Source organism: Pseudoalteromonas sp. APC 3893 (assembly GCF_030408095.1).
Classification (GTDB): Bacteria; Pseudomonadota; Gammaproteobacteria; order Enterobacterales; family Alteromonadaceae; genus Pseudoalteromonas.
In genome coordinates, this window is record NZ_JASDCD010000021.1 from 1 (window position 1) to 57,671 (window position 57,671).

A 57,671-nucleotide genomic window follows, 5' to 3' on the forward strand; every position below is an offset into this window, starting at 1 on the left:
CACAAGGTTTAGTGTCATTGAGAGATATTTGGAGCAATATTCATTACGGGAGATGAACCGCCCATTGCGGACCCGCATGATGGGTGGTGTGGGGGCTGGAGGTTAGAGACCTCCGGCTACCCGATTATGTGTAAATTACTTATCAGTATCCGTTAAATCTTTGCCATTACACTCAATTAAGTCAGTAAAGTTTGTTTTACTAAAAAGTCTTTTAAGACATAAGAGTGAGAATAAAATAGCTAAAGAGAAAAACAAAACACCTATCGGTTCGAAAACTTCAAAATCCACACAAACTCCGGTTGGTTGGCAACCATTTCTAGGGAGACTTTCATAAGTTAGGAAAGTAAAAAACAAAGCTAAAATCATATAAATGACATTACGAAGCACACAACCCTCCTTTACACATAACGCCCGCATTTGCGGCTGGTTTGGAGCGCAGCGGAAGACCAGTCCGACAACATGCGTTTGTTATATTTCATTGAGAAAATCCGGAGCATTAGCTGGCTCAATGTCAAAGATATATTTGATAATTCCTGCTTTTAGGTTCTCCTCAATCCCGCTTCTGAAATCTAAGACACTTGAAATTGCAGCATCATGTTGCAGATGGCGCCTCCAATGAACCTCGTCTTCTCGACCGTGAAAAGAAAGCAACCTAGTTAAAGCCATATGCGCAAACATTCCCGATTCTTCATCAATTGTATTATGCATCACCACGTGAGAATCAGAGTGCGATTCTCTTGTAGTAAGATCCCAAGAATGGAATAGTTGTTGAGCAATCGGCGACAGATCTCTTAACTGCTCACTTTCCCCGTTAGTGAAATACACATCATCTATGACCATGTGCCAATTTTCTTGTAACCCTTCATCTGTTTCGATAGTTTCAATAAGCTTTTCTTTCTTGAAGCTAATATGGACACCCGAATTAACTTGCGGAGTGTATGAGAAGTCGCCAAGAAATTTACTCATTAGGCTATTTTGCATAGCAACATTGAAATTGAGATTGAAATTTTTATTGGCTTTTGAAAAAACTCCTAAGTCTACCAAGCTCCAAATCCCATACTTTCGCCAAGCAATTAGAACGGGAAGTCCTAATAATTGACCATAAGCCCTTAACTTAGATACGTAATCAGGCCTGAGAGACAATACATTTTTCTCACAAGACTTAACTTCAATTAAAACAGTAGTATTTCCCGCGCCACGCACGTTAAAGTTTGCCAGTAAATCCGGAACCTGAAAAGTATCTTTGGAAGTGGTTGGATACTGCTGCTGATCTAGTTTATGGACTAAATCACATTGGCCAAGCCAGCCGCAGATAATCGAAAACTCGTCTTCTAATGGAAGACCTATATTAAGTCTATGTACTCTATCAGCGATACTGGTAGCGTCAGCCGACCAACCTAGCTGCTCGAGAGATTCATGAATAAGTCTCTCTAAATCTGACGGTTTATCTTTCAAACTGGCTCCCTATGCGCATGAAATATAACGCCGTTTTAAGCGGCAAATTGCAGTTGGCTAAAATAAGTGAGGCACGAACAAAAAGCCAACTGTAATTTGTCCGACTTGAAAACCCTTGTTATGTGCCTACTGGCTACAACATACCAGATTTCTTTTACTAACAGTAATTACGAACCGTTTATTAAGTTCATTGTTTGTTAAATAACCACAAGCCCCTGTTATGAATTTACCGTTTATATTAAGTGAATAATTATAACTACCATCATGTTGTGAAAGTGAGTAGTGAATGGTATTTGCTTGCTCAAGTTCAATAGACCCAAAATTTAAATTACTTTTGGGCAAGCTAACATTTACCTTTGTTATAACGTACTCAGATTTATTTATTACAGTAACACTAGGAGTAATATAGAAATACAGATAATAAGAAGCTATTACAAGAAGCAAAATAGTAACAGTTATTTTAACAAGCAAGTTCATCAATTATCTCATGGGCACATAACGCCACCTTAAGCGGCAAAAAATTGTTTGCTAAAATGTTGAACGAAGTGAAAACAGCAAACTGTTTTTTGTCCGTTTGAAGGTCTTGTTATATGCCGTATTATGCTAAGATATCAACCTTCCCATTTAACTGTTTACCGTCAAGATCTTTAAATTTACTTAAAACACCTGATAAAAAGTCAGTATTCTCACCAATGCTTTTTTTAAAATCTATAGATTTTTCAACTTGCCCAATTAAGTCTACTTTGATTTTACCTATTTTTTCGGGATCATTATTATATTGTTCAAGTACATTTAATGGTATAAATGGCACTACATCAAGTAAAGCACTCTCCCCTGATTTAATTAATGTATTAATTTCATCAATTGATATGTTTCTCATATCAATCTTTGTAGGTTGTGAATTATTTTGGTTTATGTTTTTTTCTACAGCAATAGATTCAGTCGGCATTTTATTGCCGCTAGCTGCTGTCGTAATGGAATAGTTTTGCCCTACATTTAAAATATTCATATTAATTCCTCATGTATTAATAGATATTTGATATTAATGCAAAAGGTGCACCATGTTAGATATTATACTAATGACTATTTTAGGCATATAACAATTTTGTCTATGACATTTGTCGTTTTATAAACCGACAAATGTCCATATATTACAATGCATTTATCTTAGCCCTCAAATAAACACCTGTAAACAATTAGTAAACGTTGTCTAACTTTTTACAAGTGCAAAAATACCCCAAAATGGTAGAGATCAGTAATATTGGACAAAATACAAACAACTGTCTATATATACAGTAATTTACTTTTGGAGATTCATCCTATGAAGTCACCTTTTTTAACTATGATTTCGGAACAAATGTATTTAAAGCGCTATGCTAAAAGTACCATTAAAGCTTACTTATACTGGATAGCTGCATTTATTCGCTTTAATTCTATGCGACACCCAACAACAATGGGAGATAATGAAGTAGAGCTTTTTTTAAATCATCTAGTTAACCAACAAAATGTTGCACCTAATACGCAAACGCAAGCTTTAAATGCGTTAAGCTTTTTATTTAAGGAGGTCATTAAAAAGCCACTATCGCTATCCTTAGATTTTATCAAGAGCAAACGAGCAACTAAACTCCCCGTCGTTTTAACACAGCAAGAAATAAACCTTTTTTTTAAAGTGTGCTCTGCAAAACATTATTTACCTTGTGGGCTTCTCTATGGCAGTGGAATGCGGCTAATGGAAGTACTGCGTTTGCGTGTGCAGGATATTGATTTTGACTATAACTGCATCCGTATTTGGGATGGAAAAGGAGGAAAAAACCGTGTTGTAACGCTTGCAACTGAGCTCATACCGCAAATACGGACACAAATTCAATTAGTAGAGAGTTATTTACAGTTAGACCTAAATAACCCGCTATTTTGTGGCGTGTTTATGCCACATTTATTACGTAAAAAATATCCAAATCATAACAAACAACTGGGCTGGCAGTATTTATTTTCATCCTATAAACTCAGCATTGATCCCCAAAGTAAGCAATTGAGAAGACATCATATAGATGAAAAACAATTACAGCGCGCGGTTAAAAAAGCAGCTTGTGATGCACAAATTAATAAACACGTTACTCCGCATACCTTACGCCATTCTTTTGCAACACATTTACTACAAAGTGGTGCTGATATTAGAACGGTTCAAGCGCAACTAGGCCATAGTGATGTGCGAACAACTCAGATATATACGCATGTTTTACAACAAGGTGCAAATGGCGTGATTAGTCCATTCTCTAGATTATAAAACAGGTAAAAAGGACAGCCGTATATTTTTGTCAAATAAATTTAACGTGTTAAAGCACATTATATGAATGTGCTAGCAATAGTTTACGAAAAACTACCTTTTTTCGTCTTCTATTTTAAGTAATAGCTTTTTAATGTCGTTTTTAGCGCCTAAGATATGTTTTTTCAAAAAGTCACAGGCTTTTTTGGTCTCTTTTGCGCGACAGTGATTTAATAATATACGGTGCTCTTCGGGCGCAGTGGTTAAACCACCAGCCAGTAAAATGTGCATGCGTACATAGCGTTCTGAGTTTTTACTATACATATCAACTAGCTCACGAGTTTGTGGGCGTTGGGCGCGGCTGTATAGTTTGCCATGAAAACGGCTATTTAAGTCGCCTGTTGCTAGGTGAGTATCACCTGCATCCATGGCGCTTTCAAGTTCAGTTAAGATAAGCTCAGCATCTATTAAGTCTTGATCTGTTAACCCCTCAATTGAGTGACTTAACAGCTCGGCTTCAAGTAATGCCCTTAAATCAAAGATTTCATCAATTTGTGATGCTGAAAGCTCTGTGGCCGTGGCTCCTTTGTGCGCTTCAAAATTAACAAGACCTTCAGCTTCAAGCTGAAGTAGTGCCTCACGCACAGGTATGCGACTTACATTAAGCTCAGCAGCGAGTGCGGCTTGACGCAGCGGATCACCAGCTTTGATCTCACCGGTTAATATTTTTTCACGAATTGCTTCTGCGACTAGTTGGGTGCGGGTTTTGTGTTCGATAGCCATGGTGATCCTTTTATACCAATCGTGTTAAGTTACTGACCATTTATAACGACAGGTATTATATTGCATTTAAAATACATTATACTTAAGTTCACTCATATGCCAAGTTAGAATCTGCTTAAGCCTCCTATGGGTAAGGGTAAGCGGGAAAGTGCAATTTTACAATCCCGCCTATAAAAATTATGCTTGGTAGCAAATTGGCCGCATAAATCGCAACATTGCATTTGCACCCACAGAAGTGCTGCGCACATCCGTTGAGCTTGGGAATGGCCCACCGTGATTCATTGAACCACATACTTCTACACCTGTTGGCATCTGGTTTTTAATCAAGCGGCCTACTTTGTATTGCAGTGCTTCAATAACACTATCAGCTTTATTTAAATCAGCCTCAGTACCATGAATACTGGCAGTAAGCTGCCCTTGGAGTTTATTTATCAATGTCATGAGCTGCTGTTCACTGTCGTAGCGCACAACCAATGCCGCAGGGCCAAACACTTCTTCATGCAAAGCTGGGGTTGTTAAATAATCATCGGCATTACACGCGAACACATGCGCATTAGCATGAAACGCATGCTCAAGCTTACCTTTGCCCAACACGCTTACTTGAGCAAATTGGCTGCGTTCTTCGACTTGTTGTTTAAACGTTTTAACAATCCCGGGGGTTAGCAAGGTGTCTGATGGTGCATCATTGATACACGCAGAAATGTGTGCTTCAAGTTCATCACACCCCGTTGGCACTAACCAAAGCCCAGGGCTGGTACAAAATTGTCCGTTGCCCATCAGCATTGACTGGCAAAGTGACTGTGCGATTTCTTTGCTATGTTCAATCGCTTTATTGGGTAAAATAACTTGGGGATTAATACTACCAAGCTCGCCATAAAATGGGATCGGCTCTTCACGCTTGGCAATCGTTGCTTGTAGTTTACTTGCCACATTAAATGAGCCGGTAAAACCAACCGCTTTAATTGCCGGCGCAGCAACTAATTGATGCGACATGTCGTACGCTTTACTTTGCACCATAGCAAACACGCCTAGCGGCATCGCACATTCTTTAATAGCTGCAAGCGCTGCACGTGCCATTAATTCACCCGTGCCAGGGTGCGCTGTGTGATTTTTTACAATCACTGGGCAACCTGCAGCAAGCGCTGCGGCAGTATCGCCACCTAGTGTAGAAAAAGCATAAGGGAAGTTAGATGCGCCAAATACAGCCACCGGACCTAGTGGTAAATAGTTAAGCTCAGTGTGTGGCTTTGGCAAAGGCGCTCTTGTGGCATCAGCTTCATCCACTACTTTTAAACCTAAAGGTGAGTCTGGATTTTCACGTAATGCACTAGCAAACGCTTTAAGTTGATTTACGGTGCGCATGCGCTCACCCTGTAAGCGCGCAAGCGGTAGGTTAGTTTCTTGCTGTGTTTGCTTAAGTAGCTCATCGCCAAGTGCTAATATTTGCTCTGCAATGCACGTTAAAAAATCTGCACGTTGCACAAAGCTGGTTTTACGGTACTCATAAAACGCCGATTGTGCGGCCTCTATTGCACCGTTTAATTCAACCGTACTTAGATTAAAAAAGCGCGTTGGTAGTGGTTCATTGCGTACAGGGGAAAATGCTTGAAATTCACCATTCGCTGAATGACCGAGCCATTGCCCTGCTACTAAACTTTGTCCTGATAATGTCATGCTTTGCTCCTCATTAAATTACTTGAAACCCAAATGCATATGGGTCATCGTCATCCACAGTGATCGCGCTTGTGCCCGTCACTCTAGACCAGCCTTGTATGCTTGGTAATATGGCTGGTATACCTGCTATTTCTGTTACGTGTTCAATACAACCAATAAACTGGCTGCCAATATAGCTCTCGTGAATAAAACTCTGCCCTTGAGCCAATTGCCCTTTGGTAAATAACTGTGCCATTCGGGCACTAGTACCTGTTCCACATGGCGAACGGTCAATGGCTTTGTCGCCATAAAAAACAGCATTGGCTGCATCTGAATTGGTATTTTTAGGTGTGCCTGTCCATAAAACATGACTAGCACCTTGAACGGTTGGATCAAGCGGGTGAACGCATTTAATTTTCGCGTTTATCGCATCTCGTACCTGCGGGCTATACTTTAAAATTTGCCCTGCGGTTAAGTGTTCGATGCCTTTATAATTACCCTGCGGTTCAACAATAATGTAGAAGTTACCTCCATAGGCAATGTCTACTTTAAGCTCGCCCAGCTCAGGTATATCAATAACTATCGATTCGTGCGCTAAATAGGCTGGAACATTATAAATTTTTACCCACTGCACTTTGCCATCAGTCATTTCGTAGTTAATCTGTACACGTCCGGCTGGCGTGTCTAGCAGCAAAGTACCCGGCACTTTTGCATGTAATAAGCCATGCTCCAAAGCAAAAGTAACAATGCCCATTGTGCCGTGCCCACACATAGGTAAGCACCCTGATGTTTCCACGAATAAAATAGCTGCATCGCCATCTTCTGTGGTGGGTGGATATAAAAAACCGCCCGACATCATATCGTGACCACGAGGCTCAAACATGAGCGCTTGGCGTATCCAATCGTGATTTTGCAAAAAGTCTTGGCGCTTCTCACTCATGCTCAACCCGCTCAATTGCGGATGACCACTGGTTATGAGCCTAACTGGGTTACCACAGGTATGGCCATCAATACAAAAAAAGGTCCCTTTGAGCATAACTTAGTCCCATTTAAATTTTGTTAAACCAAAACGGCTTGCCGTCGCTTCATTATAAAGCGAGGTGACAGCTATTGTGTCCTCTGCCGAAGCCCGTTCAATAATGCCGTGAACGCCTTCATTATTAAGTTCATCATTCACTGTTGATGCAAAATTAATGGCGTTATTTGCATTGAACAGAGTCGTTATCACTGGGGAGACTCCATGCCAATTTACTGTCATTTTTATTACCTGATTGATGTTTAGACTTGATATAATAGGTATATTGTATACAATAATCAATATCCCAATGTGACATTTTACTAATTCATAGGTTGCATGGATTTAACACAAAAAAAGAAAGTTCAGCTAAGGCACTGTAAGTTAATAACTAATAATCAAATTAAATGCTGTTACAGCTTCGGTTATTAACCATACACAAAACAACAAAGCCCGTTTATTACAGGCTAATAACGCAAATAGTATTAAGTGGAGTAACACATTTTGGCAGAGCAAAATAAACAACAAATAGCTGTGGTTGGTGCTGGAATTATTGGCATTTGTTGTGCACTTAACCTACAACGAGCTGGCTTTGACGTCACTTTATATGACGAAAATGGATTAGCCCAAGGCTGTTCAAAAGGTAATGCGGGGCATTTTGCTACCGAACAAATTTTTCCACTAGCACATCCGTCATTATTGAAAAAGTTACCGGGTATGCTATTCAATCCATTGGGTCCGTTAAGGATAGATTGGCGTTATATTATTCAAGCGTTGCCATGGTTTTGGTTATTCACTAAGAACATGAGACATAAACCATTCAGAGCCAATACGTTAGCGCTCAAAGCACTTAATAAAAGAGCGATTACTGCATACGAAAACTTACTGAACGAGTTTAACTTAGCAAGCTTACTCACTAAAAAAGGCAGCTTACTAACATTTGAAGCAACGCCACTTAGCCAAATTAATGCGATGTATAGTAGCTTTTTAGATCAAGGTATCGCTGTTGAATTACTCAACGCTGAAGAGGTAAAAATATTAGAGCCCAATTTATCTGACACAATAAAACATGCTTTATTATTTAAAGATGTAGCCCACAGCGTAGATCCACATCTTTTTTGTTTAAATTTAGCGGATAAATTTAGTACTTTAGGTGGCAAATTTTGTCAGCAAAAAATAACATCTATTAAGCAAACCCAGAGCACGTATGCCCTTAGTAATGATGAACAAACATTCACTGCAGATAAGGTTGTTATTGCGGCGGGAGCATGGAGTAAATCTCTCGTTGAGCCTTTTGGTTATAAAGTTCCACTTGATACTGAACGTGGCTATCATTGTATGTTGGCGAGCAACTATGGCTTATCAAGGCCCGTGGCATCTGCAGAGCGTAGCTTTATCATGACTCCGATGAGCCAAGGCTTACGTGTTGCCGGCACTGTTGAGTTCGCAGGGACAGAACGTAAGATGAATAATAAGCGTGCACTTGCATTGTTACCTAATGCTAAAGCGATGCTTAAGAACTCAGCTATATCATTACAGCCAAGCAGCGTTTGGATGGGTTGTCGACCATCGCTACCAGATTCATTGCCAGTCATAGGTGAAGCGCCCTACCACCCCAATTTATTTTTTGCCTTTGGCCATCAGCACCTAGGATTAACACAAGGCGCTATTACCTCAGAACTGATCACTGCTGTATGTTTAAGGCGCCGTGCAGAGATTGATCTTAAACCTTATTGTATTAGTCGATTTTCAACTCAAGCTGCTTGCAGTTCACAGTTACCACTAGCACAATAGCCCCACTAACGAGGAGAGCACTATGACAACCAAAGGTATTGGTATTCAAACCAAAGAACAAGCACTTGCCAGTTTAACTAATATGACTGACGATTTAACCCCAATTCAACCACAAGAGCACCTAGAACGAATTAAAAAAGCTCAACAATACATGCAAGCCAATGGTATTGATGCCATATATTTAAATGCAGGCACAAACCTTACCTATTTCACGGGAATGCGTTGGTATGCAAGTGAGCGTCTGGTGGGAGCCATTTTACCAGCAAAGGGAAATATTCAGTATATCGCTCCTTACTTTGAGATTGGTTCATTAAACGGCTTTAAAGTAATTGATGGGCCGATTCGTGGTTGGCAAGAGCATGAAAGTCCATATACATTATTTGTTAATATATTATCTGAAATGGGTATTGCTGCGAATGGCACAGTTGGCATTGACGAAAGCGCACAGTTCTTTATTTTTGATGGTATTAATAAAGCCCAAAATGGCTTAACGTTAGTGAATGCACAGCCTGTTACTGCACATTGTCGTATGCATAAATCTACCAATGAACTTGCATTAATGCAACGTGCTATGGATATGACGCTGGCGGTACATAAAGCAACTGCCAGTATGCTACATGAAGGCATTAGTACCACTGAAGTAGAAGCGTTTATAAAGCAAGCCCACCAAAAAGTAGGCGCACCAGGCAATTACTTTTGCATTGTATTATTTGGTGTTGCAACTTCTTTCCCCCATGGTGTAAAAGACGCGCAAATATTGAAAAAAGGCGATATGGTATTAATTGACACTGGCTGTAAAGTGCATGATTACTTATCAGATATCACCCGCACCTACGTATATGGTGAAGCAAGCGATCATCAGCGCCAATTTTGGAATTATGAAAAAGCGGCACAAATCGCTGCATTTAATGAAGCCAAAATTGGTCAAACATGTGAAGCTGTCGATGCCGGCGCTCGTAATTATTTAGCAGCGCAAGGCCTTGGTCCTGAATACCAAACACCTGGCTGCCCACACCGTACCGGCCACGGCATTGGTTTAGACATTCACGAATGGCCTTATTTAGTGGGTGGCGATAAAACTCCTCTAGCCACTGGAATGTGTTTTAGTAACGAACCAATGCTCGTTGTACCCGATGAATTTGGCGTACGATTAGAAGATCATTTTTATATGACTGATCATGGCCCTAAGTGGTTTACCGAACCCGCACACAGTATTGAAAATCCATTCGGCTTAGTGGATTAAATCTAGTTCGCTGAAACTAATTAATGGATCCCATCTAAAGTTGCACGGGCTGCCCGTACTGTGCAACTTTTATTCTAACCGTACTCGCCCCTTGAATTAGCCTCTTTTAGCCATCATATATGCCTTACATTTGTAAAAATAGGCTCACTTATGAAAAAGCTAAAGATTGATATTGTTTCAGACGTAATGTGTCCATGGTGCATTATTGGATATAAAAATCTGGAAACTGCACTTGCCCAACTAAGTGACGAATTCTCAGCTGATATCAGCTGGAAACCATTTGAATTAAACCCCGATATGCCTGTTGAAGGCCAAGATTTAAACGAGCATTTGCAACAAAAATATGGCCTGAGCGAAGAGCAAGGTGACGAGAACCGTCAACGTATTTTAGAAATGGGCGAAAAAGCAGGTTTTACCTTTAATTTTGACGGTAAACGCATCATGATCAACAGTTTTGATCTACACCGTTTATTAACTTGGGCTCAAACTGAAGGTAAACAAACCGAGCTTAAACTCGCTTTATTTAAAGCACACTTTACCGATTTAATATTTCTAAACGACCAAGACAATCTACTTGATGTCGTACAAGGCGTGGGGCTTGATAGGGCTCGTGCAAAAGAAATCTTAGATTCAGGCGAGTATTTCCAAGAGGTACGCAACGAGCAAAATGCCTTACATCAAATGGGCATAACCTCAGTGCCAACCTTTATTATTAATGATCAATATGCCCTAACGGGTGGTCAACCAAGCGACGCATTTGTACAAGCATTTAAGCAAATTGCAGAGCAAGAAGCGCAACAACAGCAGCAATAAAATTAAAAGCCACGTCCGCAATCCCAAGCGTGGCTGCTTTTTAAAACCGTTATATTACTCACACTAAAAAACCACCTGAGCTAGGTGGTTTTTAGATTGAAATCAAATCTGTACGTTTGTCATGCTAACTTTACTCTCGCTAGCTTTACTATCGCTAACTTTACTCCTACGTTCTATAAAGTACCTTTACAACATGCCAGCCAAATTTAGTTTTAACTAAATGTGGCTCGAGTATTTCACCATTAAATGCGATTTTATCAAACTGAGGTACCATTTGGCCGCGTTTAAACTCTCCTAAATCTCCCCCTTTTTTACCTGATGGGCAAGTAGAATGCTTTTTAGCGAGCACTTGAAATTTAGCGCCTTTTTTTAACTGTTTGATGATGTCTTCAGCAAGCTCTTTGTGCTTAACTAAAATATGTAACGCATGTGCGGTGCTGGCCATAATGGATCTCGACTAAATTAAACTAAGTCAATTTTATCATTTATTTATAAATAATGCTGTTCATATCTACTTTCAGGAATACGGCAGTAATCATACTTACCAAATAGGCGATAACGGTTTATCGCAATCCGGTCATACATCCAATCGCGTAGGCGTTTGGGTATTAAACGTATGATTTTAATTGCTCGCCAAGGCCAACCAAGTTGGCTAATAACCTCAAGCACAGCATCACTTTGTGAAAAATATTTATCTTGTTCAATGTAAAGCATGCTCTTCACATTATCTGTGGGGTAATTAAAGTAGTTAAGTATTGCTTGGCCTTTATCTGATTGCACAGAGCACAATTTAAAGTGCACATTTTTATCATGTTTAATAATAAAGTTACTCCATGCATTACATAACTTACATTGCCCATCAAACACGATGAGATGTTTATTTTTAATTAGTTGCGAAACATTAACCCCTGACATAACCACTCACTTTTTAAACTCAACGTACTCTATTGGCACCAATGCCCTTGTTTTTGGGCAATCAATAATAAGTGTGCTGCACTCCACGAAAAGTTAGGCGCCCCTTGTTGCTCACCTGTAAGCGGATTATAATTTTCACGAATTGGCGCAGATGACAATAAGCCATCTGCATTAGTTAGTAGCTTCTCACTTAACTGCTGCGCTTTTTCACAATACCCATAATAACTCATACCAACTAGGCCGAAATAAGCTTGATCTAACCATACTCGTCCCCGCCAATATATATCATCACCAAATGCGGGGTTAGTAAGCGCAGCGCTGCCCAATGGGACTTTTGTGTTGAATTGGCGCTCATCTAGCATAGCGTCAACAACTTGCTTTGCTTGATCTACACTGGCCACTTTATTAAATAAAGGTGACCACCCTTCAGGTCCTTTGCCACGCTTAACTAACGGTTTACCCGCACAGCCATTATCAAGGACCTCATCAGCTATATTTATATCGTAGTAGTAACCACTTTCTTCATCAAACATGCACGTGTTGATATAATCTCTGAGCTTAGTAGCTTGCTTTAAAAAGTAACTTGCTTGGCGAGGGTAGTTAAGCTGCTTAGCAATTTTACTCAAATAGCGGTTATCTGCTGCCATGTAAGAAGCTTGATCGACTGACTCTTGTAACAATGAATACCCAACCAGAGTGCCAGTATTATCACGATTTTCAGCAAAGCCAACCTGCCAATCGCTTGCCTTACCACCGCGTTGAATATATTGTTCAAGCTGATCTGTATTAATAAACCCAAATACAGCCGCATCATCTCTGCCAGACTCCCAAGATGCAGCCGTTTGTGCAGGTACTTGGAGTTTACTGGCTTGCTGATTTTTCAATATTGCCTGATATTTCTCTAAACCACTTTTAGTTTGCCAGCCTGTTGCTGTTTTAACTTTAAAAAGTAAATCACCTTGGGCCGTATTATGTGCTTTATCAACGGTCGCTCCATATTCAGGCACCCCGTTTTTATTGTGATCACGATTAGTTAACCACCAATGACGATAAGCCACTAATTTGGGGTAAATCATTTCTAACCACTGACTGTCGTTGGTATGCTCAAACACCTGCCATACAGCCCAAGCAGCAAGGCTAGGCTTTGTATTACGCTCATTCCAATTCGTGCCGTCTCCGCCTCTTTCAGGACTCTTATTATAAGCAACTAAGTCAGGAATAAACCCTGCGTCCCAGGGCCTTAGCGGGTCATCTGCTGTGATTTGGTGTTCAAACACTGCGTTTAAATTTTGTTTTGCAAGTCCTGGGTTAAATGTTGCTAGCGCATAGGCGTGTTTATAACTATCCCACGGCCAAGTTTGATTACCTGAAAACCACCGACCTGTAACAGCAGGGCTGACCGTGTCAAACCCAACCGCACCAGCTTTACTCCGCCAGTTTCCAATAAGTGTTTCGACGCTTTTAACCGCTAATTTTTTGTATTTTGGAGCTTTATCCGTGATTGTTTGCGTTGCATGAGCAATATAGTTTTGCCATCGCTTTTTACTCTGATTTAAATAGTGTTCAGGGTCTTTTAAAATAGCTCTAATCACAGCTTGCTCACGGTTCACTTCCGCCTCATTTAACATATAAGAATATGTAGTATAAAAGGTTCTATTGGTTGTGATATAAGCTTGGCTAGCATAACCAGTTGTATGCAAACGTGACTCTACAGGCAAAGTTTTATGTAACTGGAGCTGTGAACTACCCGATGTTAGCAGGCTACCAAACGCGCGTACTTTTCCAAAGCGTAACGTTAAACTTGTGTCTGTTGCTTGCCATTGAGGGTTTAATTGAGGGTAAACAACCAAAGGTGAACGTGCATCCTGTGCTTTAGCATCAATGGCACGTAAATGGGGAACCAGCTTGCCTTCAAAATAGAGCGTTAAAGGCTGTGTTGTTGTGATCTTGGTCTTCACAAGTGAGCTGCGGTTAGACACAAAACGAAGCGTTAGCGTAATACTCACACCTTCGCCACTGAGCTCTTGCACTAATGCCCCAGGTAAACTATATGCATTCATCGTTAATTTTACCTTATTAGCACGATGAATATTATCGCCTTTATAAACACTAAGTTTTTCAAAATAGGGGGCTATAAAATTTAAGTATTCTTCTGTAATAATGGCAGGCCCTGTAAAGCTACCTATATTTTCTGCAGATGGCAGCATATGCCCATGCCAAGCACCTAAATCAAACAAGGGGCTAAAACGTTGATGGCCACCTTGCTCGAAGTCCTGCATGTAATAGGGACTTGCGACTCTATCAACTAGGTTTTTAAAACTAAGATCGTCGTTTGTTATCGCTTGTACACTCGTCATATATACAATGATGAATAAAATAAATATACACTTAAGTATCACTAGCAACTCCCTTATTGTTTCTTGCCAAAAGATAAAAACAAAGACCGGTAGTCAGTGCAATCATGACAAAGAGAAGCCACATCAGCCCAGGCTGTTGTAATGTTTTAACTAAATAACCATAACTCCATCCTGATAAAAAGCCAGCAAATAAAAAGCCTAATGCCATAGAAACAAAATAATAACCCATAAACATTGCCGCGTTCCCTTTTGGAGCAATACTTGCCACGTACTCTTGGCTTTTAGGTGAGGTCAGCATTTCACCAAAGGCAATGAGCAGGATCACCGTGACCATCACTAAACCACCTAATGTGGTTTCTAAGAAACCGACACTAATTAATAACAGTAGTAAAAATGCGCTTGCAGTAATTACTAAGCCACTAATTAATACTGATATAACCTTAAATTTTTGACATCGAACACTTACAATTATTTGCAACAGAACAATCGCTGCGAAGTCTAAATTTATAAGGTACTCTGGATTTATTTGCCGATAAGCAAGCCATTGCTGCGCTAGAAACTGGCTTTGCTCGATTGAAAAGTTTGTCATACTCGCTTGCTTTATAAATAAATCGATCTGTTCAAGCGGCACGTTCACTTTTAGATGGACCAATTCTAAACGAATTTGTTCCAAATCAACGGTTGATAAAGGTACTGTATAAGACAACGTTGCTAGGCTATGCAATTTATTACTCAATGCATGACTGTCTACATAAGCAAAAAAATCCACGAATGACTGACCAAAATAACTCAAAAAAACAACGAGATCTTGCGTGTCCGTGTAATCACGAATAAATAGTGGCAAAGTGTAAAACAGTTGATTGTAAACCGTCCAGAACCCAGTAAGCACTGCTAGATACAGTGCAAAACTACGGTTGCTGACTTGCACTGGCTGCAAGTACCACGGTTTTTTTGCGTAAGAGCATATGCTTTTATCCCATAACCAGTTAATCCCAAGCCAACATCCGATTAATGAAAATGCCTCAGGATAACTTAACCAGCTCACGCCACCAGCCATTAAAATAATGATGCTCGCAAACAATAACAGCGCAAATCGACTATTACCCAGTACATGTTGAGCTTGCTTTAGGACATGCCCAAGCCCAGTGTCATGCTGTGACTCCTTTTGTGTATCACGATAAAAAACAAGCGGTATAAAGTTAATTAAAATCCACCCTGCTGACATAATAAATACAGCATCCCAACTAATAGCCCGAAGATAACCCGCAACAAGAGGACCAATAAAACCCCCCAAATTCACCATGGTATAAAAAATACCAAAGCCTAATCCTCTGTTAGCGTCATTCGTATTTTGGCTGATTGTTCCAACCACTACAGGTTTAAAACATGATGCGCCAAAGGCCACCAACATTAAAATCATAAAAAATGAATTAAAATCGGTAACTTGACCTAAAAAGTAATAGCTTGGTGCCATTAGTATAAAGGAACAAATAAACATTCTTTTATAACCGTATCTATCAGCCAAAGCCCCGGTGAACACAGGTAACAAGTATAAAAAAAAAGGAATGATCCCTTGCACCGCGCCACGCTGCGCATCACTAAACCCGACTCCCCCCTGCTCTACTGGCGTAGTCATGTAAACCGATGACACAGCAAAAAAGCCGTACCAAGCTAAACGTTCAAATATTTCCATGACGTTGGCTATATAAAACGCTAAGCCAAAACCAAGCCTGCCCGGCTTATTATAAGTATCTGTATGTGACTGACATGATGATTTTAATGGTTGATTATTATTCATAGTTTACTTTTTAAATTAAACGCTTTATCTTATATTGCATACAATATACAAACAAAACAACCATAATGATAAAAAACATCTTTCTTGTTCTACTCGTAATTTTCTTAGTGGCATGTCAACCGCAACCAAAAGAGGCTGCAACTGACAGTAATGATCCGTTAATTGCAGAAACCTTAAAAGCTGACATCACAGTGCAAGGTTATACCAGCACGCTCAACCATATGGATATTGAGTTTTTAGGAAAAACCATTCCTTACACATATAGCGATGGCAAAATAGGTAATAGCCGTGGCTATAATTGGTGGATAAGCAAACACTTTGCGCTAAAAAGTGATCTTCCATCAGAAAAAGTAAAATTGTACTTAGAATTACTAGAAATGGCTTACCCACACTATGTGGCGCTATTTGGCATGGAGCCACCGAATATTGAGCGCCAACGAATCGCTGTTGTATATGGCAGTAGCCGCGCAAGAGTAAAAGAAGCCATGCTTGATGATGGTTTTTTACGTGGGGTGCATAAAACCGCCGGTGGCGAAACCATGTTTTATAACCGAGCAGGTTACAATTTTCCTAGCCACCGAGAGCATCATCAGCGGTATATCGTGATCCACGAAACTATGCATGCATTTCATATGGCATTAAACGGCCATTCAACCTGGGCACCCAATTGGATCACCGAAGGCTTGGCTGATTCTGTTGCTCATCATGTTTACGACCCAACGCGAAAACAATTAACCGTGATGGTATTTGATCGCGCGCCAATGAATTATATCGAAACAGGATTAAAACAATATTACAGCGCAAACAAACCCACTATTGAACAAATTAACGATGATCCTGCACTTAAACGCGGTCTTAATTTTTTTATTGTTCACTACCTTTTAAGTTCACCTGAACGCGCGCAGTTTTTTGCTTATTTTGTACAGCAACTTAGACTAGCCAACCCTCATAGTGAAGCCACCCTCTCAACCGCAAATTCGTTACTTAAACAAACCTTTAAAGATTGGCAAGCAATAGAAAAAGGCTTTGCCGAATTTGTACAAAATATTCAACCAAGCTTTCATATAGTATCTGGCCCATGGGAACAAGATGGTGCGGCGTATTGGCTACGTAATACTGACTCAAATAGCTTATCTCGCTTAGATATTAATCCAACAAAAACACCAACGCATCCAGTGATGGACTTCCCTGCACCAACACCGAGTGAACTAATAAATACCTTAGATGAAAACCAAGTCGGGGTATTAATAAACTTTATACCTTCACAGATACACCGAAGTGAAGTAGGTATTGCTTTACAAGCAAAGCGCAGCAATCACAACCAACAATACCGAGCACGCTTTATTGGTAAAGAAAAAATAAACGATGATCAATTACTTAAGTTTCTAATAGTCGATGGCGAACACCTGCACATTAGTGCACAAAACATCGATGATTTTACCTCATTACAGGTTGGTTTAACCCCTGAGATTAGAGCGGCCTTAATTGAAAACAGCTCTCTCGGTATCAAGCTATCTTTAGAAGCCACGCAACTAAAAATAACTTTAACTGCGCAAAAAAATAGCCTAATCGAGCAACAAGTAACGCTGTCAACAGCTAACAGGTTAATGGCAGCATTGAGCCCACGAAAAATAAGCTTACTAAGCAAAAATAATAACCACTTAATCACCCCTTATTTATATAACTCTAAATTACCTGACAATAAGTCATCAACAAACGCAGGCATAACTAACCCATGGTTATTTAAAAACTATAATTTACTAAGCCGCCTATTCAAAACATGCCAGCAACATGTATTGCAGCTTGCAGGTTGTGAGTCTGAACTGAGCAACCTGATGCAAAAAATACCGAAACAGAGTCAACATAAAATGATCACTACTGAGCTTAACTTGATTTTTAACGATTACATAAAGCGTTTAGGCAATGCAGGTTTCCAAGCTCTCTCTGGTATTGATGCAAATATTTATCTCAACAACGAAGCACCGTTTTTAAGAATCGATAACCCCACTAGCTTCGCGCTAAAGATTGCAGCTGATGTGCAATTTTATGATAAAAAAGAAAATGTCATCGCTACTCAGCAAATTAATAAAGTCATTCAACCTGGCATTCATAACCTTGATTTAAAACACGTACCAGACGCAAAAAAACTTGTGATTGCACAAAAACTGCAATGGCAGTCTTTAAACTATAAATCGACCTTAAGTGAATCTACAACACCTTTTAATGGGGTAGACATGCAATATGAATATAGTAAAAGCAACAAAGAAATCGCAGTGCTTGATATAACGCTTACAGGTCCGTATTCAGGAAAAACACAAGGTAAACTCACACTTTCGGCAACTTCTGATTCACAACCTTTAGCGATTAAAACACTGCAACAAACAGTAAAGATAGCGCCATATGAGAGCAAAACCTATCACTTTGAATTACCTATAAGCACAGAGCTGACACGCTTAGCCATGACTGCACAATTAGATGTGGATGGTGAAGCAATAAGAATAGTCAAATACGTCGATTTAACACAGTAATAATAAACGCTTCAAGTTGTTTACAAGCAACTTGAAGCGTACATAAACTTCGATGATGTACCAAATTAAATGTATAACTTTGTAACTTTCGTACAAAATACCACCAACCTTGTAACAATCTGAATGATAAATAGCTTACTGTGTTGTACCTACCTTTTTTAAGCTATTTAAAAACATAGAAAAAATAGGATTTTAAGTGTAAATTTAGGTATATTGATTTTGACCATTATTACGGATATGATAATGGCTATCATTTACAATTACCATTTCGGATCCTCAGTATGAATTCATTATTTAAATCAGCAACAACGTTAGGTGTAAGCCTTCTTTTAGTGTCAACTTTTGTGGCACAACCTGTATTTGCTAATGGCCCAATTGGCGAGCACGTAAACCATCTCCAAGCGAATATTAAAGATTATTCTGAAGAAGTTGAATGGATGATCGGTAAAGTCGACACTATGGTTAGCGATTACGAAAGCAAAGGCGCAAAAGCCGTTAACAGTGATGATTTAATTGAATACTGGGAATCAGTTAAGTTCCACAGCGCAATTGAAACAAACTACGTACCTGTTTATGCATCTATCTGGCAAGGTATTTATGGTGTAAAAATGGCCATTGATAACAATAAACCAGCTAGCGAAGCCCGTAAACAGCAAGCTGCGATGGATTCTGCATTGTGGCAAGGCCTTGGTGCTGTTAAACTTGCGGCACAATTTCAGCAAAAAGGGTTGTTAGACAACATTACTACAACCGCGACTGAAGGCATGACACAAAGTGCCACCATTGATGAAATTAAACATAAACTTGATCGCGTTGTAGCTAAATATGCTGAACGTTTAAGCGATGAAGCTACGAGCATTGTTCACGATACATACCTACACTTGTTTGAAGGTGTTGAAGGAACATTAATCGCCAAAGACGCGAAACTCGTTGAAGTGCTAGAAAAAGATTTTAACGTGACATTGCCAAAAGCAATTTCAGATAACAAAAGTGTAAACCAAGTACGCGACGTTATCATTGACATGCAAACAAAATTAGACCGCGCTAAAGTATTGCTTGAAGAAGCGGAAAAAGCACGTAAGGATGTATTTTAAGTGAAGCGTAGGACCTTTATACAAGGCCTAGCTGCGTTAGGGGCGATTGGTTCTTTACCATTGCCTCTTTCTCACGCACTAGCTGCCAGCATAGCAAACCCTGTATCCGTTGATGATTTACCAAAGCTAAAAGGTCAATTGACCTTGTATTTAGGCCGTGGTGAGGGCGGTTTATATGAAAATGTGCTACAGGCAATTGAAAATAAGAATCCTGACTTCAAATTAAACATTCGCCGCGGCCCTACAGCCGCTTTAGCTAATACTATTGTAGCTGAAGCTAAAGCTGGGGTTCGTAGAGCTGATTTATTTTGGGCTGTTGATTCGGGTGCGATTGGCTTGGTGTCCGATGCAGGTTTAGCGCAACCACTACCCAGTGATTTGTCAGCGCAATTGCAACCACAATTTCGTTATAAAGATTGGGCACCTGTAACGGGGCGCATCCGTACGCTGCCTTATAACACAGCACGTTTAACTAAAGAGCAAATTCCAACCAGTATTATGGAAATTACAGATAGCGACCTAAGTATTGGCTGGGCACCAGCCTATGCATCGTTTCAGTCTTTTGTTACCGCAATGCGTATACTCGAAGGCGATGATAAAACAGCTAAATGGCTGAAAAAAGTCAAAAAACGCTCAAAAACCTACGCCGGTGAATTAGGTGTAGTAATGGCTGTTGAACGCGGTGAAGTAGACATTGGTTTCGCTAATCATTACTACACATTACGCTTAAAATCAGGCAAGCCTGATGCGAAGCTTGATCTTGCTTTTACAGAGCAAGATGCCGGTTGCTTAGTCAATGCTTCAGGCATTTTGGCTTTAAACGAAGACCCACTGGCAACTAACTTTATGCGTTACCTTTTAAGTAGTGAAGTACAAGGTTACTTAGCCCGTGAAGCGTATGAAATCCCGCTCGTTAATGGCGTTGACCAACCAAAAGGGCTTCCTTCTTTAGCCAGTGTTTCTCCTCCTAAAATTGACCTTACTCAGTTAGCTGATTTACGGCCAACCATAGATTTGATGCGTAATAGCGGCGTATTGTAATGCGACTACCGGCTTCTTACCCAATGGCGCTGCTTGCAGCGCTCATTACACTGGCTCCTATTTTTATTTTAATTACGCTGGCAACTGACGCCAGCTCTTTTTTTGATAGCCATAACTTAAAAATTTTAGGTAACACCCTTTCTTTGATGGTGTTGACCGTGATTGGCTCTATTTTAATTGGCGTGCCATTAGCGTTTATTAGCGCCTACGTACATCTACCTTTTAAAAAGTTTTGGCTGGTCTTTTTTGCCGCCCCTTTAGCTATTCCAAGCTATATCGGCGCATTCACACTGTACGCTGCTTTTGGCTCTGGCGGCGAAATACATAACCTTTTGGGGATTGAACTTCCCGCAATGGATGGCTTAAGTGGCGCAGCCATTGTTATGACACTTTATACTTTCCCATTTGTCATGATGACCACTCGCTCTTCTTTGCTTAGCCTTGATGCCAGTATGGTCAATGCTGCACGTACGTTGGGTATGTCGATGACGCAAAGTGTGTTTAAAGTTATTTTACCCCGTGTTATCAATGGTATTGCAGCTGGCTCTTTACTTGTCGCGCTTTATACCTTGTCTGACTTTGGTACTCCCGCCATGATGCGCCTTGATACATTTACACGGGTTATTTACGTTGAATATAATGCCTTTGCACTGAGCCGCGCAGCCATGTTGTCACTGCAACTATTGGTAATCGTTGGGTTTTTACTGTTAATAGAATCACAAATTAAAACAGCCAGCGAGCGCCATGGAAGAGCATTAACCTTATTCCCTAATAAATGGCAACTTGGCGCTATGTTTGCCACTTTTGCCCCCGTGTTACTGTTGGCAATTGGCTTACCTTTAGCAATATTTTCTCTGTGGCTCGCCCGTGATGGGTATAGTTCATTTGATTTTAGTATTGCGTGGAACTCAGCGTATGCATCAGCCATCGCTGCTGTAGTGGCTGTGATTGTTGCCATTCCCGTTGCTCATGCGGCGCTTAGTGGTAAAGCGGGCCGCGTGATGGAGCGTGTGACTTATTTTGGCTTTGGTATTCCCGGAATAGTAATGGGTACCGCGTTGGTGTATGGCGGCCTGCAACTACCGTTTTTATATCAAACACTGGGGCTTTTAATTATTGCCTATATGCTGCGTTTTCTGCCATTGGCAGTAGGCTCTGTGCGTACTAGCACTGAACACCTCGACCCAAGTTTGGTTAAATCTGCCCGAGTACTTGGTGCAAGTCCACGCGAAGCGTTTACACGTATCACGTTACCGCTGACTATGCGTGGTATTATTGCCGGTGCTGCATTGGTATTTTTAGAATCAATGCGCGAATTAGAGGCCACCCTGCTGCTTGGACCAACAGGGTTTGAAACCCTATCAACTTATTTGTGGCGTGTTTACGAAGCTGGCTATTTTGGTCGAGCTGCGATACCCGGTCTATTATTAGTGGTGATTTCTGCATGCGGGTTAGCTATTATGATGTCTGGCGAAAAACGTAACCAACTCGAACACTGAGGATTTAAATTTAAATGCTATCTGTAAGCCAGTTGTCTATAGATTATGGCACTAACCGCGTAGTGAGCGAGCTCGACTTATCGCTCGAAAACAGTGAAATTCTCATGCTCGTTGGTCCTACGGGCTGTGGTAAAAGTACTATATTGCAAGCACTTGCAGGACTTATACCTATCAGTGAGGGAGAAATCAAACTCGCTAAATGGAAAGCGACACCTAAACTAACAGTTCCGCCAGAAAAGCGAAGTGTCGGTATGGTGTTTCAAGATTTTGCCCTATTCCCACATCTAACCGTGGTGCAAAATATCTGTTTTAGATTGAAAGACACCGCCATTGCCGATCACTGGATAAAATTACTCGGCCTTGACGACTTTCGTGATAAAAAGCCTGCAACGCTCTCTGGAGGGCAAAAACAACGGGTCGCTCTTGCTCGTACACTCGCCCACCAACCTGATTTTGTATTACTTGATGAACCACTTTCTAACCTAGATGCGGCATTAAAAGACATGCTGCGCTGGGATATCCGTAATGCACTCAAAGAAGCTGGCGTTCCTGCTATTTGGGTCACCCATGACCAAGAAGAAGCGCTATCTATTGGTGACCGTGTCGGTATTTTACAAGCAGGTAAAATCCAACAACTCGATACCCCAGAGCACTGTTTTAGTATGCCAAGCAACCGTTTTGTTGCACGCTTTTTAGGTGAGGCAAGCTTTATTCGTGGTCAATTTAATCAAGGTATAGCCCGCACAGATATCGGAAATGTTCCCGCACACGGCATTGATTGTGAGCTTGGTGATGTCGACGTACTGCTACGCCCAGACGACGTTGTTTTAGTCCAAGGTGAAACTGGTAATAATGGGGTTGTAGTATGGGTACGCTTTGAAGGCGGCAGTCGTTTATGCGCTGTACAGCTTGGTTGTAAAACATTGGTTACCAGCCGAGTAAGTCATGAAGTGGTCGTAAATCCTGGCGATAAAGTACATGTGTCATTAAGTACATCTCACCCACTGGCGGTTTATAGACGCTAAAATACATTAAACACAAAGCCCATTTTCATGGGCTTTGTGTAGGAATTTCACCTCTTAAAATAAAGTGTTATTAACGGCAACCTTGGCTATTAAAATCAACCACCAAACTTGCGCCATTGCTATTTCCAGCCACTTTTAGATAACCCCAATATTCATTCTGAGCTGAGATATAAATACATTCAGCATTGCCACTATTATTAGACTGCGCTACTTCATTACTGCCATTAGGCCAGCCACTTGCAGCGTAGCTTAAGCTGATATCGCCTGAACCATTTGCTGTTGTAATTGAAATACCATTTTGGCTTTGCACATCGGCAATACTAAACCACATTGGGTCGCTGTTACCTAAGCAAATCACTTCACCATCATTTAAACGCCCATTACTACGGCTTCCTTGAGTCGAACATACATCGGGGACATTTGATGTTGCTTGCGTAAACGATGCCGTAAGCGCTACATTATCAAACGCATTATATCCGCGTAGCATTATTTGATATGTTCCTTGCTCGGCTGGTTCAATAACACATTGCTCATTGTTACCACCAACATATGGACGACAATCATAAATCGCTTCGCTTGGTGTGGCCTCATAACTAACATATAAATCGGCATCACCTGTACCACCAGCGATACTGAATGTAAGTTCGCTTGCGCCTTGCGGAACAACAAAAGTGAAATACTGAAGCTCGTCCTGTAAACCATTTACAGTAACTGATTGACCATTTTGCAGTACCCTATCACCACCGCTGTTATCTTGTTCGATACTTGCAGTCGTCGTCACAGATGTACTGGCACCTTCGTCATCAACAACAGTTAAGCTTACATTGTATTCGCCTGCACTCGTGTATGTATGAAATGGATTTGCTGTATTTGATGCACTGCCATCACCAAAATCCCATTGGTAGCTTACAATTGAGCCATCGCTATCTATACTACCATTGCTCGTAAAACTCATTTCACTATTTTGTACACCTGAGTATGGGCCATTTATTTGCGCTATAGGCAAACTGTTTGTTGGCGTGCCTGCCACTAAATCATCGCACCATTGCACAAATTCATTTTCATAACTATTTGCCCACTGTACCGTTTTAGCTTTATAAGCACTCCAGTCGCCCACTCGGGTATGTGCTAGCATGGCATTTACTTCATCATTATGACGCTCAAACATAAAGCGTACGGCTAAATAGCCCCAGCGGTAAATACGGTCTTGATCAAAGCCGTCGTAAGTGGTGGCAAACACTTGCGCTAAGGTATAACGCGAGCCATCACTAATAGTATTTTTAGCAGCATCATTGTTATCTAGATTTGCAACATACTCTGCAACACCTTCAGACCACCAAACAATATCCTCAGTAGGGGAATTGAAATTACCATATAAATCAAACCGTCCATCAAGATAATGAACATACTCGTGCTCTAAGTTCCATACATAATGCTCTGCATTGGCATAACTTGCTTCATAGGCAATAAAGTTTGCTTGATTACCTACTACTGATGGGTCACCTTCTAAATACATTCCGCCATTATCGGTATTGATCCCAAAGATTGCGCCTGCATATTTACCGTAATCATCGCTGCTATCAAAAATATTAACTTGCAAGAAGTTGTTATTATCATCTGCAACGGGGGTGTTATTCGTTGCTAACTTAGTATGAAATAATCCTTCTTCAGCGCCCATTGCATCACACGCTGCCGCATGCTGTATAGCAGTCATGTTTTGCGAACGAATTTTAATAGTGCTACTACAGCTATAGCTTTGCGATAAAGCTTGTGTAATAAGATCATCCACAAAACCACAAATACCATAATCATTACAATCAGTGTAATAACTTACAGAGTCTGCCGCCGCAAGCCAAACAGCATCTCCATAGCCAAAGCTGCTATAAGTACTAAAAATTGCTTTTAAGCCATTATCAACCGTTGTTTGAATTGAGGTATTTGAATATTGCTTGAGCCTAGCTAATTCACTGGCTGCGTTAACGATAAGAAACTGTGCATCCGAGCCAATCATCCATTGTTTTTGCGTAAACGCATTAAGTTTTGTAACTAAATCTGTGTCTGTGCCCACAGCTGTGACAAACGCATCATTCCATTGCCCACGATACAGTAAGGTAAAGATACCATTCACTGCACCACGAATATTCCATTTGGTTGCATAGCTTTCATTAAAACGTGTTAGCCATTGTTTTACAACGTTCAAATAGCGATGCTGCTGCTCTGAACTGTCCATTGTAATTATCACTTCATTTAACGTTTTACCGTGCCCATCGTTGTCATCATAAAAATGGCTATTAGCAACAAATGCATCTATCGCACCGACTACAGCGGTTGTTACCCAAGTAGCAAGGCTCACATTGTCATTATAAAATTCAGCATAAAACCCTGTACGTAAATATAAAAATAACGCTTCAAGCTCAACGTCTCCACCTCCTACATAAGTCTGCGAAAGTGACTTTGCATGATTTGCAACAGCGAACATTTTATCTGATGTAAACACTTGGCTTTGTATTGACGCTGAGGCACTAAATAACTCATTAATACAACTTGTACCTTGGCTTTTTATTTCAGTGATAATGCTCGATGTATTTGCACTAGCCAATGCATTTAAATCACAGCTTAAAGCAGCAGCCTGATGACTCATAATGCGTGCGCTAAAAAGCGATGGCTGACTTTCTACCTGAGCAATCGGCGCCTTTTCATTGTGGTGCTCCTCAACACCATGATGGTGTACTCGTTCAATGACAGCAGGCTGGGGCTTAAAAGTTCGTTCACTCAACGTATTTGCCAGCGTTACAGAACTCATACCTAATATAGGAAGAGCCAAAATCAATGTGTTAATTTTCATAATATACCTTTAATTATTTTTTATCTTTCAACCCAAAAGGGGTGCCTGAAACTTATTTGTAACATTTAATTATCATTGTATACAATATATTTTATATATTATTAACGCATATCAATATGCTAGTTTTACAAAAAGGCAGTACTTTTGGATTGATTAATTTAATTGCAATGACAGCAGGTTCAGTGCATGAAATGCTATACTCTGCGTAGGTGTGATTTACAAACTAGGAATAAGGTGGGCAAGCTAACGTTAAAAACACTCACCAAGTTTTTGTTGGTATTTTTATAATTATCGTCTGTGTTTAGAATATTTGGCATGTTAACTAATTTTATTGTGGTTCTTCAGGTTTACTAGAACAGTAAAACTATCTTGTTAGAAAATATTGTAGTTTAGCATCTCAATTAGCCGTATCACGATATCAGCTTTTAATATCAGTTATAAACGTATTTTAAATACAATTATAACTTTGGTTTAAAGATATATATGATAATTGTCTCACCACATAATTTACAAAAAAGCGAGCTGTGATTGCTCGCTTTTTCATATTTATTAGCAATTACTGCGCTAACGATTTTTTATGCTTTGAGTTCACTATAACAAGCCCTATCAGGCCGACTACAGCAACAACGATACCAATTGGCTTACCAAAATCACTTGATAAGTTAAAGCCTATGGCCGCAGTCATTATGTATGAAAGAGTCACTGCGGTGGCAATTACTGCAGGTACACTGGCAATCCAGTGGAACGCACCACGGTCAAATAAATACTTAGTTGCAAGCCATAATACACTGGTCGATAACAACATATTTGAAAACGCGAAATAGCGCCAAATTAATGAGAAATCAAGCTTTGTCATAAAGTATGCTATCGTCAAAATTGGCACTGCTAACAATAAGCGGTTGCGTAAACTTTGTGGAATATTAAAGGCATCAACCACAGTTAAGCGTAGTGAGCGAAACGCCGTATCACCTGAAGTGATTGGGAATACCGCAACAGCGATAATAGCCATAATCCCGCCCAGCACACCTAAGTAACTATTGGCAATGTGATTAACCACCAGCCCCGGGCCACCTAAATCAAGCATTGATTTTAAGCCTTCATAGCCTTCAGGGAATGCTGCAATACCTGCAAGTGCCCAAACACAACCGACAATACCTTCACACATCATTGCGCCGTAATAAACTGGACGTACGTATTTTTCGTTGGTTAAACAGCGCGCGATAATAGGTGCTTGCGTTGAATGGAAGCCACTAATCGCACCACATGTAATAGTAATAAACAACAATGGCCAAGTTGGCAAGCCATCAGGGTTTGGTGATAAGAAATCATGCGCATGATCCGCTTCAAAGTATGCTAAAAAATCACCTGCCACTGGTAGATGTGGTGCATTCATTAATAATGAGACGGCAACCGCCACCGTCATCACAATCATCAATAAACCAAAGATTGGATAAAAGCGCGTTATTATTTTATCAATTGGTAATAAAGTGGCTAAAAAGTAATACGCTAAAATAGCCAACACCCAAAAAGTATTATTTGCTAAAAAGGTATCTTTAAATAAATCCAAATTACTCAACAGGCCAGCAGGGCTCATGATGAACACCACACCCACAAAAAACAGCAGCATGGCGGTGAAAATTAACATAAAGCCTTTAAATACCACATTGTAATACTTACCAGCTATCTCAGGTAAACTTTTGCCATCTTCTTTGATGCTCATTACACCCGAGAAAAAATCATGTACGGCACCACCAAGTACATTACCCAATACAATCCAGACCAAGGCAACTGGCCCGTATAATGCACCAAGTATGGGACCAAAAATGGGGCCCACACCGGCGATATTTAAAAACTGAATTAAAAATGCACGAACTGGATGAATCGGTACATAATCAACACCTTCGCTAAAACGCGTTTGTGGTGTGGCTACAGTCGAGTCCATACCTGCTTGTTTTTCTACAAAAGGACTATAGAACTTATAGCCCAGTATTAAAATAGTTAGACAGATAAAAAAGATTATCATTAGCACGTTTCTCTTTTTGTATGAGTGTATTAGAGCGTGTTGTCGGCCGCTCCGCTTTTCAATCCGTGAACAATCGCCGCACGTTATCAGTGCTTGGCTTGATAAACAATAAGACTATAAGATAATATTGCAAAATATATTGGTACAAAGTACTCGTACCCACAAATCATAGGCAACAAAAAAGCGGTTAATAAAACCGCTTTCTAAATAGCATCTAGATCACACAGGATCCATAAACTCATTAATTTGTTGATGACTTAAAATTGGCGTAGCCCCCTGACTTTCTGCAACCATTGCCCCTACAGCACATGCGAAGTCAACGCTGTGTTGAGGATCATTACTACTACACAGTTGATATATAAGCGCACCTAAAAATGAATCCCCAGCACCCACAGTATCAACCACATTGATTAAATAGCCAGAGTTGTAGTAATTAACCCCTTTAATCGTAAGTAAAGCACCATGGCTGCCTTTTGTGACACACAAATAATCAGTGTTGGTGTGCTCAGCAATATACGCGAGATTTTGTTCAAGTGAGTGATACTTACATCCCATCGCTTTTGCTATTTCATAAAGCTCATCATCGTTAAGCTTTATAAAGTCTGCTTTATTCATAAGCTCTATCAAAGTATTAAGCTTATAATGAGGAGCACGAAGATTAACATCAAATACTTTAAAGTTCGCCACCTCAAGTAGTTGCTGTAAAGTAGCGTAAGAATGAGCACTGCGGCCAATTAAACTACCGAATACAAATACATCATCCGTAGACACTTTGTTGACTAATTTATCGGTTAAAGCAATGTTATCCCATGCCGTATCAGCGACAATGGTATAACTTGCACTACCACTATTATCGAGTGTCACTTCAACAATACTTGTCGGCTTGCTGTTTGCTGCGATGTAGTCACAACTAACGCCCCTAGCGGCTATTTCACCTAGCAATTCATGACCAAGCTCATCATTACCTACCGCGCTTATCATATCTGCTTTAATACCCAATGCATTTATGCGAACGCACATGTTTAAAGGCGCACCACCTAATCGCTTACCTGAGTCAAAGCAATCCCATAAAACTTCACCAAAACAGCTAATAGTTAAATCGCTGGCTACTTTTTGCTTTATCAATACACTCATTTTATTTACCCTTTTTAGCTAAGGTGGCTGCCATTACATCTTTTATTTGGCTCTGAGGTGCATAAATTGCGGTTATTGAATGAGTATACTGGCTGATAAACTCTTCATTTTCGGCTAAGTCACCAAAAAGACTTTCAAGTTCAATAAATGACGTCGGCTTTATTGTAGTTAACTTAGCCGCGGCGTTTAACTCTTGAGCCATATCATCATGAATTTCAAGCGTTTCACCTTGTTGATTTACACCCTTATCACTGTATAGACACCAACTTGCAATCACTAATGTGGCCAATGATATATCTCGCTCTTGGATAAGATTGTCACTGATAGTTGCGATTAAAAATTTAGGTAATTTTGCTGAACTTTGTGAGCAAATACGCGCAAGACTGTCTTTAATATTTGGGTTAGCAAAACGCTCGATTAAAGTATCTTTGTAGCTATCAAGATCAATACCAGGAAGCTCATCCAGCAGAGGTGTTACTTCTAAATCCATAAATGCACGGAGGTATTTAGCAAATAATGGATCGGATACAGTTTCATCAATAGTACTGTAACCATGAAGTTCACCTAACAACCCAAGTACTGAATGACCCGCATTTAATAAACGAATTTTCATTTTTTCATAAGGCGTTACATCGCTGACAAACTGCGCACCAACAGTATCCCAGTTAGGGCGACCATTACTAAACGAATCTTCAATAACCCATTGAGTAAAAGACTCACACGTAATTGGCCAACCATCTGTTAGACCGTAGGTTTGGCTCACATAATCAATATCAGATTGTTTTGAAATGGGCGTAATACGGTCAACCATCGCATTAGGAAATGCAACATGTTGCTCAATCCAATGCGCTAATTCAGCATCTTGTTTATGGGCAAAGGCTAATAACATTTTTCGCGTAACGTGTCCGTTATGTTGAATGTTATCGCACGATTGCACTGTAAATGCCGCAAGGCCTTGCTCTTTGCGTAGTTTAAGCGCCGCAGTTATATAACCAAAAGCAGTAATTGGTTCTGATGGATTAGCAATATCATGAATAATATCGGGGTTGGAATAATCAAATTCGCCGGTAGCTGGGTGTAAATTATAACCCCCTTCCGTAATGGTCAACGAGACAATTTTTGTATCTGGGTGAGCCATTTTATCAATAACCGTTTGTTTGCTTTCAGGTGCAAACAAGAACTCCACCATTGAACCTATAACCTTGTTTTCAACACGCCCATTTGGATGCCTAATAGTAAGTGTATAAAGATTGTCTTGTTTGGCCAGAACATCTCGCAAACCACGGTTTGCTTCTAACAGACCAACACCACAAATTCCCCACTGCTCGTTCCCTGGGGTTTTAAGCAACTCATTTATATAAGCTGCTTGATGCGCACGGTGAAAGCCGCCCACACCTATGTGTACAATACCTGCTTTAACTTTGCTACGATCGTAAGTAGGAACATCAACAATATTCGATAATGAAGCAATATTGTGCTGATTTAGCTCAGTAGTATGAGCTTGTGTGTGTTGTAATTTGGTCATATCGTTGCCTTACTAAACAGATTTACGATGAGGTATTCAATGCTTTATGGCGCTTGAGCGACCAGTAAGCAGTTGCAAAATATAGAAGCGTACAGATGAAGCACACTATTTCAAAAAGTGATTTGTTATCTTTATAAATGCTCATAGTGTCGCTAAAAAACATCACTTGGCTGGCAAAAATAAAAATAGTGATTAATGATAATGTTGATATCGCATTCAATACTTTCGTAAACACTGATGAGTCAATAACAACAGGTGAAAGGGTTTTAGCTGCATCTTGCTGATACGCCTTAATTGCTTTTAATTCTTGTTCATCTGCAATAATTGCATCGCTGTAATCTTCATCAGCGCCATATTTTTTAGCTAAGGCGGTGTATATAACGATGGTAAAAAACCAAGTAGGAATAAATAAATAATAAAACGACATCACATCAAGCGCATTTAAACCAAAACCAAAGACCAATGCAGCAGCCCAAGAAGCAATGGCAGGTACACTGCGAGTTATATTTTTATATTTAGCCCAATAACGTGTTAAGCCAATTTTAGGAAATAACACATGCTCAGCAAATACAATGCCGCCCACAGGCACAACTAATAAACCAGCGTAGGTAAGTAGCGGTAGCATTTGTGAAAATACAAATGGGAAACACGCAATAATCACGGTGACCACACCAACAATAGCGGTTGTGCGTTCACGTGATTGATTAACAAATATGGATTGCGCTGCAAGGCCTGCACGATAAAGGTTTGCGTTAGCTGTTGTCCAACCAGCAATAATAACAATCACAAAACCAGTCCAACCTAATGCATGGTATGCAACGTCGCCCGGATCCAGTGATGAAATCGTTGTTTTTAGTAATACCGCAACACCTGCGCCCATAATACCCGCAGAGATCCACGCTAAGTAATGACCAAAAAACATGCCCACACCAGAGAACAAACCATAGCTTTTGCGTTTCGCAAATCTAAAAATAGCCATGTCGATTAAACCAAAGTGGGTAATTGAATTAGCAGCCCATGCAAAGCCAATCACTTCTAACAGACCAATGCCTTTTTCACCATCAGCATTTGTTCCTGTCCAAATTGAAGCGTCGCCTATCGCAATAAAGTCACTAAACCCTGATAATGTGGTTGACCCCAATACGTGATTTGATAACTCAGGAAAAAGCACAAACGAGCCACCCACAAAAATAACAAATAGCCACGGCGCGCACAGTTTTGAAAAGTCAGCAACCGTAGAAAAACCATACATAGCGACAAACACCACGATAGAGCCAACGGCTAAAACAATGGCTACAAACGATAAGCTATTTGGATACCAGTCAAGCTGCGCGGGTATATCAAACAAAAACCGCACCGCGGTGGAAGATACCGTGATCATCGCCGCTGATATCACACTAAAAATAACCACGTTAGCCCAGTTATAGAGCTTGGTCATTGAGTTACCAGCAATTTTGTTTAAGTAGTTATATAAACTCAGACGAGTTTCTACTGCAATGGGTGCAGTGATCAACCACCAAGAACACATGGCAAGTAAATTACCAATTAGTAAACCGAGTAATATATCCATTGTTGAGGCACCCAGAGCCACAAATGTTGCACCTATTACAAACTCAGTTGCTGCAACATGCTCACCGGCATATAGCCCAGCAAAGTGCTTCCAGCCATGAAGCTTATGTTGAGCAACCGGTAGCTGCTCCTCATTTACCTCACTAAAATTAGGTGTGTTTTGATGTGTTGTCATTATCACTTCCTATACCCATACCATTGTTCGTACCCTTGTACGAATAACGATTTAAGGCGTGTTATTAATTTTTATGAAATACGTTTAAGAATTTGTTCAGCTGTATATTCATTAGTAATTAACGAATTAATCAGCTTACCTTTCAAAGCGCTTATTAAAGCCGTCACTTTTTCCGGACCAGCAGCAATACCAAAAACAGGTTTATCTGTCTTAATTTGTAGTGGCGCACTCAATAAGCACTGAGTGAGCTCGTTATTAATAAGTTTACCGTTTTCGTCATAAAGCCAACTTACAACTTCACCTACCACGCCAGTGTCTTGAAATGATTGCAGTTGTTCAGGTTCAATAAAACCATCCATCAATAACGGGGAATTTTTTGTCATATGACCTACTCCCACGAAAGTAGCATCAGCATTCGCAGCTAGTTGGAAGATATTTTTCACGGGAGCTAAGTCGTGTAATAAGTGTTTTTGCGCTTGTGTTTGTGCAAATAAAGGCAGAGGTAACGGGAAGTGCTTAGCATTAACACGATTAGCCATACTGACCACAATATCAAATTTTGAAGCGGAGCCATCTTGCATCATATTGCCCACAATCGAGACTAATTTATGCTGTTCGCAATCCATGTTAGGCAGCTCTTCAATACACGCTTTTAATGAACGCCCTGTTCCAAAGGCAAGTGTTTTGGGCTGTTTTGATTTTAAATAACGCTCTAATATTTTTGCGCCACTTTGTGCAAGGCCGTAAGTAGAATTAATATCAGTAGGATCACTTGGTGCAACCTCACATTCTAATAAATTAAATGCTGTTTTTAGCTGCTCGGCAAGTTCCATACAATGAGTAATTGGGTGATCTAATCTAACTTTTATTAAGCCTTCGCTTACAGCGAGTGCAATCAGTCGTTGCGCAGATTGACGTGATACATCTAATTTTTGCGCTATCTCATCTTGTGTATTTTTTGCCACATAATAAAGCCACGCTGCACGTGCAGCATCTTCTAGTTTTTTTAATTCGCTGTTTGATTTTTGTTTCATAATAACGACTTACTTTTAAGCTCTGGATGGGAAATAAAAAACGACTGCCAATGATCAAGCAATGCAACTTCAGGGAAGTTTATATGTACATGGTTAACACCCTTCTCTAAATGCTGACCGCCAAAATAGTGCATGACTGGCATATTTGCGCTTATTGCAGCTTGAATGCCTGCGCTACTATCCTCAATGACTAAACAGTTTTGCGGTAAAACACCCATCTTATTTGCGGCATGTAGAAATAAATCTGGCGCTGGTTTACCTAAAGTAACTTCTTCACTGGTAAAAATATTTGTAAATAATGAGTCAAATTTAACTGCATGTAATGCTTTTTGCGTTCTTTGTAAACTGCTACTAGTTGCAATACAAAATGGCACATTTAAGTTTAACAATATGTTCTTAATACCTGCCGTTGGCTGTAAATGCTCTGCAAACATAGTAACCAGCGTGTGCCTGTAATCGCTCTCAAACTGATGTGGTAAATTAACCTCAAAAGCGGTGGCTATTTTCTCGCTAACTGATTTAAAGCTACAACCTAAAAAATGACGCTGAACATAATGCATGTCTATATTGATATTGAAATCTCTCAACATGTCTATTAACACTCGGGCACTTAGTACCTCGCTATCAATAACAACACCGTCACAATCAAATATAACTAGCTCTATCTTATTGGCCATTTGCCACCTTTTTGTGCAATTAAACCCATCATTCACCAATCTGGGCATTAGCCCAAAGAGCGAGCATATTCTCTTCTATATAGGTAAATGTCAATAAAAAGTGAATATCTAATGCACCAGAATGAATATCATTGGTGAAGAAAAGGATGAAAAATCTGTAGTTTCGAATGAGTTAGCGTCAAGCATAAGACTTAAGTCTAAGAGTGATTAAAAAGACATTACAAGCACCCACTCCATACACTGGGTTCAGCTAAAAGGCTAAATGGCGCAAGTTTATAAATAGATAAAACCAAAGCAATAAAAGCCCTGCAGGGGATAGCAGAGCTTTGTAGATAATTAAGATTTATCTAGCTTATTCGAATGTAACCGTCACAATGTTCGAACATACATTTTCAGTAACACATAGTTGGTAGTCATATACAGGTAATGTGGCATTACGAGCAAAGTCACGATAGCGACCTGTGTCTGCGGTTGTACCAAGCAGCTCGCCATTTCTATATACATTGAGTGCTTGCTCGCCAACTTGTGGCCAACTTAACTCTACGCGCATAGTATTAAGGCGTGTTTTATTGGCACGTACTAAGCTCAACGCTACCTCAACATCACTCACAACCACTGTTTGCATTGATGTATCAGTATTGCCTTCGCTATCAGTGACCATCAGGCTTACTTCATAATTGCCTGCTTGCGCATAGGTATGCGCTGGGCTTGCATCTGTTGACGTAGCGCCATCTCCAAAGTCCCAGCTCCACTGCATGATATCGTTATTTGCATCACGGCTAGTGTCTGTAAAGCTTACTGCAAGGCCTTGTGTGTCAAACTCAAAACCGGCCTCTGGTGGTTGTGGGCTAACTTCACCAATGGCACTAAAGGTCAACGACCAATTATTCAGCGTGCCTGAATCTGCTGCATAGGTATCTTCAACATGTAATACCCAATCACCCGTTGCCACTTCACCATTAAAATCAGCTAAAGAGTAGCTTTGAACTATATCATCAGCGCTACCGCCTGACTGGCTATGTAATGTAGAGCTTGTTCCGTTAGGCGACGTTAACGTAACGATTAAATCACCAACGTAAGTATGTGAAATATCAATACTCGCTTGAGTTGCAAAAACAGTCAGCGGATCATTTACTGTGATCACTGAACTGATACCAGCTGTATCGTTATCGGGAATATCAACAGGGGTTTCATTTGTGTAAGTGAAATCATTTAAGCCCACCGGGTCAACCAATAAACCTACTGACTTTTGCTTAGCAAGTTCACCTGAGCTGCCATTTACAGTAAAGTTATAGCTTCCCCATTGGGTTGACTCTAACGTAGGTACCGTTAATGTTACGGTATCGCCCGGAATTGCGGTTGTTGCTGATAAACTCGCCTGCGCTAAATCACTCACTAACTCTAGATCAACCACGCCATTCCAATCTGCTATGGAGCCAATTTCGAATGTATAAGTTGCCGTTTCACCGGCCGTGATCTGCTGAGTAGTTGGTGTGACAGATAATTTAAAGCTTGGTGTTGGATCTGCTTGCTCTAATGCTTGATTCGCATTTAGTCGTTTACCTGAAACAGTTTTACCTTGCAGCTGAGCATTATCGTCACCGCTATCCATTAATAGCTGTTTTAGTTCGCTGGTTGTAAGATCCGGATTAATAGAAAGCACTAAAGCAGCAACCCCAGCAACATGAGGTGTCGCCATTGATGTGCCTGAGTAGGTTGCATAGCCATTACTCGGAACAGTTGATAAAATAGCACTGCCAGGTGCGCCTAAATCAACACTCGCGAGTCCCCACTGAGAAAAATCTGACATATTATCGTTACGATCCGTACTGGCGACTGACAATACACTTGCATGTTCGTAGTTAGACGGATAGCTTGGATTTTGGTCGTTATCTACTGCATCATTACCTGCAGCAGCAACAAATAAAATATCGGCTTGTTCACTTTCAGTGATCGCATCAGCAAGTGCTTGGCTAAAACCACCACCGCCCCAGCTATTATTCAGTACGCGAACATTCACACCATCATTTTTTAAGCTCACCATGTAATCAATACACTTAATCGCATCGGATGTAGAGCCTGAGCCAGACGCATCTAAAAACTTACAGCCAACAATCGCCGCTTCATGATTAACACCTACAACACCGTTATTGTTATTACCAGCTGCGCCGATTGTCCCTGATACATGCGTACCATGACCTTGGTCATCCATTGGGTCACCAACATTAGTAATAGCATTAATACCATGCACATCATCAATGTATCCATTACCATCATTATCAATGCCATCGCCTGCAATTTCATTCGGGTTTATCCACATGTTTGCCGTTAAATCACTATGACTGTGATCTACGCCAGTATCGATAACGCCCACAACAACATCTTTGCCACCGGTTGTAATCGACCATGCTTCAAGTGCATCAATATCAGCATCATTTGTTCCACCGGATTGGCCTTCATTGTGTAATCCCCACAACTTTGAAAAGTCAGGATCGTTAGGAGCCGTTGCAATACTTACGCGATAATCAGGCTCAACGTACTCTATCGCAGCATGAGTTTGCAGCAATTTAATCGCTTGCTTGGTGCTCATTCCTGCAACTTCAAATTTAGCTAAGCGGCCCGATAGAATCGACGCATAGTTGTCATCAACCCCATCTTTATTTAAATCACTCACTTTTGCTTTTACTAAACTGCGAGCTTGGCTGCGCATAGCCTGCGAGGTGCCTTTTTTATACATTACAAGCAACGAATTTTCAGCAGCGCGAACAGTTGGCTCTGCGGTCATAGTCGTCACTTGTGCTGCTGCTAAACATGGCAAAATTGCCAAACTTAAAATAGATAATTTAGTTTTCATATTCTGTATCCATAGTTAGAAATATCAACTTGTCGCATAAATGCAACTAAGATTTGCTAACTTCACTACTTTTGAAATATCACATGGCAAGCCTTATAAATGAACAGAAAAGCCATAACACACAAGAAAAATTCGCATAATCACTAAAAAATCAGTCATTAACACTATTTTTACAGGTTCAGTTGTTAACAACACATTCATTTTTATGAGTTAAAGTAGTAAATACTGCGTTTACTTGATCCCATCATTTATTACCACTTTTTATATGAAATCGGTAAATACACTCAATAAAAACCATAACCAACTGAAAATAAAGCAAATTAAAAACCCTAAAAAGAGATGATTTAAGTCTTTTTCAATTCACCATACAGTGATCATTCGTTGATAACGGTTACTAACGAGTGCGAGCAGTCAACTGCCACCACAGCGCTACTGTTATCAACATCACTCTTCACTCTCTTTTGCAAGGGTGAGCTTTTTTGCTCTTGATATCACAAAACTTAATCAGCAAGGCATGCTGAAATACAACAACGCAGCTAGTTTGGGTGCTCAATAGCACTGAAATAGTCGCTTTAATAATTATAAGTTAAGGAAAAATCATGAAGTTAAAGAAATCATTATTAACATGTGCAATCGCAATTGCATTAAGTTCAAGCTTTGTTGCACACGCAAATATTGATGATAAAAATCAATCAAGCTCCGTATTAGCAAGCCAAGTTTCTAGTACTGCGATGGGTAATATACTCACCATTGAACAAACCTCATTGCAAGGTATTGGTAACGATGTAACAGTCACGCAGCAAGGTGATGGCCTTGAAGCAAACGTAACAAGTTTAGGCGATAACAACAGCATTAGCGTTGATCAAAAACAACTGCAAAACTTGTCGTTAACTTACACCACTGGCAATAACAACACATTAAGTCACACTCAAGATGGTGAGGTTAATGGCGCATTATCTGATATTACGGGCAATGATAACACCGTAACAGTTGCGCAATACGGTACTGGTTTTTTTGGTATTAATAACGAAGCGATTAACGTAGTTCAAGGTGACAGCAACGATATTGAAGTAACCCAACAAGATGGCGGCCATTGGTTCTATAACTTTGATTTGCAAGGCAGTGGTAACCAAATTAGCGCATCACAAGCGGGCCTTTTAAATGAAGCGACGCTGTCGCTCATCAGCGGTGACGAAAACACCATTGAAGTGACTCAAAACGGCTTGTTTAACGCTTTTACACTCAATGAACTCGTTGGTAATGCTAATGAAGTTGTGATCGATCAAGATGGTAATTTCAATACTGTTACCGCTTTATCTATGCGTGGCGATGATAGCAGCTTAGAGATTGAGCAAGCGGGTGACTCGAATACAGCATCATTCGCGGCTGTTGAAGGTAACGATAACGACCTAGCTATCGATCAAGAAGGCAACAGCAATACGTTCACTTCAGAGTTATTTGCCGGGAATGACAACCAGCTTTCTGTTGCTCAGCAACAAGATAATAATCAAGTTGGTGTTGATGTACTCGGTGATAACAACGAACTAACGGTAATGCAAAACGGTGCAATGAACGAAACTTACCTAGGTATACTGGGTGCTGATAATGAGTTTTCAAGCACACAAATTGGTAACGAAAACAGCGCCCATATTGCTAACTTTAATGGTGACGGCAATGATGTTGATTTAGCGCAAGCTGGAGATATGAACACCGCATTGATCCAATCTTCATACCCTGACACATCACTTACATCAAACGATAATGATATTAATATCAACCAACTGGGTAACACTAACGAAGCAGTTATCACCTTTGCAAGTGTAATCGACAGCAATAATAACACGGTCGATTTTGTACAAAGTGGCGACCTAAATGCGATAGATTTAGTTATGGAAGGTAGCAACCACTCAATTGATATTGCCCAACAAGGCGATATGAATATGGTTGCTGGCATTGACGGCGGTGCATTTGTTGTTGGTGGTGACAATATCAACTTTGAAGTATCTCAAGTAGGTAACGGTAACTTGGTCGAAGGCTATATTACCAATTCTAATAGCTCTGTGATCATCACCCAAGTAGGTGATTACAACACAGCTACTGTGACCCAAGAATAGGGATATTGGGGGGCATGCCCCCCATATTGAAACAGATGTTAGTGAAAACCTTTATTACAGCCCTAAGCTTACTGTTTTTAACCACATTCACAGCCTTATCTCAAGGTGCTGAGGAATTAGAAATAGATGGCCTAGTGCTTGATCGCAGCATTAGTCGTTTTGGTCACCAATTTTATTTTGAATTTTCAAATCTTTGGCGCGATCTACCTTCAACTGCTGGTTTTAATATCGAAATAAAAGAAACAGTACTTCCTCGTGCGGGCACACAACTGACCTTAGTAATGAATAATCAAATTGTATATATCACCTATTTAGGCCGTCGTTTAGAGCCAATAGATGAGCGTGTGGAACACGCTTTATACAGTGTAATGGATGCAATGGCGCGCTCTAATTTACATAAAGCGTCGCCTGATATGGCAAAAAATGGATGGTAAAATGATCCCCTACTCAATAAAAAATATAACAACAATAATAGCCCTGTTATTTCCCTTATCAATATCTGCCACAGAGCTCGTGTATACGCCTATTAACCCGAGTTTTGGTGGCAGCCCGCTCAATGCCAGTATGTTGCTCAACAAAGCACAAGCACAGAACAAACATAAAGCGCCGATCATTGAGCAAAGCTACGCGGAGAAATTTCAAGACTCACTTGAGCGCACATACCTAAATCGTATGGTAAGAGAGATCACCGATATTGCCTTTGGTGAAGATATCGACGAAAGTATTTTTAACCAAGACTCTATTTTTTTAAGTGGCGACTACGAAATTCAAGTAGTTACCAGCACAGTTGATTCGATTACAGTTCGTATCACAAATACGACTGATGGCAGCGTTGTAGTTATTGAAGTACCGAGGTTTAGTTAATGAGATTATTACTTAGTACATTGATGATTATTTTCTTATCTGCCTGCAGTAACATGGGCCATTTAATTCCTCCCTCACAAGAGCTAGCAAGTAGTTTAGAACCCACTGAGACATTTAAAGCAATACAACAACTCCCTGCTCCTGCAGGCAGCATAGCCGTATCTGTGTACTCCTTTCGCGATCAAACCGGGCAATATAAACCACAAGGTAATGTAAGTTCATTTTCGACCGCGGTAACTCAAGGAGCTAACTCTATTTTAATGCAAGCACTACACGAATCAGACTGGTTTATCCCTGTAGAACGTGAAGGTTTACAAAATATATTAACTGAGAGAAAAATCATTCGTGCATCACAAGCAGATCAACCCAATGCGATAGACCTCCCCCCACTGACCACCGCAAAAATCATTTTAGAAGGCGGTATAATTAGCTACGATACCAATGTGAAAACCGGTGGTTTTGGTATGGAATACTTTGGTATTGGCGCATCTGAACTGTACCGTGAAGATGCTATTTCAATCTACTTACGCGCGGTAGATGTAAGGACCGGCCAAGTGTTGCTCTCCGTAGCCACCAGCAAAAAAGTACTCAGCCAAGAAATGCGCGCAGGTTTTTTTCGTTATGTCAGTTACAAACGCCTAGCCGAAGCGGAAGCCGGTTTTAGTGATAACGAACCAATGAGTATTTGTGTCACCCAAGCAATTGAAAAAGCCCTCAGTGATTTAGTTATCAAAGGCATAGATAAAGGCATCTGGGCAAGCAAGCGTAGTTAATCCCCAGCCACAGCCTTAGTAATAACCTAAGCTCTCTAATTCCCCCTTGATCAGAGAGTTCAGATTAAAGAATTAAATCTGTTACTAAGGCTGTATACTACTGGGTGCACCAATTAACTACTTTTACAAAGGAAAGTATATGCCATCAGTCCAAATTGCCAGATATATCATTAGTTTTAGCTGGTTATATCACGGCATATTCCCAAAGTTAGTTCACATTGCCCCACTTGAAAAACTGATAACGGCAAGCCTTGGCTTCTCAGAATCAATGTCTTACCTAATCACTAAATCGGCGGGTGTGGGTGAGGTTATATTTGCCATACTTATTTTTATAAATTACCAATCAAAAGTAATCATTGTTTTAAATATCATGGCATTGATTGGCTTATTACTCTTTGTTGTTGCGCTACAACCACAACTTTTAATTGAAGCATTTAATCCAGTAACGACAAACTTGCCAATTATTGGCCTAAGTTTAGTGCTATTAAATAGCCTAAAGACTCAGCCCAATAACTAACTTGGAGAAATACCCTCTGTTAGTAATTATTACCAACAGCAATACATAACCCTGCAATGCAGAAAAAGAATAACCACGACAAGTGTTTACCTCGAGTAAACACCAGCGACATAATGCCGCTTAAGATAAACACCACTGCAATAACATGCAGAATATCAATGCTGTAATTACCGCTTGGATGCAATATGCAGTAGATGATCGCCGCAAAGCCCCACCAAGCAATGGTAGTTAAGTGCCAAGCAAATCGCAATACTCGCTTTGTAAACCAGTCACTACCGAGTAACTTAGGTAAATTGTCACGTTTAAATAACCGGATCAAAATATACTTTTCACCCAAATATGAGTGAACAAATCCGCAAAATAACAGTAAAACTGCTGCAGCTTCTAACATAATGATCCTTAAAATCTAATTAGTGTGAATATCTACCACTGATAATATTGCATTAATTACTCACTATCAAAAATTTAATCGTGCAAAGGTAATCGTACCGCCATGTAACGCTGCGCCCAATTAGATAGCTCGATGCGATTTCGTGAATTGGTTTTTTTAAATGCGCTGTATAGGTGGGTTTTTACGGTGTGATCACTGATATTTAACCGCTCTGCGATACTATGGTTATTAGCACCTTGCGCAAGTAAATAAATCACTGACTTTTCACGTTTAGTTAGTTTTGTTAATCCCTCATGTTCACTATCAGAAGCACAATTTGTTTGCGGCTCATAACGACTAACCATAGCTAGCACTTCATTAAATGTGGCTGAAATTATTTTTCGACTGAACCAAAGTTCATCGTTAATAACTCGCATTAATCCTGTAAAGATATCTTCAGGTAAATCATTGTTATAAAAAACCCCTTTAAAATTATTTAGTAGCAAGTTTTTTTCACAAATAGCATCAGAATGCGCATTAAACACAATCACAGGCTTTTCTTTCGCTAAGGCTAATAAATCTGCTGGTATTAAGTTTTGCCAATTACAACCGTTACTATCGATCAGAAAAAGATCAAATTCATGACGTTTGCTACTATGGGGTAAGCTATCATCCATTTTTACTTTACTAAAAAATGCCTCCAACGTTTTAATCAAGTAGAGATAACACTGAGAGCGGACTGGCATTTTAAAAACAGTTTTAATAAATACAGAGGTTGGTTGAATCATTGCATCTCGTCCATGAAACATTTTGTTTACAATACCTAAATCAACTACAGCATTCAACCTGTTTTTTATTCAAATCCATTGATTTATAAAGAAATAAAAATAGCTAAACGTCTAGACGTTTAGTTATTAACAATTCCTTGCGCCAACCATTTTTCATTAAACCAGAATAAAAATGCAACCCTTTGTTATTAATGAACTATTTAACTAAATTATAAAATCGTGCCGTAATACCATTAGTCCAACCAAAACCTTGCTGTACGTTGTATTCACCACCACCCGCTTGGTTTGTTAAATCACAAACATTGTATTTTTCTAGTAGGCAGCCATCGACCTTAAAACGTTTTTCAATCATTTTTAGCCAATGAGAGATAATAATATTGGCATCACTAGCAAAGCCATATTGCCTTAAACCCTGCACTGCAAACCACTGTAATGGTGCCCAACCATTGGGACTGTCCCACTGTTGCGATGTTTCGTTTAGAGTTGTTACTAAACCACCGGGTTTTAAAAAATCTTGCATCACTTTTGTACTCACTTGCAATGCTTGTCGTTCATTCGCGCAATTAACAAATAATGGCACCACTCCTGCCAACGATAAGACTTTTGATTGTGCTGCTTGCATAAAATTGTAATCGACAAAAAAAGCCTGTTCTGTACTAAATAAGTACTTATTAATGGCCGCTATACGATCACTAGCTTGGTCTTTAAAATATGCCTGTTTAGCGGTGTCATTTAATATTTTATAATAATCACTCAACTGCTTTTCTAGCTGATAAAGTAAACTGTTTAAGTCAACAGGAATAATATCCGTGGTTTGAATACTTGTAAGCTCATTACTGTCAGCCAACCAACGACTACTAAAATCCCAACCAGATTCACAGGCAGCCCGAATATTTCGATAGTAATTAGCGCGTTGTGACTCTGGCAGTGATGATGCATCCTGTAAATCTTCTCGCAGTGATTCTGGTCGAGGTGTTGCTTGATCATCCCAGTAACGATTAAGTAATGCACCATTAGCCATCTTAACTACGCGCCTATAGCATGTGCTTTGCTCATTCAGTTGCTCAGCACCCTGCATCCAAAATGTATATTCTTGCTCAAGGGCAACAACACATTCCGTTAACCATGCAAAGTCATTATTTTTACGGTATTTTTCTTGCCAAATTAAATCAACCATCAGCGCTAGAATTGGAGGCTGCGAACGAGAGCTATAGTAACTGCGGTTACCATTCGGAATACAACCATTACGATTTTGCAGATCAATAAAATTAGCAAGCATGGCTTCAATACTGTCTATATCGCCAATATCTTGCAAACCTAACGCAGTAAAATAACTATCCCAATAATATATTTCTTGAAAGCGTCCACCTGGTACTATGTAACTGTGTTTAAGTGGCAGTAAAGAGCTGGCTTTAGGTACATCGGCACTGCGGTGTAAATACGGCCATAAATTAGCAATATAGCTGTGTACACTCTCGTTGTTGCTTTGCGTATTAGGAAGCTGTGTTGATTCAAACGTAAAATGCTGCGCTACAAACTCTGTTAATTCTCGGACGGTTAATGGCTTCATACTTATATAACGCTCACATGCCGCCTGCCAACTGTCTTTAGCAATCGCATCAGCAAATGTTTTACTGTCACTAAATATAGCCGCCAGTTGCACATCTAAAAATAATTGGCTATTTACAAAATTCATATCATTCCCTTTTCCGGCACTGAGCCTAAGTTTACTGTCATTTTTTTAAATAAAGTCACGCTGATCAACAATAAGCTAATTGGGATCAAGGTAAGATAAAAAGCATGCTGCCCACTGAATTTATCAAAAATAAAACCGGTGATTATTGAACCTGTGGTGCCGCCCAGCGCTGAAAAAACGACAATTAACCCCGTCATCGCAGCTTGCTGATGTGCAGCTAAGGCACTGAGCATAACGGAATTGAGTAACGGATAAAGCGGAGCCATAAAAAAACCAATTAGCGGTAGCATGTATGCAGCAAAAGGCACATCAAATACACTCGTCACTTGGCTGCCATCAATTTCATGAGTTAGCGGCAATACCAGTAGCACCAGCACGCCCATAGCAACTAAGCAACTAAGCAATAAACTATACCAACCAATGACACGTAGTAACTGACCCGCAACTAAGCGACCCAAGGCTAAGGCTGCGGCAAACACACTGGCAAGTTGTATACTGACATCAACAGGAAGCTTAAGTACTTGATTATTAAAAGTAGGTAGCCAAGTTCCCACCCCTTGCTCAATCAACACATATAAAAATGCACTGATAATAAATATAACCACTAACGGTTTATAAGTGAGCGTTAGCATGTCAACAAAAGCAGTTAATTGACTGCCGCGTAACGTTGCTTTTTGCGGTGCTTTTATTGGCGCTATAAGCACTGAAATAAAGGCTATACTCGTTAACACAGCCAGCAAATAATACACGTTCAACCATGCTGTATTTTGCGTATTAGTGCTATCAATAAACCATGAGAACACCCAATAGCCAGATAACACACCAAGCATAAAAATACCTTCAATGGTGTTAAGCAATGCTGAGTGCTGATTGGCATTATCAGTGACTTGGCCAATAACCGAGTAAACGGATACTTTCATAATCGCAAAGCTGCAACCAATCACAGCAAACAATATTTTGAACGCATAAAACTGTGCAATTGAAGGCATTAACAAGCACATTAAGGCAACCAATCCCAACGCTACAAGCATGGCCAATTTATAGCCAAGCCGAGGAATAAATGATGCAACAGCAAACGACACTATTGCTATAGTAAGGTCTTTATAACCTTCTAAAACAGAAGCTTGTGTTTTTGTTATGTCAAAACTATTGATGGCTTGTAAAATTACGGTGCCAACACTATTGAGTAAAATAGCGAACACGAAATAGCTACACGCCAACGCTATGGTTATTCTTATTGGATTCATGCACGTTAACCTAATGTTGATTTCTTTTAGCATAGTGTAGCGCAAAATAAAATGCAAACGTTTGCATTTTAAATTTCAAAGTTAACCTAACTTCCTCAACGGATTATCGGCTTAACCCTTGCTAGATTGACGATTAATTAATTTTATTTCAATAACTTGCGATTCAGCTGCTTGACCTTGCAACTGCGCTAATAATTTATCAACCAGTAGCACTGAAGCTCGCTGAGTGTTTTGTTTAATGCTAGAAAGTGAAGGATGACTAATATCGGCCATGGCAATATCATCAAAACCCACTAACGCAACATCGTTAGGAATACTAATATAGCGCTCTTTTAACGCTTTCATAGCGCCTAATGCCACCATATCACTGCAGGCCATAATACCATCAAAGCACAAGCCTTTTGCAACTAACAATTGGTTGATCCCTTGGTACGCTGCACCACTGGTAATATCGATAGACACTACATGCGGTATAGCCTTCGCCGTATTTAGAGCAGCCAAATAGCCACGATAACGTTCACCTATTTCAGCATGTCCTGGGTCTCCCAAAAATACAATATTTCTAGCCCCCCCTGCTAATAAGTGCTCAGTAGCAAGGCGACCTCCAACAAAGTTATCACTGCCTACAATGGGATAATTACTGGGCGTTTTTGGATCCCCCCACACAACTAAGGGCACGCCGGCATTAGCGGCGGCTTCAATGTTTGCTGGATCTTTGCCTTGCCCAACCACAATAATGCCGTCGGCCCGACGACTATTGATAAAGTAATTAGCCCAATCATCGCCGGCCATAAAGGAGTTTGACAGCAGAAGTTCTAGCCCTTGCTTATTCAACGCGAGATTAATTTCTCCGACCACTTTAAGTAAAAAAGGGTCATTAATTGATTGTTCAGTGCCACTGTCGAAATTTATGATCACTGCTACAACATTGGTTTTTTGTGAGCGAAGGCGGCTCGCAGCCGTATTTAAACTGAAGTTATGTTGCTTAGCTAACTGCTTTAACTTATCTCTGGTTTCTTTTTTTATCAATGGGTTATCATTTAACGCACGAGATACTGTCGAGGTTGATACCCCCGCAAGTTTAGCGAGATCCGCTAACTTTAGTTGTTTGTTATTCATTGCTAACTACGAAGCCTTCCTTAAATCGTGAAGTCGCAATATACCATCATTATTAAAATTAGGCTGCGTCAAGGTCTAAATTTAGTCATAAACATAACCGTGTATAAAAATAATACAGAAAGTTTTAAAAAATAATTGCAAACGTTTGCATAAAGTTCTAAGGTTTAAAAGAACACAGCATTAACATTTCATTAAATTAGTTAGTGCTTTGTTATTTATAGTTTTTTTAAATAACGAACAAAAAATGGGAATACCAACATGACAACAACACACACACCAAGCAAACTTGCTTGCGCTATTATTTTAGCGCTGTCCAGTCAAACTGTGCTTGCAGATCAACCAGCAACAAGCGCGCAAACCACCACAGATAAAAAAGTTGAACGCATTGTGGTTTCTGGTACACCTGCAGGTATGGGCGTTCGTAAAATTGATGCCAGTTACGCTGTAACCAATATTGATGCTGAGCAAATAATTAAACTATCACCAAAAAGTACTGCGGACTTATTTAAAGCCGTTCCCGGTGTGTGGGTAGAAAGCTCTGGGGGTGAATCCGGTGCTAATGTGTTTGTGCGAGGGTTTCCAGGTGGTGGCGACGCACCATTTTTAACCCTCAGCCTTGAAGGTTCTCCTATTTACCCAGCACCAACGTTATCGTTTTTAGAAAACTCATCGTTATTTAGAATCGATGAAACCATTGAAACCATGGAAGCATTACGTGGCGGTCCAAACCCTGTGGTTTCTAACGGCCAACCGGGCTTAACCACTAACTTTCGTTTAAAGCGTGGCAGTGAAGATACCCAAGGCTTATTTAAATACACCACCTCTGATTACGATTTACAACGAGTTGATGCAGTGATCAGCGGAGAAATATCAGATGACCTTTACTTTATGGTAGGCGGTTATGTAAAAAGCTCACCGGGTATTCGTGATGCAGGCTTTACCTCAGAGGAAGGCAGTCAGTTTACGATAAATATCACCAAAGAACTCGATAATGGTGAAATGAATTTCTACACTCGCCAAACAGACGATCATGGCGCATGGTACTTACCCACGCCACTCAATGTTAATGGCATTGATGCTGAATATACCCAACTTGGCACGCTAAATCGCCAAGCGACCATTTATACCGGGCCAAATAATGACGTGCACCAAGTTGATATTGGCGATGGCCGCGGTTGGAATGGCCATGTATCTGGCGGGAGTATTAAACTTGAATTTGACAATGGCTGGAGTTTTTCTAACCGCTTTAATATCACCAAAGGCGATGCAAATACATTGGGTTTAGTGCCAGCTGGCTCCGCAACAACACTAGGTAAAGTGGCTGATAATGGTCAGTCTGCAACAGGCGTGGCTACAGGCACAACTTATGACAGTGATACTCCTGTCCAGCAATTGGGTCGTTGGGTCGTGCTCAAAGAAATAAGCTCATTTACTAATGATTTAGCATTTTCAAAGCAATTTGAAGACCTCTCTGTTGCAGTCGGCTATTACACAGCCAGCACTTCAGCCAACGACTGGTGGAGCTTAGGCAATACCGCCTATCATGTTCTTGGAGCGGGTGGTGAAATGCTCAATGATATTAGTTGTAATGAAAGCACCGAAGGCTGTGATTTTAACTACGACATTAATTCATCAGGTGATGCACGCACTAATGCTTTTTATAGCACAGCACAATATAAATTAAGCCAAGCTCTCACCCTTGATGGTGGTCTGCGTTATGAAAGCCATGATGTAGAGTACAGCGTAGACGAAGGGCTTGATGGTGTTATTAATCAAACCGTGCAATATGATGAAAGCAAAACCTCATGGACTACCGGTTTAAATTACTCTCTAAATGATGATATGGGCGTATTTGCCCGTGTTAACCGCGGCTACAAAATGCCTTACTTTGATGACTTTAGAGATAACTACAGTGCTTACCAAGGTGGCGAAAAACTCATTAAAGAAGTGACCCAAGCCGAACTTGGCTATAAGCTAATAACCCAAAGTACTGATTTCTTCGCAACTTTATTTACCAACGAAGTAAAAGGCGATACCTTTGTACGCCGCCCAGGAGTCCCCGCGGAGATTCTTACCAACGAAGCCTATGGTGTAGAACTTGATTATAACTACAATCACGCGTCTGGCTTTTCAATAAACTTAAACTCGACCATTCAAGAGACTGAAATCACAGAAAGCCCATCTAATCAGGGCAATAAAAGCCAGCGTCAACCAAAATGGCAAATGCGTGTAACACCAAGTTATGACTTTGAGCTGTCGGGTATGTATGCCACTTTATATGGCACGCTATCAGCGGTTGATGATCGGTTTGGTAATAACGAAAACACCGTCACACTTGATGGTTATGAAAAGTTAGATCTGGGTTTTATTCTTGAACCGATGGAAGGCATAAAGTTGCAAGTGGCAATTGATAACCTGACTGATGAACAAGGTATTACCGAAGGCGATCCACGTAACGCTGATGCACCAAATGGGCGTTACATCATGCCGCGTACCACACGCTTAAGTGTCAGCTACGAATTCTAACCCCCATCTACCTGTATCAATACCCAAAGCCGCGGTGGTTAATACACTGCGGCTTTTTAATATTGCTTCATCACCTATTTCAGCTATTAACTTAGCAAATACGATTGTTGCTTTTGAGTAAGTCATATTTAATCAATAAAAACAAAGTGACTGCTGTTAATCATGACTATATTGAACTAACAACGGAGGCTAAAGTTAAAATTGGCAAATCATATAAAGAACTTTATCGCACACTGCTTTAAACTAAGGATAGTAGCTGCTTTGCAAGCAGCTTATGTGCTTTATAAGGCCAATGTACCCCCTCACTTTCACAAGCACCGATAAGTGAAAAGGCATCAATAAATTCACACGTGTGACGATCACCGGCGGCTTTGAACTCAATGGATAATTGTTCAGCTTTTTTACCTGCACCTGCGTAAATGCTTTTATAACTTCCCACTTCATGAACCTTGGGCGGGCTTATAATGATTATCTTTGGTATTTTTTTACAGTGATAAAAGGCTTTGATGGCTAAAATTAACTCCTCAAGCGCTTTGCCAATATCGATAGCAGACAGTGCAAAACGTGCTTTTAAATCATTGGTGCCAAGTTGAATAATAACAACATCCAATGGCTGCGCTTCAAGGTAAGGCTTAAGATATTTAACCCCTGATTTATCTCCACTAAAGGGTGGATTATTCACTAATGTGCGATTTGGCTGCCCCGCTTCAATAACTAGATATTCTGATCCTAGTCGCTCTGCTAGTATGCCCGGCCAGCGTTCATGCGCAGGCAGGCGCTTCCCATCAAGCGGGGAGACTCCAAAAGTATTAGAGTCGCCAAAGCAAAGAATATTCATTTTTAAAACGGATTCAGTGTATAGCCTTGTTGCTGTAACTGAGCGTGTGCAGTCATCGCTGAAAGTGCCATTTGCACTCCAGATATTAATTGTTCAGGCTTTACTTTCATATGCGTTGCTGACTGCCCACAGAGATACACTTGGGTGTTATTAGCAAGTAGCTGTTTGATCAAAGATTGGGTTTTGTTATCTTTATCAAAACGGGCTTTATAAAAGCTGTTTTCAAGTACATCAACACTCGCGCCACCATGCACTACTAAAGCCAACTGAATATTCTCCGGCTTTACACCATGAGCAACATGCATATTTATAAAACGCGCTAACGAATTAATATGGTTATTTTGCGCGCCCTTTTGTGCGCCATCCCCTACATCAAACGCTATTTTAAACTGGGCTTGGCTTAAATCAGATTTATGGTTTGGCACATTATAAAAATAACCATAGTCTTTAATAACAGGTGCAGGCTCTGCCGCTAGAGCACTAAAGCTAGTTAAAAGAAGGCTAAAACCAGTAAGTAACGTTTTCATACATCATCCTTTTTTACTTTTTGTTTAGCCTACCCTAACGCTATTTAAAGTAATTAACTAGCCTGAACATGTGAATGCGTTTTAAAAGTCATCCCTAAATAATTAAATGTATGCTTAAACATATCAATAAATGCATGTGGCGCAGAAGGAGAAGCTGCATTAGACAAAATTGAAAACTGCTTTTGTCTTAAGGTTCTTAGCTTAGGTTTTAACGCCTCATCATCCATATAATCAGTAATTCTATCCATAAACGCCTTCATTTGTGGGGTGGTGTTATACCAATAAATAGGTGAGGCTATAACCCAATGCTCAAAGCTCAGCAACTGTTCAAATAGAGTGTAAAAATCATCTTTAGGGTAATTTTTGTCATACCGATACGGCGAGATAACAAAGTCATCAATACAAAAGCCTTGCCCGCCTTCCTTAGCTATATAATTGCTGACTTGTGTACTAGTGTTACCTGATTTACGCGCACTTGAATAAATTACGGCGGTGGTATTCGTTGATTTCTCTTGCATTTGTATCACTCCTTTTTTTATGATGGAGCAAAGCTTAAAACCTCAAGTTAAGTTAAGGTCAATAAGTAATAACTATATTTTTGAAAAAAGGACGTATACCGATGACCGTACAACAAAAAAAACTCACCGAAGCAAACTTAACCGTAGGCTTTGTCGCCAAGCGCAGTGGTGTAAAAGTCTCAGCCCTTCATTTTTACGAAACCAAAGGGCTGATCCGCAGTTTGCGTAACAACGGCAACCAACGCCGTTATAAGCCTGATGTGTTACGCCGTGTGGCGGTCATCAAAGCAGCGCAAGCAATGGGCATAACGTTAGAGGAAATAAAACAAACCCTCGCCACACTACCCGATGAACGCACGCCGACCAAAAAAGACTGGTCAGCACTATCTAAGCAATGGCAAAGCCAACTAGACGAACGTATTGCCTTTATGCAACGCCTACGTGAGCGAGTTGATGGCTGTATCGGTTGCGGCTGCTTATCAATGGACAAGTGCCCAATTTATAATAAAGACGATTACTTAGGTGAAGAACAAAGTGGTGCAGTACTTTTAAATAAAAATTAAATACTCACCCCACCTACCCCTAAATTTTGCCCTTAATGAATATTTACACCTTAAATGTAGTAAAAATCAAACAGCTGCTACCTAGTTAAAAAGATTACATAAAACCCTAAAATAAAAACATGTGTTTACAAAACTTTACAGCAAGGTTAAATAATTGTTAACCGAAGCTTTACTTGTTCCTTTTTTATACTATCTTTTTGAGTGCGTTTCAAACAATAACCATCCAAAAAGGATTAAGTAATGCGTAAATTAAGTTCTCTAAGTTTTGCTGTACTAATCGGTTTATCTGCCGGCCACACTCACGCTGCTGAGCTAATGTCTGTCGACACAAACCGAGCCATTGAAGGTAAATATATTGTTGTGTTTAAAACTCCTTCAGTGTTAAATATTCAAAATAGTGATGCGATTGCAGATTTTGCTAGTTCCCAATCTGCAAGTTTAAGCAATATCTATGATGTTGATATTGCCCAAGAGTTCGGTGGTGTTCTAAACGGTGTTGTCGTCAATGCATCAGCACAAAAAATACAGCAAATGCTAAATAACCCAAATATAGAATACATTGAACAAGATCAAATGATGTCAGTTAACCCTTTGGCGCAAACAAATGCAAATCAGCCAAATGCGATATGGGGCCTTGATCGTATTGATCAACAATCACTCCCTTTAGACTCTAATTATTATTATGATTATGATGGCTCCGGTGTTACTGCCTATGTTATTGATACTGGTGTGCGTGTAAGCCACAATGAATTCGGTAATCGCGCTACACATGGTTATGACTTTGTTGATAATGACTCAGATGCGACGGATTGTAATGGCCATGGTACACACGTTGCGGGCACCATTGGTGGCAGTGCATACGGGGTTGCGAAAAATGTAAATATAGTCGGTGTAAGAGTACTTGGCTGTAATGGTTCAGGGTCAAACTCGGGTGTAATTGCTGGTATTAACTGGGTAAAGAATAATGCATCAGGACCTTCGGTAGCCAATATGAGTTTGGGTGGCGGGGCATCACAAGCAACTGACGACGCCGTAAATAATGCTGTTGCAGCAGGGATTAGCTTTGTTGTAGCCGCCGGGAACGACAATAGTAATGCATGTAATTATTCGCCTGCACGAGCCGCAAATGCAATAACAGTCGGCTCTACAGCCAGTAATGATAGCCGCTCTAGTTTTTCAAACTACGGTAATTGCTTAGATATCTACGCACCTGGTTCAAGCATAAAATCGGCATGGTATAATTCTAATACCGCAACAAACACCATAAGCGGCACATCGATGGCTTCTCCTCATGTTGCTGGTGCAGTGGCATTGTACCTTGATGAAACCCCCAGCCTAAGCCCTTCACAACTAGAAACAATGCTAAGTCAACGAAGCACTAAAAACACAGTATCTGATGCAAAAGCGGGCTCTCCAAATGAATTGCTATATACATTAGACGGCGGTGTTATTGAGCCACCCATTGAAAATGAATTAAGTAATGGGCAAACAGTGAACGTCTCAGGGGCACAAGGATCGAACACCTTTTATAAATTGGTTGTACCTACTGGCAGCAATTCTCTCACCTTTGATACTAATGGTGGCTCCGGTGATGTTGATTTATATGTACAAGCAGGGCAAAAGCCTTCAACAAGCAGTTATAGCTGCCGACCTTATAAAAATGGCAACACAGAAAATTGTACTTTCAGCAATCCACAAGCAGGTGATTGGTGGGTTATGCTCAATGGCTACAGTCAATACAGTGGTGTGAACTTAACAGGGTCCTTTAATGGCGGGTCATCTTGTGGCAATAATTGTTTAACCAATGGCGTACCTGCAAATGGCCTTGCTGGCTCGCAAAACCAAGAACTCGTCTATACCATTGATGTACCAGCTAATGCCACATTAAACGTAAGTATGTCTGGAGGCTATGGTGATGCTGACTTATATGTCCGTAAAGGCGCTCAACCCACAACAAATAGCTATGACTGCCGCCCTTATTTAAGTGGTAACAATGAAACCTGTAGCTTGAATGCGGGACAAGGTGGTAAATACTACATTATGCTTCGAGGATACAGCGCATTCTCAGGCGTCAGCATTGTAGCAACCTACTAACTTCATATAATAACTTACATTAACTACAAACCAATTAAGGCCTATTTTATAGGCCTTTAAAATTTATATTTACTGTAAGATTACAAGTCAACCATCAAAAATGAAATAAATTTTTGCCACAACGTTTTGCCAAATTTGATTTCACTTTCAGGTTTTATATTCTCTGCGTATTTCCAAGGGAGCTTGAATATTTCAGGTGGATTAAGTTTTTTGATTGGTTTACCCATTAAAAGATTATCGAGCTGCTCTTCATCATTAAATTCTTTTCTAAGCTCGTCATCCGCTTTAGACATTTTTTTTAAAAAAGACTTATCAACGCGATACCAAAAGTACTTAAGGCGACCATTGGCTTTATCAAATTCAGCAGTGGTTTTATCAAACTCTCGATAATATTCAAATTGTGGGATATCTGCTAATGGCTGAGTAACATCCATGAAGTTTTGTAATAATTCCCAATGAATAAACCCACTGCTTATTAAGTTTGCTCCAGTCCTATCATAAAAAAATTTCCCTGATAATGTAATGAAGTAATGCCTCTGTAAGGAAAGCCGCTTCCAGGATTATTTTCCACACAATAGTCAGCATTAAACTCTTCAAAAAGCAATTTATCTTGTTTGCTACTTTGTTCATTAGATATGGTTACAGAACCATCTTTACGATGAAATACCCCCCCTGAGGACACTCTACTCCGGATAGCTTTCCAAATAGTTAGATTAAATAATTTAGATCCGCTCCAAAATATAAAAACAAATAAAAAAGATTCAAACGCTAGTTCAATACGACCAAATAAAGTGAAAAAAAAACGGTAGAGTAAATAAAAAAAACAAAATACCTAAATGTGCTATTATCCAAAAAAGACTAATAAATCCGTTATCTTACTCCCTTTTGTAGGCAAATTAAGAATAAGCTCATCATTTCCTAAAACTTTTCTATAATATTCAGCTTTCCCTGATAAGTTATATTTATAAGCTGAATCTTGAAAACTATCAAAGCAATGTCCAAAAACATTTCCTCTTGGGTATAACGCTTGCTTACTTTGATAACGGCAATACATAGAGTCACGCTCATCAGTCGCTATTTCATCTCTAAATTTTGCATATAGCTTACCTCTATAAGCTATATCAGCATATTGATCAAGCATATTCTACCTCCTTTATTATCCATGCTTTGTCTGGTATTTCTCCATCTTCCCAATCATTGCGATCATCTATATCAACGTAAGGCAAAGTGACATGTTTATCTAAGCGATATTGTACTTTTACTTGCCAATCGACTTCAAAGTGTTTTGGCCACATTGATAATATTGGAATAGTATATTTAAACCCAGTGATAGCCCCTGATTCAGTGTTTTCTTTTTGGATTATTTGCCAATTTTTATGATCGTAGCGGAATTCCTGCTCAAAGTGTAAAAGCCCCTCGTCCTCAATTTGATAAACTTGAACGAATACCTCTGATTGCCCTAATGCAAAGTTTGGCGTGTCTATATCAATAGTCAATTGGCAATGGGTATCGGTGAGTTTTTTTACACCTAACGTGACACTTGGGTTCATCCATGTACCTACTAATGCGGCATAACACTCTTTGGGTTGAGTGTGCCATTTTTTATAGCTACCAGTGCAGCGGTCATCTTCATCTTTCGCAAAGGGGCCATTTTTAGACCATGTTTCTAATTCATTATCGGTGACTAATATAGCAATAATCAAGCCGACTGCGATTATTGCCTAAAGTATCCCCAGAATTAGCCTTTATATATCAATGAACTAATAGTATTAAAAAATGTGGAATGTGAGGGAACATTCATGGTGTTTTGTGATCTTATGAATCGCCAAAAACAACAGAACTAAACACCATGAAAATATCATTAAACAAGACACCCACTTTAATTTAGTAAGCAAAGCTGTGTCACTAGATTTGTTTTTTAGGTTAATAATTTATTCTTTAAGATTGCGTTACTTCTTTTCATCTACTAAATAAGCCATTTTCACCTTTAAACCTAAATTACACACATAAAAATAACTGCATTGATGCAGTTTTAATTTTTCTACTGAGTAATTTAACGTTTATGCTAATAGCTTTCCACAGTTACTAATATTCGCGCGTCGTTTTCTATTTAAATTTTCACAGTAGCCTGCTTGTGATGATGGCCTACCAACAGCACCGTGAAATACGCGTGTAAATTGCGTAGTCAGTTTTAGCCAGTTTTTTGGGGATATATTTAACCTTTCTAACAAAGGAAGGTTTATATTATCAATATACCCGCGTTTATCCTCTCGCATTATTCGTCCTGTTAATTCAACCAGTTCAAGGTACGATTTAAGCTCAAACGGTAACCCTTTTGTCATTATTTGACGCGACATACCTGCAAAGCGAAGTAACTGTTTAGGTTGCTTACCTTCTATTGCACTTGTTAAGCGCCTTTGAACACTTGTATGGTCAGAGTCTTCTGGTGTATTTGCCATTTTGGCTCTAATAGGGTTTAAATCTACATACGCCATACAGGCCGCAAGTGCGGCTTCATCAAGGAGTGCTTGAGATTTAAAGCGACCTTCCCAGAACCTACCTGTGCAGTTATCTTCTTTATTTGCTCTACGAGCAATATTTTCATTCAATAAGCGCATAAACCAGCTAATACTTGATAAACGTTCGCGGTATTGTTTGACTGTTTGATTAAAAAAGATAAGCTCTGCTTTACTTAGCTTTCCGCCTTGTATGTATTTTTGCGTAAGTAACGTGCCTTTACAGAGTTTATGCCAGCGAATGACAATCGCTTTGTCATTTAATCGATTCGCTTTTTTATCATCTACATACAGCACTATATGGGTGTGGTTACTCATTACTGCATAAGCACATACATCAATACAAAATACCTTCGCTAATTCAAGTAGCTTATCTTCAACCCAGCCTCGTCGATGTTCGTAAGACTTACCCGTAAAGTGGTCTTCGCCACACAGAAAGGCACGTCGAACACACCGTGAAACACAATGATAATATTTCGTATCAACCAAACTTACTTGACGCTTTCTTGCAATTGCCATAAGACACCCTGCTTGTTTTTTGCACTGAAAAAAGTCTAGTACTTAGTTTGCCAAACTGCAAAAATTAGGATGGGTGTCTTGTTTAGTTTTGCCGCCCATTTTATTTATGTAATCCCATGACCATTGCACCCTTGAAAATGCAATTTGCAAATCAGGCACATCGGCACTGGTACTTGTAGATAATAAACCTATTGCCCTTGTTGGAATGACCAGTTCAAATGAATCGGCTGTATTAAACGAGCGAAAGTTTTTGTCATGCTGTAGTCTTAAGTCAACTTCACTTAATGCTCCTTGTGGTAGGGCTGCCACTTCACGCCACAAAAAACCATTTATGAATATATAAAAATAACCAATAGCCTCGCCTTCTCCCAGTTTATCTTTTCCTTTAAACATTGGAATAAACTCAGCTTTACCTGCTTTGCTTTTATCAAGGCTTGGGTCCTTAAACACCAGTAAGTCGACAGCCACTAAATCTGGCAACTCTACGACCTGTTTAGGTTGAGACTGCTTTTGTGTCGCAGCTTGACCATACGGGATCACACAGGTTTCACCGCCTAGAGTTGGCATTTTTAAATCAAGCGCACACTGCTGGCTATCATCTGCAATTTTAGGCTTATGAACATATTGTACCGTCACATTACTCTCCTTGATTCAACATGCGAGATGATTTTTGCTCGCCTTGCGAGACTTCTAAATGACCTTGCCCTAATAACTCTGAACTTGACGGTGCATTCACGTTAAAAACGGCCTCTGCTGCGTCTTCGCTGTGAGTATCTAAATCCCTTACTTGCACGCTCAATCCTCTTGGGGCGGGGCCACCTGATTGCGCTAGCGGCATAGGCGGAGTGTTTTTTGAGTTTGAAATCATTAAATCCCCTTGGCGTACCGCGGGTTTGCCTTCGATTAATACGTTGAACGAGCCTATTATAAATTCTGCTTCGCCATCATTGGTGCCGCTGACTATGCCTTT

At 40.0% G+C, this 57,671-nt stretch carries 50 protein-coding genes and 1 pseudogene (1 of these 51 running past the window's edge); 17 read left to right on the top strand and 34 right to left on the bottom strand.

Annotation, left to right across the window (positions count from 1 at the left end):
- Positions 1-135: 135 nt before the first annotated feature.
- From QMA12_RS17910 to QMA12_RS17920, 3 genes are all read right to left on the bottom strand, one after another.
- On the bottom strand, positions 136-387 hold the full coding sequence (locus QMA12_RS17910) for a hypothetical protein (RefSeq protein WP_290210974.1): 252 nt from the start codon (positions 385-387) through the stop codon (positions 136-138).
- An 81-nt stretch (positions 388-468) separates the two neighbouring features.
- Entirely contained in the window at positions 469-1,455 is a 987-nt protein-coding gene (locus QMA12_RS17915) for a hypothetical protein (protein WP_290210975.1), read from the bottom strand.
- Between the two features lie 598 nt (positions 1,456-2,053).
- Entirely contained in the window at positions 2,054-2,464 is a 411-nt protein-coding gene (locus QMA12_RS17920; RefSeq protein WP_007991288.1) for a hypothetical protein, read from the bottom strand.
- 312 nt (positions 2,465-2,776) lie between these two features.
- On the opposite strand from QMA12_RS17920, the gene QMA12_RS17925 reads away from it, so the two are divergent.
- Positions 2,777-3,739, top strand: coding sequence for an integron integrase (locus QMA12_RS17925; protein ID WP_290210976.1), 963 nt, complete (start codon positions 2,777-2,779; stop codon positions 3,737-3,739).
- A gap of 93 nt (positions 3,740-3,832) precedes the next feature.
- Here the strand turns inward: QMA12_RS17925 and QMA12_RS17930 are convergent, their stop codons facing one another.
- The 4 genes from QMA12_RS17930 to QMA12_RS17945 all read right to left on the bottom strand — a co-directional run bounded on the left by QMA12_RS17930 (position 3,833) and on the right by QMA12_RS17945 (position 7,412).
- The gene (locus QMA12_RS17930) at positions 3,833-4,501 is read right to left on the bottom strand and encodes a GntR family transcriptional regulator (protein WP_087533216.1); all 669 of its coding nucleotides are present in this window, start codon (positions 4,499-4,501) and stop codon (positions 3,833-3,835) included.
- Positions 4,502-4,678: 177 nt separating this feature from the next.
- The gene (locus QMA12_RS17935) at positions 4,679-6,175 is read right to left on the bottom strand and encodes an aldehyde dehydrogenase (NADP(+)) (RefSeq protein WP_290210977.1); all 1,497 of its coding nucleotides are present in this window, start codon (positions 6,173-6,175) and stop codon (positions 4,679-4,681) included.
- A gap of 13 nt (positions 6,176-6,188) precedes the next feature.
- Positions 6,189-7,190: a 4-hydroxyproline epimerase gene (locus tag QMA12_RS17940; RefSeq protein WP_290210978.1), complete on the bottom strand. Its 1,002-nt coding sequence runs from the start codon at positions 7,188-7,190 to the stop codon at positions 6,189-6,191.
- Positions 7,191-7,193: 3 nt separating this feature from the next.
- Positions 7,194-7,412, bottom strand: coding sequence for a hypothetical protein (locus QMA12_RS17945; RefSeq protein ID WP_087533213.1), 219 nt, complete (start codon positions 7,410-7,412; stop codon positions 7,194-7,196).
- A gap of 261 nt (positions 7,413-7,673) precedes the next feature.
- On the opposite strand from QMA12_RS17945, the gene QMA12_RS17950 reads away from it, so the two are divergent.
- From QMA12_RS17950 to QMA12_RS17960, 3 genes are all read left to right on the top strand, one after another.
- Positions 7,674-8,963 carry an FAD-dependent oxidoreductase gene (locus QMA12_RS17950; protein WP_087533212.1) on the top strand — a complete coding sequence of 430 codons (1,290 nt, stop codon included), beginning with the start codon at positions 7,674-7,676 and terminating at the stop codon, positions 8,961-8,963.
- 22 nt (positions 8,964-8,985) lie between these two features.
- Positions 8,986-10,206: a Xaa-Pro peptidase family protein gene (locus QMA12_RS17955; RefSeq protein ID WP_290210979.1), complete on the top strand. Its 1,221-nt coding sequence runs from the start codon at positions 8,986-8,988 to the stop codon at positions 10,204-10,206.
- 150 nt (positions 10,207-10,356) lie between these two features.
- Complete coding sequence (locus tag QMA12_RS17960; protein WP_290210980.1) at positions 10,357-11,019, top strand: DsbA family oxidoreductase; 663 nt, start codon at positions 10,357-10,359, stop codon at positions 11,017-11,019.
- A 166-nt stretch (positions 11,020-11,185) separates the two neighbouring features.
- Here QMA12_RS17960 and ppiC read toward each other — a convergent pair whose 3' ends face one another.
- From ppiC to QMA12_RS17980, 4 genes are read right to left on the bottom strand one after another with little or no spacing between them, the layout of a single operon-like run.
- A complete protein-coding gene (ppiC, locus tag QMA12_RS17965; protein WP_087533209.1) occupies positions 11,186-11,464 on the bottom strand; it encodes a peptidylprolyl isomerase PpiC in 279 nt (92 codons plus the stop codon).
- Positions 11,465-11,508: 44 nt separating this feature from the next.
- Positions 11,509-11,934 carry a DCC1-like thiol-disulfide oxidoreductase family protein gene (locus QMA12_RS17970; RefSeq protein WP_087533208.1) on the bottom strand — a complete coding sequence of 142 codons (426 nt, stop codon included), beginning with the start codon at positions 11,932-11,934 and terminating at the stop codon, positions 11,509-11,511.
- A 29-nt stretch (positions 11,935-11,963) separates the two neighbouring features.
- Positions 11,964-14,333: an alpha-glucosidase gene (gene ygjK / locus QMA12_RS17975; protein ID WP_290210981.1), complete on the bottom strand. Its 2,370-nt coding sequence runs from the start codon at positions 14,331-14,333 to the stop codon at positions 11,964-11,966.
- A complete protein-coding gene (locus QMA12_RS17980) occupies positions 14,323-16,089 on the bottom strand; it encodes an MFS transporter (protein ID WP_290210982.1) in 1,767 nt (588 codons plus the stop codon). The genes ygjK and QMA12_RS17980 overlap by 11 nt, the downstream gene beginning before the upstream one ends.
- A gap of 65 nt (positions 16,090-16,154) precedes the next feature.
- Between QMA12_RS17980 and QMA12_RS17985 the strand changes: the two genes are divergently transcribed.
- From QMA12_RS17985 to QMA12_RS18005, 5 genes are all read left to right on the top strand, one after another.
- Positions 16,155-18,617, top strand: a complete 2,463-nt coding sequence (locus QMA12_RS17985; protein ID WP_290210983.1) for a hypothetical protein — start codon at positions 16,155-16,157, stop codon at positions 18,615-18,617.
- Between the two features lie 281 nt (positions 18,618-18,898).
- Positions 18,899-19,711: a hypothetical protein gene (locus QMA12_RS17990; protein WP_087533205.1), complete on the top strand. Its 813-nt coding sequence runs from the start codon at positions 18,899-18,901 to the stop codon at positions 19,709-19,711.
- Complete coding sequence (locus QMA12_RS17995) at positions 19,712-20,752, top strand: extracellular solute-binding protein (protein ID WP_290210984.1); 1,041 nt, start codon at positions 19,712-19,714, stop codon at positions 20,750-20,752.
- Positions 20,752-22,251, top strand: a complete 1,500-nt coding sequence (locus QMA12_RS18000; RefSeq protein ID WP_087533203.1) for an iron ABC transporter permease — start codon at positions 20,752-20,754, stop codon at positions 22,249-22,251. Before QMA12_RS17995 ends, QMA12_RS18000 begins: the two co-directional genes overlap by 1 nt.
- Before the next feature lie 14 nt (positions 22,252-22,265).
- Positions 22,266-23,276, top strand: coding sequence for an ABC transporter ATP-binding protein (locus QMA12_RS18005; RefSeq protein WP_087533202.1), 1,011 nt, complete (start codon positions 22,266-22,268; stop codon positions 23,274-23,276).
- Positions 23,277-23,346: 70 nt separating this feature from the next.
- Here the strand turns inward: QMA12_RS18005 and QMA12_RS18010 are convergent, their stop codons facing one another.
- The 8 genes from QMA12_RS18010 to QMA12_RS18045 all read right to left on the bottom strand — a co-directional run bounded on the left by QMA12_RS18010 (position 23,347) and on the right by QMA12_RS18045 (position 37,112).
- The gene (locus tag QMA12_RS18010) at positions 23,347-26,121 is read right to left on the bottom strand and encodes a collagenase (RefSeq protein ID WP_087533201.1); all 2,775 of its coding nucleotides are present in this window, start codon (positions 26,119-26,121) and stop codon (positions 23,347-23,349) included.
- Between the two features lie 556 nt (positions 26,122-26,677).
- Positions 26,678-28,144: a carbon starvation CstA family protein gene (locus QMA12_RS18015; RefSeq protein WP_290210985.1), complete on the bottom strand. Its 1,467-nt coding sequence runs from the start codon at positions 28,142-28,144 to the stop codon at positions 26,678-26,680.
- Positions 28,145-28,363: 219 nt separating this feature from the next.
- Positions 28,364-29,278, bottom strand: a complete 915-nt coding sequence (locus QMA12_RS18020; protein WP_290210986.1) for a carbohydrate kinase — start codon at positions 29,276-29,278, stop codon at positions 28,364-28,366.
- 1 nt (position 29,279) lies between these two features.
- Positions 29,280-30,803: a mannitol dehydrogenase family protein gene (locus tag QMA12_RS18025; protein WP_290210987.1), complete on the bottom strand. Its 1,524-nt coding sequence runs from the start codon at positions 30,801-30,803 to the stop codon at positions 29,280-29,282.
- A gap of 22 nt (positions 30,804-30,825) precedes the next feature.
- Positions 30,826-32,547: a hypothetical protein gene (locus QMA12_RS18030; protein ID WP_087533197.1), complete on the bottom strand. Its 1,722-nt coding sequence runs from the start codon at positions 32,545-32,547 to the stop codon at positions 30,826-30,828.
- Positions 32,548-32,618: 71 nt separating this feature from the next.
- Positions 32,619-33,581, bottom strand: coding sequence for a sugar-binding transcriptional regulator (locus QMA12_RS18035; protein WP_087533196.1), 963 nt, complete (start codon positions 33,579-33,581; stop codon positions 32,619-32,621).
- Positions 33,578-34,258, bottom strand: coding sequence for an HAD family phosphatase (locus tag QMA12_RS18040; protein WP_087533195.1), 681 nt, complete (start codon positions 34,256-34,258; stop codon positions 33,578-33,580). Before QMA12_RS18040 ends, QMA12_RS18035 begins: the two co-directional genes overlap by 4 nt.
- 352 nt (positions 34,259-34,610) lie before the next feature.
- Entirely contained in the window at positions 34,611-37,112 is a 2,502-nt protein-coding gene (locus tag QMA12_RS18045; RefSeq protein ID WP_290210988.1) for a S8 family serine peptidase, read from the bottom strand.
- 599 nt (positions 37,113-37,711) lie between these two features.
- Here QMA12_RS18045 and QMA12_RS18050 point away from each other — a divergent pair.
- From QMA12_RS18050 to QMA12_RS18070, 5 genes are all read left to right on the top strand, one after another.
- Complete coding sequence (locus QMA12_RS18050; RefSeq protein ID WP_290210989.1) at positions 37,712-39,226, top strand: curlin; 1,515 nt, start codon at positions 37,712-37,714, stop codon at positions 39,224-39,226.
- 53 nt (positions 39,227-39,279) lie between these two features.
- On the top strand, positions 39,280-39,660 hold the full coding sequence (locus tag QMA12_RS18055) for a curli production assembly/transport protein CsgE (protein ID WP_232321827.1): 381 nt from the start codon (positions 39,280-39,282) through the stop codon (positions 39,658-39,660).
- A 1-nt stretch (position 39,661) separates the two neighbouring features.
- The gene (locus QMA12_RS18060; RefSeq protein WP_254911214.1) at positions 39,662-40,090 is read left to right on the top strand and encodes a curli assembly protein CsgF; all 429 of its coding nucleotides are present in this window, start codon (positions 39,662-39,664) and stop codon (positions 40,088-40,090) included.
- Entirely contained in the window at positions 40,090-40,863 is a 774-nt protein-coding gene (locus tag QMA12_RS18065) for a CsgG/HfaB family protein (RefSeq protein WP_290210990.1), read from the top strand. The genes QMA12_RS18060 and QMA12_RS18065 overlap by 1 nt, the downstream gene beginning before the upstream one ends.
- A 139-nt stretch (positions 40,864-41,002) precedes the next feature.
- A complete protein-coding gene (locus QMA12_RS18070) occupies positions 41,003-41,380 on the top strand; it encodes a DoxX-like family protein (protein WP_087533191.1) in 378 nt (125 codons plus the stop codon).
- Between the two features lie 19 nt (positions 41,381-41,399).
- Here the strand turns inward: QMA12_RS18070 and QMA12_RS18075 are convergent, their stop codons facing one another.
- The 5 genes from QMA12_RS18075 to QMA12_RS18095 all read right to left on the bottom strand — a co-directional run bounded on the left by QMA12_RS18075 (position 41,400) and on the right by QMA12_RS18095 (position 46,600).
- On the bottom strand, positions 41,400-41,771 hold the full coding sequence (locus QMA12_RS18075; RefSeq protein ID WP_087533190.1) for a hypothetical protein: 372 nt from the start codon (positions 41,769-41,771) through the stop codon (positions 41,400-41,402).
- Positions 41,772-41,845: 74 nt separating this feature from the next.
- Entirely contained in the window at positions 41,846-42,427 is a 582-nt protein-coding gene (locus QMA12_RS18080; RefSeq protein WP_356948029.1) for a LuxR C-terminal-related transcriptional regulator, read from the bottom strand.
- A gap of 307 nt (positions 42,428-42,734) precedes the next feature.
- Positions 42,735-44,234, bottom strand: a complete 1,500-nt coding sequence (locus QMA12_RS18085; protein WP_087533189.1) for a trehalase family glycosidase — start codon at positions 44,232-44,234, stop codon at positions 42,735-42,737.
- Complete coding sequence (locus tag QMA12_RS18090) at positions 44,231-45,481, bottom strand: MFS transporter (protein ID WP_087533188.1); 1,251 nt, start codon at positions 45,479-45,481, stop codon at positions 44,231-44,233. Before QMA12_RS18090 ends, QMA12_RS18085 begins: the two co-directional genes overlap by 4 nt.
- A gap of 111 nt (positions 45,482-45,592) precedes the next feature.
- Positions 45,593-46,600: a substrate-binding domain-containing protein gene (locus QMA12_RS18095; RefSeq protein ID WP_087533187.1), complete on the bottom strand. Its 1,008-nt coding sequence runs from the start codon at positions 46,598-46,600 to the stop codon at positions 45,593-45,595.
- Positions 46,601-46,858: 258 nt separating this feature from the next.
- On the opposite strand from QMA12_RS18095, the gene QMA12_RS18100 reads away from it, so the two are divergent.
- The gene (locus QMA12_RS18100; RefSeq protein WP_290210991.1) at positions 46,859-49,126 is read left to right on the top strand and encodes a TonB-dependent receptor; all 2,268 of its coding nucleotides are present in this window, start codon (positions 46,859-46,861) and stop codon (positions 49,124-49,126) included.
- Here the strand turns inward: QMA12_RS18100 and QMA12_RS18105 are convergent.
- From QMA12_RS18105 to QMA12_RS18120, 4 genes are all read right to left on the bottom strand, one after another.
- Positions 49,103-49,252 (bottom strand): hypothetical protein, encoded by a 150-nt coding sequence (locus QMA12_RS18105; RefSeq protein ID WP_176372550.1) that lies wholly within the window; start codon positions 49,250-49,252, stop codon positions 49,103-49,105. The two genes, QMA12_RS18100 and QMA12_RS18105, sit on opposite strands and share 24 nt — an antisense overlap.
- Before the next feature lie 112 nt (positions 49,253-49,364).
- Positions 49,365-49,964 (bottom strand): GDSL-type esterase/lipase family protein, encoded by a 600-nt coding sequence (locus QMA12_RS18110; protein ID WP_290210992.1) that lies wholly within the window; start codon positions 49,962-49,964, stop codon positions 49,365-49,367.
- Between the two features lie 2 nt (positions 49,965-49,966).
- The gene (locus QMA12_RS18115) at positions 49,967-50,491 is read right to left on the bottom strand and encodes a DsrE family protein (protein ID WP_087533184.1); all 525 of its coding nucleotides are present in this window, start codon (positions 50,489-50,491) and stop codon (positions 49,967-49,969) included.
- A gap of 53 nt (positions 50,492-50,544) precedes the next feature.
- Positions 50,545-51,009: an NAD(P)H-dependent oxidoreductase gene (locus tag QMA12_RS18120; protein WP_087533183.1), complete on the bottom strand. Its 465-nt coding sequence runs from the start codon at positions 51,007-51,009 to the stop codon at positions 50,545-50,547.
- A gap of 101 nt (positions 51,010-51,110) precedes the next feature.
- On the opposite strand from QMA12_RS18120, the gene soxR reads away from it, so the two are divergent.
- On the top strand, positions 51,111-51,572 hold the full coding sequence (gene soxR, locus QMA12_RS18125) for a redox-sensitive transcriptional activator SoxR (protein WP_290210993.1): 462 nt from the start codon (positions 51,111-51,113) through the stop codon (positions 51,570-51,572).
- A 240-nt stretch (positions 51,573-51,812) separates the two neighbouring features.
- Positions 51,813-53,666 carry a S8 family serine peptidase gene (locus QMA12_RS18130; RefSeq protein ID WP_290210994.1) on the top strand — a complete coding sequence of 618 codons (1,854 nt, stop codon included), beginning with the start codon at positions 51,813-51,815 and terminating at the stop codon, positions 53,664-53,666.
- An 80-nt stretch (positions 53,667-53,746) separates the two neighbouring features.
- On the opposite strand, the gene QMA12_RS18135 is transcribed toward QMA12_RS18130, so the two are convergent.
- The 6 genes and pseudogenes from QMA12_RS18135 to QMA12_RS18160 all read right to left on the bottom strand — a co-directional run.
- On the bottom strand, positions 53,747-54,100 hold the full coding sequence (locus QMA12_RS18135; RefSeq protein WP_290210995.1) for a hypothetical protein: 354 nt from the start codon (positions 54,098-54,100) through the stop codon (positions 53,747-53,749).
- 410 nt (positions 54,101-54,510) lie between these two features.
- The gene (locus tag QMA12_RS18140) at positions 54,511-54,807 is read right to left on the bottom strand and encodes a hypothetical protein (RefSeq protein WP_290210996.1); all 297 of its coding nucleotides are present in this window, start codon (positions 54,805-54,807) and stop codon (positions 54,511-54,513) included.
- Positions 54,800-55,369, bottom strand: coding sequence for a hypothetical protein (locus tag QMA12_RS18145; protein WP_290210997.1), 570 nt, complete (start codon positions 55,367-55,369; stop codon positions 54,800-54,802). Before QMA12_RS18145 ends, QMA12_RS18140 begins: the two co-directional genes overlap by 8 nt.
- Positions 55,370-55,726: 357 nt before the next feature.
- On the bottom strand, positions 55,727-56,701 hold the full coding sequence (locus tag QMA12_RS18150) for a transposase (protein WP_290210998.1): 975 nt from the start codon (positions 56,699-56,701) through the stop codon (positions 55,727-55,729).
- 42 nt (positions 56,702-56,743) lie between these two features.
- Complete coding sequence (locus QMA12_RS18155) at positions 56,744-57,337, bottom strand: hypothetical protein (protein WP_290210999.1); 594 nt, start codon at positions 57,335-57,337, stop codon at positions 56,744-56,746.
- A gap of 1 nt (position 57,338) precedes the next feature.
- Positions 57,339-57,671: pseudogene (locus QMA12_RS18160) on the bottom strand (DUF4150 domain-containing protein) (its annotated part continues 643 nt past the right edge of the window); the annotation flags it as partial.

What these genes read in the sequence shown, in the direction of transcription:
- QMA12_RS17920 (WP_007991288.1), bottom strand. Translation starts at nt 2,464, where the DNA reads ATGAATATTTTAAATGTAGGGCAAAACTATTCCATTACGACAGCAGCT.
- QMA12_RS17925 (WP_290210976.1), top strand. Translation starts at nt 2,777, where the DNA reads ATGAAGTCACCTTTTTTAACTATGATTTCGGAACAAATGTATTTAAAG.
- QMA12_RS17930 (WP_087533216.1), bottom strand. Translation starts at nt 4,501, where the DNA reads ATGGCTATCGAACACAAAACCCGCACCCAACTAGTCGCAGAAGCAATT.
- QMA12_RS17935 (WP_290210977.1), bottom strand. Translation starts at nt 6,175, where the DNA reads ATGACATTATCAGGACAAAGTTTAGTAGCAGGGCAATGGCTCGGTCAT.
- QMA12_RS17940 (WP_290210978.1), bottom strand. Translation starts at nt 7,190, where the DNA reads ATGCTCAAAGGGACCTTTTTTTGTATTGATGGCCATACCTGTGGTAAC.
- QMA12_RS17945 (WP_087533213.1), bottom strand. Translation starts at nt 7,412, where the DNA reads ATGACAGTAAATTGGCATGGAGTCTCCCCAGTGATAACGACTCTGTTC.
- QMA12_RS17955 (WP_290210979.1), top strand. Translation starts at nt 8,986, where the DNA reads ATGACAACCAAAGGTATTGGTATTCAAACCAAAGAACAAGCACTTGCC.
- QMA12_RS17960 (WP_290210980.1), top strand. Translation starts at nt 10,357, where the DNA reads ATGAAAAAGCTAAAGATTGATATTGTTTCAGACGTAATGTGTCCATGG.
- ppiC (WP_087533209.1), bottom strand. Translation starts at nt 11,464, where the DNA reads ATGGCCAGCACCGCACATGCGTTACATATTTTAGTTAAGCACAAAGAG.
- QMA12_RS17970 (WP_087533208.1), bottom strand. Translation starts at nt 11,934, where the DNA reads ATGTCAGGGGTTAATGTTTCGCAACTAATTAAAAATAAACATCTCATC.
- QMA12_RS17980 (WP_290210982.1), bottom strand. Translation starts at nt 16,089, where the DNA reads ATGAATAATAATCAACCATTAAAATCATCATGTCAGTCACATACAGAT.
- QMA12_RS17985 (WP_290210983.1), top strand. Translation starts at nt 16,155, where the DNA reads ATGATAAAAAACATCTTTCTTGTTCTACTCGTAATTTTCTTAGTGGCA.
- QMA12_RS17990 (WP_087533205.1), top strand. Translation starts at nt 18,899, where the DNA reads ATGAATTCATTATTTAAATCAGCAACAACGTTAGGTGTAAGCCTTCTT.
- QMA12_RS18000 (WP_087533203.1), top strand. Translation starts at nt 20,752, where the DNA reads ATGCGACTACCGGCTTCTTACCCAATGGCGCTGCTTGCAGCGCTCATT.
- QMA12_RS18005 (WP_087533202.1), top strand. Translation starts at nt 22,266, where the DNA reads ATGCTATCTGTAAGCCAGTTGTCTATAGATTATGGCACTAACCGCGTA.
- QMA12_RS18010 (WP_087533201.1), bottom strand. Translation starts at nt 26,121, where the DNA reads ATGAAAATTAACACATTGATTTTGGCTCTTCCTATATTAGGTATGAGT.
- QMA12_RS18015 (WP_290210985.1), bottom strand. Translation starts at nt 28,144, where the DNA reads ATGATAATCTTTTTTATCTGTCTAACTATTTTAATACTGGGCTATAAG.
- QMA12_RS18020 (WP_290210986.1), bottom strand. Translation starts at nt 29,278, where the DNA reads ATGAGTGTATTGATAAAGCAAAAAGTAGCCAGCGATTTAACTATTAGC.
- QMA12_RS18025 (WP_290210987.1), bottom strand. Translation starts at nt 30,803, where the DNA reads ATGACCAAATTACAACACACACAAGCTCATACTACTGAGCTAAATCAG.
- QMA12_RS18030 (WP_087533197.1), bottom strand. Translation starts at nt 32,547, where the DNA reads ATGACAACACATCAAAACACACCTAATTTTAGTGAGGTAAATGAGGAG.
- QMA12_RS18035 (WP_087533196.1), bottom strand. Translation starts at nt 33,581, where the DNA reads ATGAAACAAAAATCAAACAGCGAATTAAAAAAACTAGAAGATGCTGCA.
- QMA12_RS18040 (WP_087533195.1), bottom strand. Translation starts at nt 34,258, where the DNA reads ATGGCCAATAAGATAGAGCTAGTTATATTTGATTGTGACGGTGTTGTT.
- QMA12_RS18045 (WP_290210988.1), bottom strand. Translation starts at nt 37,112, where the DNA reads ATGAAAACTAAATTATCTATTTTAAGTTTGGCAATTTTGCCATGTTTA.
- QMA12_RS18050 (WP_290210989.1), top strand. Translation starts at nt 37,712, where the DNA reads ATGAAGTTAAAGAAATCATTATTAACATGTGCAATCGCAATTGCATTA.
- QMA12_RS18060 (WP_254911214.1), top strand. Translation starts at nt 39,662, where the DNA reads ATGATCCCCTACTCAATAAAAAATATAACAACAATAATAGCCCTGTTA.
- QMA12_RS18065 (WP_290210990.1), top strand. Translation starts at nt 40,090, where the DNA reads ATGAGATTATTACTTAGTACATTGATGATTATTTTCTTATCTGCCTGC.
- QMA12_RS18070 (WP_087533191.1), top strand. Translation starts at nt 41,003, where the DNA reads ATGCCATCAGTCCAAATTGCCAGATATATCATTAGTTTTAGCTGGTTA.
- QMA12_RS18075 (WP_087533190.1), bottom strand. Translation starts at nt 41,771, where the DNA reads ATGTTAGAAGCTGCAGCAGTTTTACTGTTATTTTGCGGATTTGTTCAC.
- QMA12_RS18080 (WP_356948029.1), bottom strand. Translation starts at nt 42,427, where the DNA reads ATGGATGATAGCTTACCCCATAGTAGCAAACGTCATGAATTTGATCTT.
- QMA12_RS18085 (WP_087533189.1), bottom strand. Translation starts at nt 44,234, where the DNA reads ATGAATTTTGTAAATAGCCAATTATTTTTAGATGTGCAACTGGCGGCT.
- QMA12_RS18090 (WP_087533188.1), bottom strand. Translation starts at nt 45,481, where the DNA reads ATGAATCCAATAAGAATAACCATAGCGTTGGCGTGTAGCTATTTCGTG.
- QMA12_RS18095 (WP_087533187.1), bottom strand. Translation starts at nt 46,600, where the DNA reads ATGAATAACAAACAACTAAAGTTAGCGGATCTCGCTAAACTTGCGGGG.
- QMA12_RS18100 (WP_290210991.1), top strand. Translation starts at nt 46,859, where the DNA reads ATGACAACAACACACACACCAAGCAAACTTGCTTGCGCTATTATTTTA.
- QMA12_RS18105 (WP_176372550.1), bottom strand. Translation starts at nt 49,252, where the DNA reads ATGACTTACTCAAAAGCAACAATCGTATTTGCTAAGTTAATAGCTGAA.
- QMA12_RS18110 (WP_290210992.1), bottom strand. Translation starts at nt 49,964, where the DNA reads ATGAATATTCTTTGCTTTGGCGACTCTAATACTTTTGGAGTCTCCCCG.
- QMA12_RS18115 (WP_087533184.1), bottom strand. Translation starts at nt 50,491, where the DNA reads ATGAAAACGTTACTTACTGGTTTTAGCCTTCTTTTAACTAGCTTTAGT.
- QMA12_RS18120 (WP_087533183.1), bottom strand. Translation starts at nt 51,009, where the DNA reads ATGCAAGAGAAATCAACGAATACCACCGCCGTAATTTATTCAAGTGCG.
- soxR (WP_290210993.1), top strand. Translation starts at nt 51,111, where the DNA reads ATGACCGTACAACAAAAAAAACTCACCGAAGCAAACTTAACCGTAGGC.
- QMA12_RS18130 (WP_290210994.1), top strand. Translation starts at nt 51,813, where the DNA reads ATGCGTAAATTAAGTTCTCTAAGTTTTGCTGTACTAATCGGTTTATCT.
- QMA12_RS18135 (WP_290210995.1), bottom strand. Translation starts at nt 54,100, where the DNA reads ATGGATGTTACTCAGCCATTAGCAGATATCCCACAATTTGAATATTAT.
- QMA12_RS18140 (WP_290210996.1), bottom strand. Translation starts at nt 54,807, where the DNA reads ATGCTTGATCAATATGCTGATATAGCTTATAGAGGTAAGCTATATGCA.
- QMA12_RS18150 (WP_290210998.1), bottom strand. Translation starts at nt 56,701, where the DNA reads ATGGCAATTGCAAGAAAGCGTCAAGTAAGTTTGGTTGATACGAAATAT.